The organism is Kitasatospora sp. NPDC059146 (genome assembly GCF_042786665.1).
Lineage (GTDB): Bacteria > Actinomycetota > Actinomycetes > Streptomycetales > Streptomycetaceae > Kitasatospora.
Genome location: NZ_JBHZCY010000080.1, coordinates 1 through 43855 on the forward strand (window position 1 = coordinate 1; position 43855 = coordinate 43855).

Annotated in this window: 37 protein-coding genes; 30 read left to right on the forward strand and 7 right to left on the reverse strand. The window is 73.7% G+C overall.

Features of this window, described 5'->3' with window-relative positions:
- Window positions 1–106 precede the first annotated feature (106 nt).
- Window positions 107–805, forward strand: coding sequence for a hypothetical protein (locus ACFXPX_RS28505; RefSeq protein ID WP_375889376.1), 699 nt, complete (start codon window positions 107–109; stop codon window positions 803–805).
- 24 nt (window positions 806–829) lie between these two features.
- On the opposite strand, the gene ACFXPX_RS28510 is transcribed toward ACFXPX_RS28505, so the two are convergent.
- Entirely contained in the window at window positions 830–1075 is a 246-nt protein-coding gene (locus tag ACFXPX_RS28510) for an antitoxin (protein ID WP_380526486.1), read from the reverse strand.
- Window positions 1076–1254: 179 nt separating this feature from the next.
- On the opposite strand from ACFXPX_RS28510, the gene miaA reads away from it, so the two are divergent.
- The 5 genes from miaA (at window position 1255) to hflX (ending at window position 7913) form a co-directional block, all read left to right on the forward strand.
- Window positions 1255–2190: a tRNA (adenosine(37)-N6)-dimethylallyltransferase MiaA gene (gene miaA, locus ACFXPX_RS28515; RefSeq protein WP_380643977.1), complete on the forward strand. Its 936-nt coding sequence runs from the start codon at window positions 1255–1257 to the stop codon at window positions 2188–2190.
- Between the two features lie 239 nt (window positions 2191–2429).
- Window positions 2430–2942 (forward strand): hypothetical protein, encoded by a 513-nt coding sequence (locus ACFXPX_RS28520; protein WP_375889370.1) that lies wholly within the window; start codon window positions 2430–2432, stop codon window positions 2940–2942.
- 47 nt (window positions 2943–2989) lie between these two features.
- Window positions 2990–3904 (forward strand): diaminopimelate epimerase, encoded by a 915-nt coding sequence (dapF, locus tag ACFXPX_RS28525; protein ID WP_375889369.1) that lies wholly within the window; start codon window positions 2990–2992, stop codon window positions 3902–3904.
- 167 nt (window positions 3905–4071) lie between these two features.
- Window positions 4072–6414, forward strand: coding sequence for a RelA/SpoT family protein (locus ACFXPX_RS28530; RefSeq protein WP_375889366.1), 2343 nt, complete (start codon window positions 4072–4074; stop codon window positions 6412–6414).
- Window positions 6411–7913, forward strand: coding sequence for a GTPase HflX (gene hflX / locus ACFXPX_RS28535; RefSeq protein WP_375889364.1), 1503 nt, complete (start codon window positions 6411–6413; stop codon window positions 7911–7913). The genes ACFXPX_RS28530 and hflX overlap by 4 nt, the downstream gene beginning before the upstream one ends.
- 72 nt (window positions 7914–7985) lie before the next feature.
- Here the strand turns inward: hflX and ACFXPX_RS28540 are convergent, their stop codons facing one another.
- Window positions 7986–9170 carry a trypsin-like serine peptidase gene (locus ACFXPX_RS28540; RefSeq protein ID WP_380590469.1) on the reverse strand — a complete coding sequence of 395 codons (1185 nt, stop codon included), beginning with the start codon at window positions 9168–9170 and terminating at the stop codon, window positions 7986–7988.
- A 28-nt stretch (window positions 9171–9198) separates the two neighbouring features.
- On the reverse strand, window positions 9199–10377 hold the full coding sequence (locus tag ACFXPX_RS28545) for a trypsin-like serine peptidase (protein ID WP_380643978.1): 1179 nt from the start codon (window positions 10375–10377) through the stop codon (window positions 9199–9201).
- Between the two features lie 255 nt (window positions 10378–10632).
- Here ACFXPX_RS28545 and ACFXPX_RS28550 point away from each other — a divergent pair, with 255 nt between their 5' ends.
- From ACFXPX_RS28550 to ACFXPX_RS28570, 5 genes are read left to right on the forward strand one after another with little or no spacing between them, the layout of a single operon-like run.
- Window positions 10633–12543, forward strand: a complete 1911-nt coding sequence (locus tag ACFXPX_RS28550) for an IucA/IucC family protein (RefSeq protein ID WP_375889465.1) — start codon at window positions 10633–10635, stop codon at window positions 12541–12543.
- The gene (locus ACFXPX_RS28555) at window positions 12435–13109 is read left to right on the forward strand and encodes a GNAT family N-acetyltransferase (RefSeq protein ID WP_380643987.1); all 675 of its coding nucleotides are present in this window, start codon (window positions 12435–12437) and stop codon (window positions 13107–13109) included. The genes ACFXPX_RS28550 and ACFXPX_RS28555 overlap by 109 nt, the downstream gene beginning before the upstream one ends.
- A 9-nt stretch (window positions 13110–13118) precedes the next feature.
- Window positions 13119–14537, forward strand: coding sequence for a lysine N(6)-hydroxylase/L-ornithine N(5)-oxygenase family protein (locus tag ACFXPX_RS28560; RefSeq protein WP_375889357.1), 1419 nt, complete (start codon window positions 13119–13121; stop codon window positions 14535–14537).
- Entirely contained in the window at window positions 14515–16350 is a 1836-nt protein-coding gene (locus ACFXPX_RS28565) for an IucA/IucC family protein (RefSeq protein WP_380643979.1), read from the forward strand. The genes ACFXPX_RS28560 and ACFXPX_RS28565 overlap by 23 nt, the downstream gene beginning before the upstream one ends.
- A gap of 12 nt (window positions 16351–16362) precedes the next feature.
- On the forward strand, window positions 16363–18492 hold the full coding sequence (locus ACFXPX_RS28570) for an ATP-dependent DNA helicase (protein WP_375889353.1): 2130 nt from the start codon (window positions 16363–16365) through the stop codon (window positions 18490–18492).
- A gap of 108 nt (window positions 18493–18600) precedes the next feature.
- Here ACFXPX_RS28570 and lexA read toward each other — a convergent pair whose 3' ends face one another.
- Window positions 18601–19296, reverse strand: a complete 696-nt coding sequence (lexA, locus tag ACFXPX_RS28575; RefSeq protein WP_350507843.1) for a transcriptional repressor LexA — start codon at window positions 19294–19296, stop codon at window positions 18601–18603.
- Window positions 19297–19825: 529 nt separating this feature from the next.
- On the opposite strand from lexA, the gene nrdR reads away from it, so the two are divergent.
- The 16 genes from nrdR (at window position 19826) to ACFXPX_RS28655 (ending at window position 37354) form a co-directional block, all read left to right on the forward strand.
- Window positions 19826–20323, forward strand: a complete 498-nt coding sequence (nrdR, locus tag ACFXPX_RS28580) for a transcriptional regulator NrdR (RefSeq protein ID WP_360237507.1) — start codon at window positions 19826–19828, stop codon at window positions 20321–20323.
- Between the two features lie 238 nt (window positions 20324–20561).
- Complete coding sequence (locus ACFXPX_RS28585) at window positions 20562–23459, forward strand: vitamin B12-dependent ribonucleotide reductase (RefSeq protein ID WP_380643980.1); 2898 nt, start codon at window positions 20562–20564, stop codon at window positions 23457–23459.
- Between the two features lie 176 nt (window positions 23460–23635).
- A complete protein-coding gene (locus ACFXPX_RS28590; protein WP_380643981.1) occupies window positions 23636–24397 on the forward strand; it encodes an SDR family oxidoreductase in 762 nt (253 codons plus the stop codon).
- A gap of 84 nt (window positions 24398–24481) precedes the next feature.
- Window positions 24482–24718 (forward strand): RNA polymerase subunit sigma-70, encoded by a 237-nt coding sequence (locus tag ACFXPX_RS28595; protein WP_380526505.1) that lies wholly within the window; start codon window positions 24482–24484, stop codon window positions 24716–24718.
- A gap of 3 nt (window positions 24719–24721) precedes the next feature.
- On the forward strand, window positions 24722–24841 hold the full coding sequence (locus tag ACFXPX_RS28600; protein WP_380643982.1) for a Clp protease N-terminal domain-containing protein: 120 nt from the start codon (window positions 24722–24724) through the stop codon (window positions 24839–24841).
- A gap of 21 nt (window positions 24842–24862) precedes the next feature.
- Window positions 24863–25285 carry a Clp protease N-terminal domain-containing protein gene (locus tag ACFXPX_RS28605; RefSeq protein ID WP_380643983.1) on the forward strand — a complete coding sequence of 141 codons (423 nt, stop codon included), beginning with the start codon at window positions 24863–24865 and terminating at the stop codon, window positions 25283–25285.
- A 262-nt stretch (window positions 25286–25547) separates the two neighbouring features.
- Window positions 25548–27368 carry a sensor histidine kinase gene (locus ACFXPX_RS28610; protein WP_380643984.1) on the forward strand — a complete coding sequence of 607 codons (1821 nt, stop codon included), beginning with the start codon at window positions 25548–25550 and terminating at the stop codon, window positions 27366–27368.
- Window positions 27368–27814 (forward strand): roadblock/LC7 domain-containing protein, encoded by a 447-nt coding sequence (locus ACFXPX_RS28615; protein WP_375889342.1) that lies wholly within the window; start codon window positions 27368–27370, stop codon window positions 27812–27814. Before ACFXPX_RS28610 ends, ACFXPX_RS28615 begins: the two co-directional genes overlap by 1 nt.
- Window positions 27811–28179, forward strand: coding sequence for a DUF742 domain-containing protein (locus ACFXPX_RS28620; protein WP_375889341.1), 369 nt, complete (start codon window positions 27811–27813; stop codon window positions 28177–28179). The genes ACFXPX_RS28615 and ACFXPX_RS28620 overlap by 4 nt, the downstream gene beginning before the upstream one ends.
- On the forward strand, window positions 28160–28861 hold the full coding sequence (locus ACFXPX_RS28625; protein ID WP_380526512.1) for an ATP/GTP-binding protein: 702 nt from the start codon (window positions 28160–28162) through the stop codon (window positions 28859–28861). The genes ACFXPX_RS28620 and ACFXPX_RS28625 overlap by 20 nt, the downstream gene beginning before the upstream one ends.
- On the forward strand, window positions 28858–30096 hold the full coding sequence (locus tag ACFXPX_RS28630; protein ID WP_375889338.1) for a cytochrome P450: 1239 nt from the start codon (window positions 28858–28860) through the stop codon (window positions 30094–30096). The genes ACFXPX_RS28625 and ACFXPX_RS28630 overlap by 4 nt, the downstream gene beginning before the upstream one ends.
- A 161-nt stretch (window positions 30097–30257) precedes the next feature.
- Window positions 30258–31478: a cytochrome P450 gene (locus ACFXPX_RS28635; protein ID WP_375889336.1), complete on the forward strand. Its 1221-nt coding sequence runs from the start codon at window positions 30258–30260 to the stop codon at window positions 31476–31478.
- A 312-nt stretch (window positions 31479–31790) separates the two neighbouring features.
- Complete coding sequence (locus ACFXPX_RS28640; protein WP_375889335.1) at window positions 31791–33176, forward strand: ABC transporter substrate-binding protein; 1386 nt, start codon at window positions 31791–31793, stop codon at window positions 33174–33176.
- Between the two features lie 265 nt (window positions 33177–33441).
- Window positions 33442–34464 carry a carbohydrate ABC transporter permease gene (locus ACFXPX_RS28645; RefSeq protein WP_375889334.1) on the forward strand — a complete coding sequence of 341 codons (1023 nt, stop codon included), beginning with the start codon at window positions 33442–33444 and terminating at the stop codon, window positions 34462–34464.
- A gap of 50 nt (window positions 34465–34514) precedes the next feature.
- Window positions 34515–35405, forward strand: a complete 891-nt coding sequence (locus ACFXPX_RS28650) for a carbohydrate ABC transporter permease (protein WP_380526516.1) — start codon at window positions 34515–34517, stop codon at window positions 35403–35405.
- Between the two features lie 221 nt (window positions 35406–35626).
- The gene (locus tag ACFXPX_RS28655; RefSeq protein ID WP_380643985.1) at window positions 35627–37354 is read left to right on the forward strand and encodes a DUF4153 domain-containing protein; all 1728 of its coding nucleotides are present in this window, start codon (window positions 35627–35629) and stop codon (window positions 37352–37354) included.
- A gap of 225 nt (window positions 37355–37579) precedes the next feature.
- On the opposite strand, the gene ACFXPX_RS28660 is transcribed toward ACFXPX_RS28655, so the two are convergent.
- The gene (locus ACFXPX_RS28660; protein WP_380643988.1) at window positions 37580–39031 is read right to left on the reverse strand and encodes an MFS transporter; all 1452 of its coding nucleotides are present in this window, start codon (window positions 39029–39031) and stop codon (window positions 37580–37582) included.
- A gap of 541 nt (window positions 39032–39572) precedes the next feature.
- On the opposite strand from ACFXPX_RS28660, the gene ACFXPX_RS28665 reads away from it, so the two are divergent.
- From ACFXPX_RS28665 to ACFXPX_RS28675, 3 genes are all read left to right on the forward strand, one after another.
- Window positions 39573–40211 (forward strand): TetR/AcrR family transcriptional regulator, encoded by a 639-nt coding sequence (locus ACFXPX_RS28665; protein WP_380404202.1) that lies wholly within the window; start codon window positions 39573–39575, stop codon window positions 40209–40211.
- A gap of 81 nt (window positions 40212–40292) precedes the next feature.
- Window positions 40293–40991: a ribonuclease HII gene (locus ACFXPX_RS28670; protein WP_375889325.1), complete on the forward strand. Its 699-nt coding sequence runs from the start codon at window positions 40293–40295 to the stop codon at window positions 40989–40991.
- A gap of 389 nt (window positions 40992–41380) precedes the next feature.
- On the forward strand, window positions 41381–41827 hold the full coding sequence (locus tag ACFXPX_RS28675; protein WP_375889322.1) for a hypothetical protein: 447 nt from the start codon (window positions 41381–41383) through the stop codon (window positions 41825–41827).
- A 171-nt stretch (window positions 41828–41998) separates the two neighbouring features.
- Here ACFXPX_RS28675 and ACFXPX_RS28680 read toward each other — a convergent pair whose 3' ends face one another.
- Both ACFXPX_RS28680 and ACFXPX_RS28685 read right to left on the reverse strand, forming a co-directional pair.
- Entirely contained in the window at window positions 41999–42718 is a 720-nt protein-coding gene (locus ACFXPX_RS28680) for a hypothetical protein (protein WP_375889320.1), read from the reverse strand.
- Window positions 42719–43085: 367 nt separating this feature from the next.
- A partial coding sequence (locus ACFXPX_RS28685; protein ID WP_380643986.1) for a phosphoribosyltransferase occupies window positions 43086–43855 on the reverse strand: 770 nt, incomplete at its 5' end.

Below are 43855 nucleotides of genomic sequence, written 5' to 3' on the forward strand. Positions count from 1 at the left end.
CGGCCTCGTACTGGACGTACTTGGGCGATTCGGGCGTGCGTCCAGGCGGGATGCCCGGCGTCGCGCGCCTGGCAAGATCCGCCGGACAGGCCCTAAGGTGATCCGCATGCTGGTAGCCGCCGCCGTGTGCCCCTGTCCGCCGCTGCTCGTCCCCGAGGTCGCCGCCGGGGCCGCGCCCGAGCTGGACGGGCTGCGCGCCGCCTGTGACGAGGCGCTGGCGGCGCTGGTCGCGGCCGGGCCGGAGCTGGTCGTGGTGGTGGGCGCCGGGCCGGAGGCCGAGGTGTGGACCGAGGGCGGGGCCGGGTCCTTCCACCGCTACGGGGTGCCGCTGGTCGCCAAGCTGCCCGGCGGGCGGGTCGAGGGGCCGGAGCTGGCGCCCTCGCTGACCGTCGGGGCCTGGCTGCTGGAGCGCGCCGGGGTGACCGTGCCGACGCACGCCTGCGCGGTGCCCGCGGACGCCCCCGTCGACCGGATGCTCGGCCTCGGCCAGGGCCTGGCCGGGCTGGCCGACAAGGTCGCCCTGCTGGTGCTCGGCGACGGCAGCGCCTGCCGCTCGCTGAAGGCCCCCGGCTACCTGGACGAGCGGGCCGAGGGCTTCGACGCCGGGTTGGCCGCCGCCCTGGGCTCGGCCGACCTGCCCGCCCTGGCGGCCCTGGACCCGGCGCTGGCAGCCGAGCTCAAGGCCGAGGGCCGGGCGCCCTGGCAGGTGCTGGCCGGCGCCGCCGAGGGCGCCGGCCTCACCGCGCGGCTGGGCTACCAGGACGCGCCGTACGGGGTCGGGTACTTCGTGGCGTCCTGGGCGTAGGGCCCGTCTCCGGGCCCCGGCCGGTCAGGACTGCGGGGGCTGGCCCCCGTCGCCCGGCTTCGGCTTGTGGGCGAAGTCGCCCACCGCGCCCTTGGCCTTGTCGGCGCCGTGCTCGATCTTGTCGCTGTACTTGCCCTTGGTCGCCTTGTCGATCGCGCCGCCGGCCTTGTCGACCATCTGGTCGATCTGGTCGCTGTGCTTGCCCGCGAGCTCGCTGGCCTTCTCCTTGAGCTCCTCGGCCTTGCCCTTGAGGTTGTCCATCAGGCCCATGGTGATCTCCTTCGTTCCCTGTCTCCTGCACAACGCACGTGACCGGTCAAGAGTTCGCAAAGCCGGGCCGGGGTGCGGGGCAGGCCGGAGGCAGTCCGGGGAACAGTCACATCCTCGCGCAGTCGGCGGCGGGCGGCAGCCCGGCCCCGGGTGCCGCGACGGTTTGGGAGACTGGAGCGGTGAGCAGCTCCCGTGTGATCAGCATCGTCGGCGCGACCGCCGCCGGAAAGTCCGACCTGGCCGTCGCCATCGCCCGCAGCCTCGGCGGCGAGGTGATCAACACCGACTCGATGCAGCTGTACCGGGGCATGGACATCGGCACAGCCAAGCTGACCGTGGCGGAGCGCGGGGGAGTGCCGCACCACCTGCTGGACGTCTGGGACGTCACCGAGGCCGCCAGCGTCGCCGAGTACCAGCGGCTGGCCCGGGCCGAGATCGACCGGCTGCTCGCCGCCGGGCGCACCCCCGTCCTGGTCGGCGGCTCCGGGCTCTACGTCCGGGCCGCGATCGACGAGATGGAGTTCCCCGGCACCGACCCGCAGGTCCGCGCCCGGCTGGAGGCCGAACTGGAGCAGGACGGCCCGTACGCGCTGCACCGGCGGCTGGCCGGGCTGGACCCGGCGGCCGCCGAGGCGATCCTGACCGGCAACGGGCGCCGGATCGTCCGTGCCCTGGAGGTCATCGAGATCACCGGGCAGCCGTTCACCGCCAACCTGCCGAGCAACACCGCGGTCTACGAGGCGGTGCAGATCGGCGTCGCGGTGTCGCGCCCCGAGCTGGACGAGCGGATCACCCTGCGGGTCGACCGGATGTGGGGGGCCGGACTGCTGGACGAGGTGCGCGCGCTGGAGCGGGTCGGGCTGCGGGAGGGCCGGACCGCCTCCCGGGCGCTCGGCTACCAGCAGGTGCTCGACCACTTCGCCGGGGAGTGCACCGAGGACGAGGCACGGGCCGAGACGGTCCGGGCCACCAAGCGCTTCGCCCGCCGGCAGGAGTCCTGGTTCCGTCGGGACGACCGCATCCACTGGCTCTCCCGCCCGGCCGGGACCGACCCGGTCGAGCTGCTGGAACGCTCCCTGGAACTGATCGGCCGTCAGGGGGTTCCGGCCGCGTAGTCGGGCCCTGGGGTCCGTTCCGGCCAATTCGGCGGTGCAGCTGCGCGCGCAGGCGACCGTGCAGGACGAACCGGGGGTCACGGCCCGATCACGTGATGGCCACGGATCACCCGAGGACCCCGTCAGGCCCCGAACGTCCCCTCTGGACATGCCATCATCGATGCCGTAAGGGTCGGCCCGCGCGGGCCGACCGTGCCCGGCCGCGAGTCCGCTCGTGTCGAACTGTCAGGGGAGGCCGCGTGTCGACGGGTACCGGCCCCGAATCCGGCCAGAGCGGGAGTGTCACCGCACCGGCCGAGGAGTTCGACGAGTCGACCAGGGGCGACCTCCCCGTGCTGACCGGCCTGGAGGCGCCGACCTCGTACGCGGCCGCGGTGCCCGCACTGGACACCCGCACCCCGCCGGACGCCGCCGTGCACGAGCGGGAGATCCGGCCGCTGCGCCGGCTCCGCTGGTGGCAGACCCTGCCGATCGCCCTGCTCGGCACCCTCGGCTCGCTGATGTTCGCCTTCCCGCTCGCCTTCGGCTCGGCCGGGGCGCGGGCCACCATGGTCGGGATGCTCGGGCTGCTGTTCACCGCCGCCTCGTTCGGCTGGGGCGCGATGGCCGCCCGGCACGCCGGCTACAAGTGGCCGGGGCTGCCGCGCCGGGGCTCCGCGCAGCGGGCCGGCTGGAAGGCCATCGCGGTCTACACCCTGATCGCCCTGGCCGCCTGCGCGCTCGCGGTGTGGCGGGTCGCCTACCTGCGCTGAGCCGGGCCCCGGCCTGCCCCGCCGCCGCCCTCAGTACCATCGGTGGGGTGAGCGCATCCTCTTCCCCGCGGGCCGGCCTCCCCTTCTTCAAGGGGCACGGCACCCAGAACGACTTCGTGATCGTGCCCGACCCGGACGGCGTGCTGGAGATCGGCCCGGAGGCCGTCGCCGCGCTGTGCGACCGCCGGGCCGGCATCGGCGGCGACGGGCTGCTGCGCGTGGTGCGCGCGGCCGCCGACCCGGCCGCCGCGGACCAGGCCGACCGGGCCGAGTGGTTCATGGACTACCGCAACTCCGACGGCAGCATCGCCGAGATGTGCGGCAACGGCCTGCGGGTGTTCGCCCGCTTCCTGGTCGAGGCCGGCCTGGCGAAGCCCGGCGGGCTGGCGATCGCCACCCGCTCCGGGGTGCTCACCGCGACGGTCGCCGAGGACGCCGCGGACGGCACGCCCGGCGAGGTCACCGTCGACATGGGCCGGGCGAGGCTGCCCGGGCCGGACGGCATCGAGGTCGCGGTCGGCGAGCGGCGCTGGCCCGCCCTGAACGTCAACATGGGCAACCCGCACGCGGTGGCCTTCGTGGCGAGCCTGGACCACGCCGGGGACCTCTTCACCGCCCCGCTCACCAGCCCCGCGGGCGCCTACCCGGAGGGCGTCAACGTCGAGTTCGTGGTGGACCGCGGCCCGCGGCACGTGGCGATGCGGGTGCACGAGCGCGGCTCGGGCGAGACCCGCTCCTGCGGCACCGGCGCCTGCGCCGTCGCGGTGGCGGCCATCCGCCGGGACGGCGCGGACCCGGCGGTCACCGGCGAGGCGGTCGCCTACACGGTGGACGTGCTGGGCGGCCGGCTGGTCATCACCGAGCACCCGGACGGCCGGGTGGAGATGACCGGTCCGGCGGTGATCGTGGCGGAGGGGCGGATCGACCCGCGCTGGTGGGAGTCGATCGCCCGGGCCTCGTAGCGATGGCCCGGTTTGCCCACTTCGTACGGTGACGAATCCCCCCGATCGGGTGATACCGGTCGCGGACGGGAATCACGGCGTCGCGGAACGTGCTCTGCTCGGTAGCATGGACCACCGGGTCACCCCACGGGGAGGGGCCGCACCCGGCGACGTTGCCGGAGGTGCCGATGACCATCGAAGCCGGGCAGTCCCTCACGGGGCAGCCGACGACCGCACGGCAGGCCGGGGCCAGGAGGCCCCTGGGGGAGCTCGGCCGGGCCGCGCTCGGCCGGGCCGGGCGGGCCGCCCTGCTGGCCACCGGCCGGCCGCCCGTGCCGGACGCCCTGGAACCGCTGGTCCAGGTGCACCGGCGGCACCACCCGCAGGCGGACCTCGCCCTGCTGGCCCGGGCGTACCGGCTGGCCGAGGCCAGCCACCGCGGCCAGAAGCGCAAGAGCGGTGAGCCGTACATCACCCATCCGCTGGCCGTCACCATGATCCTGGCCCAACTCGGCGCCGGGACGACCACCTTGGTCGCCTCGCTGCTCCACGACACCGTCGAGGACACCGAGTTGACGCTGGAGCAGGTGGGCGCCGGGTTCGGGCCCGAAGTCGCCTACCTGGTCGACGGGGTGACCAAACTGGAGAAGGTCGACTTCGGCGCCGCCGCCGAGGCCGAGACCTTCCGCAAGATGCTGGTCGCCACCGGGGACGACGTCCGGGTGATGGTGATCAAGCTCGCCGACCGGCTGCACAACATGCGCACCATCCGGCACATGAAGCCGGCCAGCCAGGTGCGGATCGCCAAGGTCACCCGGGACGTGCTGATCCCGCTGGCCGAGCGGCTCGGCATCCAGGTGCTCAAGGCGGAGCTGGAGGACATCGTCTTCGCCACCCTGCACCCCGAGGAGCACGCCCGCACCCGGGGCCTGATGGCCGGTCACGAGGCCGAGCCGGACGCCCTGCTGGAGCCCTTCGCCCGCCGGCTGGCCCGCCAGCTCGCCGAGACCGGGGTCGCCGCCGAGGTGACGGTACGGCCCCGGCACTGCGTCTCGCTGCACCGGGTGCTGATCAAGCGGGCCGCCGCGCCCGGGCGGGACGGCCGGCCGCAGGAGCCGCAGCCGGCCGACTTCGGGCGGCTGCTGGTGGTGGTCGAGGAGAACGCCGACTGCTACGCGGTGCTCGGCGAGCTGCACACCTGCTGGACGCCGCTGCCCGGGGAGTTCAAGGACTTCGTCGCCGCCCCCAAGTTCAACCTCTACCAGTCGCTGCACACCGCCGTCGCGCTGGACGGCGGCGCGGTGGTCGAGGTGCTGGTGCGGACCCGGCGGATGCACGAGGTGGCCGAGACCGGGGTGGTCGCGCTCGGCGACCCGACCCCGGCCGGTCCGGCCCAGGACACCGACGAACTGGACCGCACCGACCCGGCCCGGCCCGGCTGGCTCAGCCGGCTGCTGGAGTGGCAGCAGGAGACCCCCGACCCGGACGCCTTCTGGTCCGCGCTCACCGCCGACCTGGCCGGGGACCGCGAGATCACCGTGGTGACGGAGAGCGGTGAAACGCTTCAGCTGAGGGCCGGGGCCAGCTGCGTGGACGCCGCCTACCTGCTCGGCGAGGAGACCGGCCACCGATGTATCGGCGCCCGGGTCAACGGCCGGCTCACCGCGCTGTCCACCCCGTTGCAGGACGGGGACGTCCTGGCGGTGCTCACCGAGAGCCTCCCGCCCGGCGGCGGGGCCCAGCCGTCCGGGCCGTCCCCGGAGTGGCTGGCGCACGCCCGCACCCCCGCCGCCCGGCTGGCCATCGAGCGCTGGCTGGCCGACCACCCGGCCCGGCTGCCGGTGGTGCGCACCGGCCCGGCCGGCGGCCAGCCCGCCCCGCCCGCGCACCGGCCCGGCGAGCGCCGCGCCGCCCCCGTCGTGGTGGCCGGCCGGCCCGGGGCGCAGGTGCGGCTGGCCCGCTGCTGCACACCCGTGCCCCCGGACGCGGTGGCCGGCTACCCGATCCGCGGCGGCGCGGTGGCCGTGCACCGCACCGCCTGCCCCGCCGGGCAGCGGCTGCGCGCCGACGGGCGGGCCGAACTGGAGGTCCGCTGGCAGCCCGGGGACGCCCCGGCGGCCGGCCACCGGGTGACCCTGCGGGCCGAGGCGCTGAACCGGCCCCGGCTGCTCGCCGACCTCACCGCGGCGATCTCCGCCGAGGGCGTCGGTATCGTCTCCGCCGAGGTCGAACCGCCGCAGGAGCTGCGGGTCCGGCACACCTACACCGTCGAGCTGCCCGAGCCGGGCGCGCTGCCCGCCCTGATGCGGGCGATGCTCAAGGTTTCCGGGGTGTACGACGTCAGCCGCCCGCACGCCCCCGAGGGGACGCAGACCCGCCACTCCGGTGGAAATGGGGGTGACCGGCCCGCACCGGGCGTGCGACCATCGTGGGGAATTCACGGCCGGTCCACGGCGTTCTCAGGGCACAGGAGCCCCGGTGGGATCCAAGGGACCACGCCGAAGCCATCCAGCGACCAAAGGACAGAATGACCTCCACGTTCGAAGCCCGCGACCACGCCGACGCCCCGCGCCGCCTCGACGGTCTGCGAGCGGAAGCCCTCATGGACGAGGACCTCGCGGCCATCGACGAGGACCTCGGCCACAACTACGACGGCGACCAGTACGACCGCAGTGAGCGCGCCGCCCTGCGCCGTGTCGCCGGCCTCTCCACCGAACTCGAAGACGTCACCGAGGTCGAGTACCGCCAGCTCCGCCTGGAGCGCGTGGTGCTCGTCGGCGTCTGGACGGACGGCACCCTGGAGGAGGCGGAGAACTCGATGGCCGAGCTCGCCGCGCTCGCCGAGACCGCCGGTTCCGAGGTGCTGGACGGCGTCATCCAGCGCCGCGACAAGCCCGACGCGGCCACCTACATCGGCTCCGGCAAGGCCAAGGAGCTGCGCGACATCGTCGCCTCCAGCGGCGCCGACACCGTGGTCTGCGACGGTGAGCTCACCCCCGGCCAGCTGATCCAGCTGGAGGACGTGGTCAAGGTCAAGGTCGTCGACCGGACGGCCCTGATCCTGGACATCTTCGCCCAGCACGCCAAGTCCCGGGAGGGCAAGGCGCAGGTCTCGCTCGCGCAGATGCAGTACATGCTGCCGCGCCTGCGCGGCTGGGGTCAGTCGCTGTCCCGGCAGATGGGTGGCGGTGGCTCCGGCTCCTCGGGCGGCGGCATGGCCACCCGTGGTCCCGGTGAGACCAAGATCGAGACCGACCGGCGCCGGATCCGCGAGAAGATGGCGAAGCTCCGCAAGGAGATCGCCGACATGAAGAAGGGCCGCGACACCAAGCGCCAGGAGCGCAAGCGCCACCAGGTGCCGTCCGTGGCCATCGCCGGCTACACCAACGCCGGCAAGTCCTCCCTGCTCAACCGGCTCACCGGCGCGGGCGTGCTGGTGGAGAACTCGCTGTTCGCCACCCTGGACCCGACCGTGCGCCGGGCCGAGACCCCGAGCGGGCGGCTCTACACCCTGGCGGACACCGTCGGCTTCGTCCGGCACCTGCCGCACCACCTGGTCGAGGCCTTCCGCTCGACCATGGAGGAGGTCGCCGACGCGGACCTCATCCTGCACGTGGTCGACGGCTCGCACCCCGAGCCGGAGACGCAGCTGGCCGCCGTCCGCGAGGTCATCGTCTCGGTCGACGCGCAGAACGTGCCGGAGATCGTGGTGATCAACAAGGCCGACGCCGCCGATCCGCACGTGCTGCAGCGCCTGCTGCGCCGCGAGCCGCACGCCATCGTGGTGTCGGCCCGCAGCGGGGCCGGCATCGAGGAGCTGCTCAGGCTCATCGACGACGAGCTGCCGCGACCGGCCGTCGAGGTGCGGGCCCTGGTGCCCTACACCCAGGGCGCGCTGGTCTCCCGGGTGCACAAGGAGGGCGAGCTGATCGCCACCGAGCACACGGCCGACGGCACGCTGGTGCACGCCAAGGTGCCGGCCGAGCTGGCCGCCGAGCTGGAGTACTTCGCGGTGGCCCTGCAGGGCTGATCGGCGCGTTCCTGCTCGTTCCCGCTCGTCCCCGCTCGTCGGGGTGGCCCCCGGACGTACCGCGTCCGGGGGCTACTTCACGTTCTTGGCGAAGTAGTCGAAGGCCTGCTTGGCCTGGTCCTGGAGGGACGGCCCGGCCCGGTAGCCCGCCGGGCCGCGGCCGCCGAGCGAGCTGACGCTGACCAGGTTGGGCCGGCCGTCCCTGGTGATGAACCAGCCGCCGCCGCCCGCGCCGCCGCCCATGGAGCAGCCGATCGCGTACATCGGCGGGCGGGACCGGTCGAAGGACAGCCGGCCCGGCGGGGCGGGGGAGTCGCAGCGCTCCAGCTCCATGCCGTCGAAGGGCCGCTCCACCGGGTAGCCGAAGACCACCGCCGCGGTGATCTGCTCGCGCGGGGCGTTGAACCAGACCGGGACGGAACCGCCGACCGCCTCCTCCAGGGACGGGCCGGCCGCGGACTCGCCGCGCACCCGGACGATCCCGTAGTCGTACTGGTCGTGGGCGCCGACCCCGCTCTCCTGGAGCCAGGTCGGCGACACCATGGCGCGCACCGCCGTCCACCGGCCGTACGGGGCGGCCTGCTGCTCGTCGTACGGCTTGCCGCGGGCCGCCCGGCCGTCCCGGTTGAAGGCGGGGACGAAGACCAGGTTCTTCACCCAGCCGCCGCCCCTGCCGTCGTGCAGGCAGTGCGCGGCGGTGAGGACCAGGTTGCTGCGGCCCGGGTTGAGCGGGTCGGCGACCACCGTGCCGGAGCAGGCCGCGTCGCCCTGCGGCGTGGTCATCAGCAGCCTGCCGACCACGGCGGAGTCCGGGCCGTACGGGTGGGGCTGCGGCCGGGCCTGGACGACGGCCGGCGGGGCGTCCCGGTCGACGCCGGGGGGTGCGGCGGCGGTCGGGACGTACTCGGGGGTGGGCCGGGCCCTGGCGGCCTCCGTCCGGGCCGCCGTCCAGTAGCCCGGGGGCACCTGGTTGGCGAAGCCGCTGTCGGCGACGTAGCGGGCCCAGTCCTCCAGCTTCCAGCCGCTCAGGTCGCCCAGGCTGGTGGGCGCGGCCTTGGGCAGTGCCGCGGGCGGGGGGGCGGGGGCGGCGGGGCCGTCCGGTGCGCAGGCGGCCGCGGTGAGCGTCAGGGCGGCGAGCAGCGCGGCGCCGGCCGCGGCGGCCCGCCGCCCCCCGGTGCGGGGGGTGCGGCGGGTGGTGCCGGTGGAGTCAGTGGTGCTGGTGGTGCCGGTGGTGCGGGTGGTGCTGATGGTGCGCAAGCTGAGGAGTCCCCCGTGGTGGTGCCGGTCACTGCTTCCTGGAGATCCAGTCCAGGGCCTGCTTGGCGACCGTCTCCAGGTACGGGCCGCTCAGCGAGGTGTGCTCCTGGGTGCCGATCGAGGTGTTGCTGACCAGGGCGGTCCGCCCGTCCGGCATGGTGGCGAACCAGCCGCCGCCGCTGGCGCCCTGGGTCATGTTGCAGCCGATGGTCAGCATGGACGGGCGCTTGGGGTCGAAGGACAGCCGGACGGGCGTGCCGCCGTCGCACTTGTACAGCTCCTGGCCGTCGAACGGCTTGACCAGCGGGTAGCCGGTGGCCGAGACCTTGAGCTGGTCGCGGGGCGCGTCGAACCACACCGGGACGGCCGAACCGACCGTCTCCTCCAGGGACTTGCCGGTGTCGTTCTGGTTGTGCACGCGCATCACGGCGAAGTCGTACTGGTTGGCGGCGTCACCGGTCTGCCCGCCCTCGACCATCCACTGCGGGGAGGTGACGATCTGGTCGGCCCACCAGGTGCCCAGCGGGGCGAGGTCGGACAGCGGGGCCTTCTTGCCGCCGCTGGAGGCGCCCGAGTCGTTGTAGGCGGGGACGAAGACCAGGTTCTTGTAGAAGTCGCCGCCCTTGCCCTCGTGCACGCAGTGGGCCGCCGTCCAGACCAGATTGCTCCTGCCCGGGTGCTGGGGGTCGGCGATCACCGTCGCCGAGCAGTTGCCCCGGCCGCCCTGGGCGGAGAAGAACACCTTCCCGGAGGGCTGCTTGAGGTACGGGCGGGGCACCTGGACGGCCTTGACCACCGGCGGCTCCGGGTCGGTCACGCCGTCGGCGGCGGCCGGCTTGGCGGTCGGCGGCGCCGGGTCGGCGGGCTTGGCGTCGCCCATCTTGTCCGGGTTCCAGAAGTCCTTCACCACCGGGTTGTTGAAGACGTGCTTGGACGCCCACTTGTCCCAGTCGTCGTACTTCCACTTCTTGAGGTCGTCCCAGGTCTTCGGCAGGCCCTCCAGCAGGCTGGTCGGCAGGCCGGACGGCAGGGTGATCCCGCCGATGACGCCGCCGGGGGCGGCGGAGCCGCTCGCGTCCGTGCTGGGCGGCGGTGCGGCGACGGTCCGGTCGGCGCCCGCCGGGCCGTCCGGTCCGCAGGCGCTGACGGCCAGCAGCGTTCCGGCGACCAGTGCGGCGGCCAGGGCTGACCGGTGGATCGGTGGCATCGGTGGGCTTCCCCCTGTACTCGGTCGGACGGTGTCGGGTCGGTCCTCGGTGCGGCGGCCCGCCGCCCTGGAGTCTTCCATCGCCGTGGAGGACGGCGGCGGCCGCCCCCCGGGTTCCGCGACCGCCCGGAGGTCACCGATCCGTGACGCGGAACCGGCCCCGTCGTTGGCACAGCAGGGCCGCCCCGCCCGGTGACGCACTATCCCCGATCTTCACCCGGACGAGTGAGCCGTCCTTGTGATCACCCGTCAGGGATAGGTAACCCTTACCTGACGCGACGGTGCGAGCGCCCGCCGACCCTCTCCACCACCCGCGCGCGTCCGCACCCCCACGCGCACCAAGGAGCAGCCTTGAGCACCGCCCTCACCGGAGCCCCGCCCGTACCGCCGCCCACTGTGCAGCGGGCCGCCTCCGGGCCCGACCCGCTGCTGCACCCCGACCCCGCCGTCGCCGCCGAACAGGCGGCCCTGGAAGCCCTGTTGCGCTGCTGGGCCCGGGAGACCGGGGCCCGCCCCGGGCCGGACGGCCGACTGCGGATCGACGTCCTCGGCGGGGCCGCCCGGCTCACCGCCGCCGTCCGGCACTGGTCGCCCGGCGGCTGGCACCGCTTCGGCCCGGCCACCCTCTCGGCCGGGGACGGCGCCCCGGCGGGAGACGGCGCCGCGGCCCCGGTGGACGCCGTCACCGCCGCCGCCCTGCTCGCCGCCGCGGCCGCCGAACGGCCCGACCCCGGGCAGGTCGCCGACCTCGCCGCCCGGGTCGCCGACTCGGTGGTGCGCACCGCCGAGATCCTCGCCCACCGCCGCACCGCCGCCGAACCCGGCGGGCCGGAACGCTCCGCCTTCCTCGCCGCCGAACAGGCCCTGCTGCTCGGCCACCCCCTGCACCCCACCCCGAAGAGCCGCGACGGCCTCGGACCGGCCCAGAGCGCCGCCTACTCGCCCGAACTCCACGGCTCCTTCCAGGTCCACTGGTACGCCGTCGACCGCGGCCTGCTCGCGGCTGGCTCCGCCGTCGCCGAGAGCGCCGACCGGATCACCGCCGCCCTCCTCGGCGGCCACGCGACCCTGCCGCCCGGCACCGCCGCCCTGCCGCTGCACCCCTGGCAGGCCCGCGAGCTCGCCCACCGCCCGACCGTCGCCGCGCTGCTCGCCGACGGGCTGCTGCACGACCTCGGCCCGGCCGGCGAACCCTGGTACCCCACCTCCTCGGTGCGCACCGTCTACCGGCCCGGCACCCCGTGGATGCTCAAGCTCTCGCTCGGCCTGCGGATCACCAACTCCCGCCGGGAGAACCTGCGCAAGGAACTCCACCGCGGCCTGGAGGTGCACCGGCTGCTGGAGAGCGGCCTCGCCGCCGAGTGGCGGGCCGCCCACCCCGGCTTCGACATCGTCCGCGACCCCGCCTGGATCGGCGTCGACCACCCCGACCTCGGCGACCCCGGCGGGCTGGACACCGTGCTGCGCGCCCAGCCCTTCGGACCGGCCGAACGCGCCCTCTGCGTCGCCGGGTTCGTCGCCGAACAGCCGCGCGGCACCGGCGCCACCGTGCCGTCCGCCCTCGGCGACACCCTGCGCGCGCTCGCCGCCCGCACCGGCCGCCCGCTGCGCACCGTGGCCGCCGAATGGTTCCTGCGCTACCTGGACGCCGTCGTGCTGCCCGTGCTCTGGCTGGACGGCCACGGCGGCATCGCCCTGGAGGCCCACCAGCAGAACAGCATCGTCCTGCTGGACGCCGAGGGCTGGCCCCGCGGCGGCCGCTACCGCGACAACCAGGGCTACTACTACCGGGAGAGCGCCGCCGAGCGGCTCACCGCCCGGCTGCCCGGACTCGGTGAGCAGAGCGACACCTTCCTGCCGGACGACGTCATCGACCACCACTTCGCCTACTACCTCGGCATCAACCACGTGCTCGGCCTGATCGGCGCCTTCGGCTCCCAGGGCCTCGCCGAGGAGACGGTGCTGCTGGCCGGGCTGCGCCGGTTCCTGGCCGGCCCGCGGGCCGCCGCCACCGGCTCCGCCCTGCCCGCCCTGCTGCTGGACGCGCCCACCCTGCCCTGCAAGGCCAACCTGCTCACCCGGATCAACGGCCTCGACGAACTGGTCGGCCCGGTCGCCACCCAGTCCGTGTACGTGGACATCCCCAACCCGGTGGCGGGCGCCTGATGCCCGACGAGCTGCCCGGGTGGGGCGAAGTCCCCACCCCGGCCGGCCGGTTCCGGCTCCGCCCGGTCCGGCTGCCCGACCACCTGGAGCTGCTCACCGGATGGATGAACGACCCCGAGGTCGACGCCTTCTGGGAGCTCGCCGGGCCGCCCGCCGTCACCGAACGGCACGTCCGGGCCCAACTGGACGGCGACGGAAGCAGCCTGCCCTGCCTCGGACTGCTCGACGGCACCCCGATGAGCTACTGGGAGGTCTACCGCGCCGACCTCGACCCGCTCGCCGGGCACTACCCCGCCCGCCCGCACGACACCGGCGTGCACCTGCTGCTCGGCCCGGCCGCCAGTCGCGGCCGCGGCCTCGGCGCCCAGCTGCTGGCCGCCGTCGCCGCCCTCGTGCTGCGCCACCGGCCCGACTGCCAACGGGTGGTGGCCGAACCGGACGTCCGCAACCGGCGCTCGGTCCGGGCCTTCGAACGGGCCGGATTCCGGGCCGCCGCCGAACTCGACCTGCCCGACAAGCGCGCCGCGCTGATGGTGCGCGACCGCGAAGCGCCACTCCCCGCCTAGGACACCCCTGTGGACACCTCGACACCCCACGAACCCCCCTACGACCTGCTCGGCGTCGGCATCGGCCCGTTCAACCTCTCGCTCGCCGCCCTCGCCGAGCCGGTACCCGGGCTGCGCACGCTCTTCTGCGACCAGCGCCCCGAGTTCCGCTGGCACCACGGCATGCTGGTGGACGGCGCCCGGATGCAGGTGCCCTTCCTGGCCGACCTCGTCTCACTCGTCGACCCGACCAACCCGTGGTCCTTCCTCAACTACCTGCGCGCCCAGGACCGGCTGTTCCCGTTCTACTTCGCCGAACGCTTCCAGCTGCCCCGCCGCGAATACGACCACTACTGCCGCTGGGCCGCCGACCGGCTGCCCAACTGCCGCTTCGGCACCGAGGTCACCGCCCTGCACCGGGACGGCCCGCTGTTCCGGGCCGAGCTGACCGACACCGCGACCGGCCGGCGCACCGCCGTACGGGCCCGCAACCTCGCGCTCGGCGTCGGCACCCGGCCGGTGCTCCCCGAGGCCTTCGCCGCCCTGGCCGACCGCCCGCGGGCCTTCCACTCCGCCGAGTACCTGGACCGCCGGGCCGAGCTCGCGGACGCCCGCGACATCACCGTGGTCGGCAGCGGACAGTCCGGCGCCGAGGTCTTCCTCGACCTGCTCCGCCGCCACCAGGACGACGGCGTCCGGCTGCGCTGGCTCACCCGCACCCGGGCGCTCGCCCCCATGGAGTACTCCAAGCTCGGCCTGGAACACTTCACCCCCGACTACACCCGCTACTTCCACGGCCTGCCCGGCCCGGTCCGGGACGCCCTGGTCACCGCCCAGTGGCAGCTGCACAAGGCCGCCAGCGCGGAGACCCTCGCCGAGATCCACGACCACCTCTACGAGCGCACCATCGGCCGCCCGATCGACACCGCCCCGGTCGAGATCACCCCCGGCACCGCCGTCACCGCGGCCCGGCCCGGGCCCTGCGGCGGACTCGAACTGGACTGCCGGCACACCGACTCCGGCGCCGAACACGTGCTGCGCACCGACGCCGTGGTGCTCGCCACCGGCTACCGCGCCGCCCGCCCGGCCGCGCTCGAACCGCTCGCCCACCTGATCGACTGGGACGAGACCGGGCGCTACCGGGTCGACCTCGACCACCGGGTCGCCACCCGGCCCGAGCTCACCGGCGGCCTCTACGTCCAGAACGCCGAACTCCACACCCACGGGGTCGGCGCCCCCGACCTCGGCCTCGGCGCCCACCGGGCCGCCGTCATCCTCAACGCCGTCACCGGCCGGACCGTCCACCGGCTGCCCGACCGCACCGCCTGGACCGGCTTCGCGCCGCCCGGGGCGCCGGCCGCGGCCGGGCCCGTAGGCGCTCCGATCGAGCAGACCCCCGTCGTCCCCCACCCCCAGGAGCTGACCCGTGCCGCAACCGTCGGCCGCTGAACCGCCGCTCTACCTGCCCCCGCACCTCACCGCCGGGCACTGGCAGCGGGCCGGCCGCGCCCTGCTGGCCAAGATGCTCGGCGAGTTCGCCTACGAGGACCTGCTCAAGCCCGTCCCGGGCCCCCTCGACGGCGAGTACCTGCTGAAGCTCCCCGAGGCCGAGTACCGCTTCGCCGCCCGGCGCGGGGCCTACGACAGCTGGCAGGTCGACCCCGGGTCGATCCGCTGCTCCCGCCCGGACGGCCTGGACCCGCTGCGCTTCCTCCCGTACGCCCGGGACGCGCTCGGGATGCGCGGCGACACCACCGCCCACCTGGTCCGCGAGCTGTCCGCCACGCTGACCGCCGACGCCCGCCAGCTCGCCACCGCGCTCACCGCCGCCGAGCTCGCCGACCTCGACCACCCCGCCCTGGAGGGCCGGCAGAGCGGCCACCCGTGGATCGTCCCCAGCAAGGGCCGGATCGGCTTCTCCGGCACCGACGCCGCCCGCTGGGCCCCGGAGGCCCGCAGCCCCCGGCCGCTGCCCTGGATCGCCGTCCACCGCCGGCTCGCCGAGTACCGCGGCGTGCCCGGCCTGGAACGCCCCGAGCAGTTGTACGCCCGCGAACTGGACGACGAGGCCGCACTGCGCGCCCCGCTCGGCGCCGACGCCGACGACTACCTGCTGCTGCCCGTCCACCCCTGGCAGTGGGACGAGACGGTCCTGCCGCTGTTCGCGCCCTGGATCGCCTCCGGCGAGATCGTCCCGCTGGCCTCGGACGGCGACCCACGGCTGCCCCAGCAGTCCATCCGCTCCTTCTTCAACACCGCCCACCCCGAGCGCTGCACCGTCAAGCTGCCGCTGTCCATCCTCAACACCCTGGTCTGGCGCGGGCTGCCGGTCGAACGCACCCTCGCCGCGCCCGCCGTCACCGCCTGGCTGCACGGGCTGCGCGACGCCGACCCGTACCTGCGGGACGAGTGCCGGGTGATCCTGCTCGGCGAGATCGCCTCCGTCACCGTCGACCACCCGCTCTACCGGGAGATGCCCGACTCGCCGTACCAGTACAAGGAACTGCTCGGCGCGATCTGGCGCGAACCGCTCGGCCCCTTCCTGGCCGGCGACGAGCGCGCCCGCACCCTCGCCGCCCTGCTGCAGAGCGGCTCCGACGGGCGCGCCCTCGCCGTCGAACTGATCGCCCGCTCCGGCCTCACCCCCGCCGGGTGGACCGCCCGGCTGTTCGCCGCGCTGCTGCCGCCGCTGCTGCACTTCCTCTACCGCTACGGACTGGTCTTCTCCCCGCACGGCGAGAACGCCGTCGTGGTCTTCGACGACCGCGGCACCCCGACCCGGCTCGCGGTCAAGGACTTCGTCGACGACGTCAACCTCAGCGACCAGGACCTCCCCGAGCTGCGCGCGCTGCCCCCCGAGGTCGCCGACGTGCTGCTGCGGGAGAACCCCCAGGGGCTGTGCCAGTTCATCCACTCCGGGCTGTTCATCGGCGTCTTCCGCTACCTCGCCCCGCTGCTGGAGGCGCAGGCCGGCCTCGCCGAGACCGAGTTCTGGGCCCTGCTGCGCGCGGAGATCCACCGCTACCAGGCCCGCTTCCCCGAGCTGCGCGAGCGCTTCGACCTGTTCGACCTGTTCCGCCCCCGGATCGACCGGCTCTGCCTCAACCGCAACCGGCTGCTCATGGACGGCTACCAGGACCGCCCGCACCGCCCGCACGCCGTCCGGCACGGCACCGTGCCGAACGCCCTGGTCGGCGTGGAGGTGCGGCCGCCCGGCCCCCGCCCCGGACAACGGGATCGGATTGTCACCCCCGCCCCGTAGGGTGGAAGGGTCATGACGAACGACTCCGAATCCCACGACTCCGAATCCCAGCGGGCGACGGACCTCGGCGACGCGGCCGAGGAAGCCGTCGCCGTCCCGCGCTCGCGGATTCCCGAGCTCCTGCACGCCGCGGTCGAGGCCGTCGGCGGTGTGGAGCGCCCCGGCCAGATGCGGATGGCCGAGGCCGTCGCCGACGCCGTCGACCACTCCGAGCACCTGCTCGTCCAGGCCGGCACCGGCACCGGCAAGTCCCTCGCCTACCTGGTGCCGGCCCTCGCCCACGGCGACCGGGTGGTGGTCGCCACCGCCACCCTGGCCCTGCAACGCCAGCTGGTGGAACGGGACTTGCCGCGCACGGTCGAGGCGCTGCACCCGGTGCTGCGCCGCCGCCCGCTGTACGCGATGCTCAAGGGCCGCTCCAACTACCTGTGCCTGCACCGGGCCAACGAGGGCACCCCGAGCGAGGAGGGCGAGGGCCTGTTCGACCCGGTCGACGCGCTCGGCGGCCCCACCGGCAAGCTCGGCCAGGACGTGCTCCGGCTGCGCGACTGGGCCGACGAGACCGAGACCGGCGACCGGGACGACATGAGCCCCGGCGTCTCGGACAAGGCCTGGGCGCAGCTCTCCGTCACCTCCAAGGAGTGCCTGGGCGCGACCCGCTGCGCGTACGGGCAGGAGTGCTTCGCGGAGAAGGCCCGGGAGCGGGCCAAGCTCGCGGACGTCGTGGTCACCAACCACGCGATGCTCGCGATCGACGCGATCGAGGGCGCGCCGGTGCTGCCCGAGCACGGGCTGCTGATCGTCGACGAGGCGCACGAGCTGGTCAACCGGGTCACCGGCGCGGCCACCGCCGAGCTGACCGTCGGCGCCGTCAACCGGGCGGTCAAGCGGGCCGCCCGGCTGGCCAACGAGAAGGCCGTGGACGCGCTGCAGGCCGCCGCCGAGAACTACCACGGCCTGATGGAGACCGCCCAGCCCGGCCGGGTCGAGGAACTGCCCGAGTACCTGGCCTACGCCGTCACCGCGATCCGGGACGCCTCCCGGCAGGTGATCACCTCGCTCGGCGAGACCCGGGACAAGGGCCTCAGCGACGAGGACGCCGTCCGCAAGCAGGCGATGGCCTCGGCCGAGACCCTGCACGAGACGGCCGACCGGCTGCTGGAGGGCTCCGAGTACGACGTGGTCTGGATCGAGCGCAGCGACCGCTACGGGCTGGGCACCGCCTCGCTGCGGGTCGCGCCGCTGAGCGTGTCCGGGCTGCTGCGCGAGGGCCTGTACAAGGAGCGCTCGGTCGTCCTGACCTCGGCTACCCTCAAGCTCGGCGGGGACTTCAACGGCGTGGCCGGCTCGCTCGGCCTGCCCAAGGAGACCAGGCTGCCGGACCGGCGCACCCCCGGTGACAACCCGGAGGCCGGCTCCGGCTTCGGCGAGGACGCCGTCCCGCACTGGCGGGGCATCGACGTCGGCTCGCCGTTCAAGTACCCCAAGCAGGGCATCCTGTACGTGGCCAAGCACCTCGCGGACCCCGGGCGCGACCCCGAACGGCCCGACATGCTGGACGAGTTGGCCGAGCTGGTCGAAGCGGCCGGCGGGCGCACCCTGGGCCTGTTCTCCTCGATGCGCGGCGCCCAGGCCGCTGCCGAGGCGATGCGGGAGCGGCTCGACCACCGGATCCTGCTCCAGGGGGAGGACACCCTCGGCGAGTTGATCCGCGAGTTCGCCTCGGACGCCACCACCTGCCTGTTCGGCACCCTCTCGCTCTGGCAGGGCGTGGACGTGCCCGGCTCGGCCTGCCAGCTGGTCGTGATGGACCGGATCCCCTTCCCCCGGCCGGACGACCCGCTGATGAGCGCCCGCCAGAAGGACGTCGAACAGCACGGCGGGAACGGCTTCATGGCGGTCGCGGCGACCCACGCGGCGCTGCTGATGGCACAGGGCGCGGGCCGGCTGGTGCGCGCGGCGGAGGACCGGGGCGTGGTCGCGGTGCTCGACCCGCGGGTGGAGACCAAGCGGTACGGGGGCTTCTTCCGGTCCTCGATGCCGGAGTTCTGGTACACCACGGACCGCAACCAGGTGCGGCGCTCGCTGGCGGCGATCGACGCCTCGGCGGCGCCGGTGCGGCCGGTGGTGAAGCGGGGCTGAGCGGCCCCGGCGCGTGGCGCAGGACGGACGGAGGGGCTCCCCGCTGACGCGGTGGAGCCCCTTCCCGTCGTCGTGCCGACCGCTCGCGGTGGCGGCCGGGTGTCGCCGTCAGAGGCGGCGCAGGACCGCGACCACCTTGCCCAGGATGGTGGCGTTGTCGCCGTTGATCGGCTCGTAGGCCGGGTTGTGCGGCATCAGCCAGATCCGGCCGTCCTCGCGCTTGAGCCGCTTGACGGTGGCCTCGCCGTCGATCATGGCGGCCACGATGTCGCCGTTCTCGGCGACCGGCTGGCGGCGCACCGTGACCCAGTCGCCGTCGCAGATGGCCGCCTCGATCATCGAGTCGCCGCGCACGGTGAGGGCGAACAGCTCGCCCTCGCCGACCAGCTGGCGGGGCAGCGGGAAGACGTCCTCGACCGTCTGCTCGGCCAGGATCGGACCACCGGCCGCGATCCGGCCGACCAGCGGCACGTAGGAGGTGGAGGGCCGCCCGGCCGTCTCGGCGGTGTTGGGGCGGGCCACCTCGACGCCGCGGACCTCGTAGGCGCGCGGGCGGTGCGGGTCGCGGCGCAGGAAGCCCTTGCGCTCCAGGGCCATCAGCTGGTGGGCGACCGAGGAGGTGCTGGACAGGCCGACGGCCTGGCCGATCTCGCGCATGGACGGCGGGTAGCCGCGGCGCTGGACGGAGTCGCGGATGACCTCGATCACCCGGCGCTGGCGCTCGGTGAGCCCGGCCTCGTCGGTGCGGATGCCGGGGGGGCGGCCGGGCATCGAGCGGGCCGGGGAGGGATGGGTGTCGTCCATGGTGGGGGAGTGCTCGATCGGCTGGTCGGGGACGCGGCCCGTGGTGGAAACGGCCGGGCCGGAGAGGCGGTGGTCTTCGCTGCGGTCCATGCTGATGTCCACGCTCTGCTGATTCGTGGTGCGCTGCCCCACCTTGAACTGGGAGTGTTCCTGCACCGGGATGGTGTTGGTTTCGACGGTGTTCACGGCGGCCCCTCTCGACGGCTGTCCTCTCCCCTTTTCCAACCCAACGCGCCTCCTATCGAAAGGTTGCGCCAAACACACGTTCGAGTGAATTATTCGGGAGTTGACTGACTCGATCAAGGCTTTGTTGTACATCGAGTAAATGTTCGACCGGATGTCGACTCCGGAAGTCTAATCGGCGCCGACACGCCAGGGGTGTCACCTCCCCCCGAGACCTAGATGTAGTGGCTAGAGTCCTCTCCGTGCCCAGTACTAGTGGTCGCGCCGCATGATCAGCTTGCCGAAGGCGGGGGCGCATCGCATAGACTCAACCGGTCCGCACGTCCTGCCAGGGAGGGATCCCCAGGTGCACTGCCCCTTCTGCCGGCACTCCGACAGCCGCGTCGTCGACAGTCGGACCACCGAGGACGGCAGCTGCATTCGCCGTCGTCGACAGTGCCCGGACTGCGGTCGCCGTTTCACCACCGTGGAGACGGCCGCGCTGATGGTCATCAAGCGCAGTGGCGTCACCGAGCCGTTCTCCCGGCAGAAGGTCATCACCGGAGTCCGCAAGGCCTGCCAGGGCCGCCCGGTCACCGAGGACGCCCTCGCCCAGCTCGGCCAGCGGGTCGAGGAGTGCGTGCGGGCCAGCGGCAGCGCCGAGCTGACCACCCACGACGTCGGGCTGGCCATACTCGGCCCGCTGCGGGACCTCGACGTGGTCGCCTACCTGCGCTTCGCCAGCGTGTACCAGGCGTACGACGGACTCGAGGACTTCGAGGCCGCCATCGCGGAGATCCGCGCCGAGCGGCCCGCCCCCGAGGCGGACGGCACCTGCGTGCCCGTTCCCGCCGCCGCGCCCTAGGAGGCGCGCCGGGCCCCACGCGGGCCCGCCCAGGAGCCACCACCATGCGGCCCCCGTGGGCCGGTAGCACCACACCGGCCCCGCGTGGGCCCACGCGTGCCCGAAAACGGGGCACAGAACACTACAAACCGTGCGTAAGCGGACGGGGTCCCGTCTGCCCGCACACCGGAAGAACGAACCAGCGGTGCCCGGATTTTTCGGGGCACTTCGGGCGTTTGCCCAGGAGGAGGAGCGAGAAGTGACAGACACCACGAGCGGTTCCGCACGCGGGTCGAGGTCCGAGAAGGCCGTGACCAAGGGTGCCAAGGCCCCCAAGGGCGGTCTCCGGATCGAGCGCATCCACACCACCCCTGGCGTGCACCCGTACGACGAGGTCAGCTGGGAGCGGCGCGACGTCGTCATGACCAACTGGCGTGACGGCTCCATCAACTTCGAGCAGCGCGGCGTCGAGTTCCCCGACTTCTGGTCGGTCAACGCCGTCAACATCGTCACCTCCAAGTACTTCCGCGGCGCCGTCGGCACCCCCCAGCGCGAGTGGAGCCTCAAGCAGATCATCGACCGCGTGGTGCTCACCTACCGCGCGGCCGGCGAGAAGCACGGCTACTTCGCCACCAAGGACGACGCCGAGACCTTCGAGCACGAGCTGACCCACGCCCTCCTCCACCAGGTGTTCAGCTTCAACTCGCCGGTCTGGTTCAACGTCGGCACCAAGCAGCCCCAGCAGGTCAGCGCCTGCTTCATCCTGTCCGTCGACGACTCCATGGAGTCGATCCTCGACTGGTACAAGGAAGAGGGCATGATCTTCAAGGGCGGCTCCGGCGCCGGCCTCAACCTCTCCCGGATCCGCTCCTCCAAGGAGCTGCTCTCCTCCGGCGGCAACGCCTCCGGCCCGGTCTCCTTCATGCGCGGCGCCGACGCCTCCGCCGGCACCATCAAGTCCGGCGGCGCCACCCGGCGCGCGGCCAAGATGGTCGTGCTGGACGTCGACCACCCGGACGTCGAGGCCTTCATCGAGACCAAGGTGAAGGAGGAGGAGAAGATCCGCGCCCTGCGCGACGCGGGCTTCGACATGGACCTCGGCGGCGACGACATCACGTCCGTCCAGTACCAGAACGCCAACAACTCGGTCCGCGTCAACGACGAATTCATGACCGCCGTCGAGAACGGCACCGAATTCGGCCTGCGCGCCCGGATGACCGGCGAGGTCATCGAGACCGTCGACGCCAAGAAGCTGTTCCGCAAGATGGCCGAGGCCGCCTGGGCCTGCGCCGACCCCGGCATCCAGTACGACTCCACCATCAACCAGTGGCACACCTGCCCCGAGTCCGGACGCATCAACGCCTCCAACCCGTGCTCGGAGTACATGCACCTGGACAACTCCAGCTGCAACCTGGCCTCGCTGAACCTGATGAAGTTCCTGCGCGACGACGACTCGTTCGACGCGGAGCGGTTCGCCAAGGTCGTCGAGCTGGTCATCACCGCGATGGACATCTCCATCTGCTTCGCCGACTTCCCCACCGAGAAGATCGGCGAGACCACCCGCGCCTACCGCCAGCTCGGCATCGGCTACGCCAACCTCGGCGCCCTGCTGATGGCCACCGGCCACGCCTACGACAGCGACGGCGGCCGCGCCCTGGCCGGCGCCATCACCTCGCTGATGACCGGCACCGCCTACCGCCGCGGCGCCGAACTCGCCGGCGTCGTCGGCCCGTACGACGGCTACGCCCGCAACGCCACCGCCCACCAGCGGGTCATGAAGCAGCACGCCGACGCCTCCCTGGACGCCGTCTCCTTCGACGACCTGGACGCCCCGGTCTGGCTCCGGGCCAACAAGTCCTGGCAGGACGTGCTGCGCATCGGCGCGCAGAACGGCTTCCGCAACGCCCAGGCCTCGGTCCTCGCCCCGACCGGCACCATCGGCCTGATGATGGACTGCGACACCACCGGCGTCGAGCCCGACCTCGCCCTGGTCAAGTTCAAGAAGCTCGTCGGCGGCGGCTCGATGCAGATCGTCAACGGCACCGTCCCGCGCGCCCTCAAGCGCCTCGGCTACCAGGACGAGCAGATCGAGGCGGTCGTCGCCCACATCGCCGAGCACGGCAACGTGGTGGACGCGCCGGGCCTCAAGACCGAGCACTACGAGGTGTTCGACTGCGCGATGGGCGAGCGCTCCATCTCCCCGATGGGCCACGTGCGGATGATGTCGGCGATCCAGCCGTGGATCTCCGGCGCCATCTCCAAGACCGTGAACATGCCCGCCACGGCGACCGTCGAGGACGTCGAGGAGATCTACTTCGAGGCGTGGAAGATGGGCGTCAAGGCGCTCGCCATCTACCGCGAAAACTCGAAGGTCGGCCAGCCGCTCTCGGCCAAGAAGAAGGACTCCGAGACCGAGGCCAAGGCGGAGGAGGCCCCCGCCCCCGCGGCCGTGGTCGAGAAGGTCGTCGAGTACCGCCCCGTCCGCAAGCGCCTGCCCAAGGGCCGCCCGGGCATCACCACCTCCTTCACGGTCGGTGGCGCCGAGGGCTACATGACCGCCAACTCCTACCCGGACGACGGCCTCGGCGAGGTCTTCCTGAAGATGTCCAAGCAGGGTTCGACCCTCGCGGGCATGATGGACGCCTTCTCCATCGCCGTCTCGGTCGGCCTCCAGTACGGCGTGCCGCTGGAGACCTACGTCTCGAAGTTCACCAACATGCGCTTCGAGCCCGCCGGCCTGACCGACGACCCGGACGTGCGGATGGCCCAGTCGATCGTCGACTACATCTTCCGCCGCCTGGCGCTGGACTTCCTGCCGTTCGAGACCCGCTCGGCGCTGGGGATCCACTCCGTCGAGGAGCGCACCCGCCACCTGGAGACCGGCTCCTACGAGCCGCTGGAGGCCGAGGAGCTCGACACCGAGTCCCTCGCCCAGTCCGCCCCGGTCGCCGCGGCCAAGCCGGCCCCGGCCCCCGCCCCGGCCGTCGAGGCGCCCAAGGCGGCCCCGAAGCAGGCCCACAACTCCACGGAGCTGATGGAGATCCAGCTCGGCCTCAACGCCGACGCGCCGCTCTGCTTCTCCTGCGGCACCAAGATGCGCCGCGCCGGCAGCTGCTACCTCTGCGAGGGCTGCGGCTCCACCAGCGGCTGCAGCTGACCGCAGCGCTGACCCCGCGCGGGTGAGCAACCGCTGAGGCGGGGCGAGGACTTCACGTCCTCGCCCCGCCTCTTCTCGTTGTCCCGGGGCGCCGATGTCACGGATGGGGGTGGTGGTCGGTCGTAGGGGGTGTACGGGTGCGCGGGTGCTCGGCGTTCGGTGAGAGGAGTGGTGCGGTGACGGGGACGGTGCTGGTGACCGGGGCGACGGGGACGTTGGGGCGGGAGGTGGTGCGGCTGCTGGTGGCGCGCGGGGTGGCGGTGCGGGGGTTGAGCCGTCGGGCGCGGGCGGCGGGTGACGGGGTCGAGTGGGTGGTCGGGGACCTGGTGGGCGGGGCCGGGATCGCGGCGGCCGTGGGCGGGGTGGAGACGGTGCTGGACTGCGCGACCACGCAGGGGCGGAAGGACGTGGCGGGGGTCGGGCGGCTGGTGGCGCAGGCCCGGCGGGCCGGGGTGCGGCACCTGGTGTACGTGTCGATCGTGGGGATCGACCGGGTGCCGCTCGGGTACTACCGGGCGAAGCTCGACTGCGAGCGGGTGGTGCGGGAGTCGGGGCTGGGGTGGACGGTGCTGCGGGCGACGCAGTTCCACGACCTGCTGTTCAAGGCCTTCGACCTGAGCGCGCGGCTGCCGGTGTTCCCGGTGGTGAGCGGCGCCGGGGTGCAGCCGGTGGACGTCCGGGAGGTGGCGGAGCGGCTGGTGGAGCTGGTGGGGCGGGAGCCGGCCGGGTTCGCGCCGGAGGTGGGCGGGCCGCGGGTGCGGTCGTACCGGGAGCTGGCGGAGGCGTACCTGCGGGCGGCGGGTCGGCGGCGGCCGGTGCTGCCGCTGCGGGTGCCGGGGGCGGTGGGCCGGGCCCTGCGGGCGGGTGGGCTGACGACGCCGGAGCGGGCGGTGGGGCGGGGGACCTTCGAGGAGGCGTTGGCGCGGCGGTTCGGCTGAGCCGGGGCCCGCCGCTCGGCCGAACTGCCACGCAGTTGTCAACCAGGGTTGACATTCCCGAGGGTGTCAACCAGAGTTGACGTCATGAGCGAGAGCGGAGAGCTCGCGGCCGCCGCGAGCAGTCGTGACCCCGCCGTGGGGCTCCGGGCGGTCCGCGCCCTGCGTGATCTGGCGGACCGTCTGGAGGCCCTCCAGGTGGACAACGCCCGGTCGCAGGGCTGGTCCTGGCAGGACATCGCGGTCTGCCTCGGGGTGACCAGGCAGGCGGTCCACAAGAAGCACGCACGACGGGGGCCCGGCAAGGGCGAGGACGGAGGCTGAGCGATGTTCGAACGGTTCACCCAGGAGGCCCGGAGGGTCGTGGTCGTCGCCCAGGAGGAGGCGAGGCAGCTGCGGGACGACCGGGTCGGGACGGAGCACCTCCTGCTGGGGGTCCTGGAGTAGTCGCAGGATCCGGCGGCGTCCGTGCTGATCGGGGCCGGCCTGGACCAGGAGGCCGCGCGGCAGGCGGTGCGGCGCCTGCGGGGGAAGGGGGACCGGCAGGTCCTGGCCACGATCGGGGTCGACCTGGACGCGGTGCGGGAGGCGGTCGAGGCGGCCTTCGGGGAGGGGGCGCTGGACGCCCCGCCGGAGGAGGGGCGCAAGCGCTGGGGCCGGTTCCGCTCCGGTGGCTCGACGGCCGGGCACATCCGGTTCTCGACCCCGGCGAAGAAGGCGCTGGAGCTCTCCCTGCGGGAGTCGCTGCGCCTGGGGTCGAAGGAGATCGGGGTGGGCCACCTGCTGCTCGGGGTGCTCCGCGAGGGGGAGGGGCTCGGGGTGCTGGTGGTCGCCGACCACGGGCTGGACACGGCCGCCGTGCGGCAGGCGGTGGAGGCGGAACTGGCCTGAGCGGCGGTGCCGGGAAGGGGTGGAAGGTGTCGCCGTGCGGTGTACTCGGCGTGAATGAAGGAGATTGACCGTCAACTAGCGGGTTGAGGCCAATGTCTGAATCGATATGATCGGCCGAAAGCGTGAACCGATCAGCCGCCCGGAGGCGTTTCGCGACGCCACCGGGCGGTCTGGTATGCGCCCGACCAGCTGTCGGCGGCCGCAACCGTCGCCGACCCGCCGCCCGCGCCGCCGCCCGCCGACGTTGCCGAGGACCGCCCCGATGAGAGAAGCCACCAGCCCCGACGGTCGGCCGCGCCGCCGCTCCGCGCCGCGCACCGTCGCCCTGACCGCGGCCGCCGTGCTGCTGGCCCTGGTCGCCGCGCCGGTCGGCGTCAGCCGGGCCCTGGGCGCGCACCAACCGCTCACCGCGCTCGCGGTGGCCGCCGTGGCGGTGCTCTGGCTGATCGTGGTCGGCCTGGCCGCGAGCGGCGCCGAGCGCTCCCGCCGGCTGACCGACGACCTGGCCGTCCAGCACGGGGAGACCCGGGCCGCGCTGGTCGCCGCCGGCACCGCCCGGCAGGCCGAGACGGCCGCCCAGGACCGGGCCGCCGCCGCGTTCGCCGAACGGGACGCCGCCCGCGCCGAGCACGCCCGGGTCGAGGCGGACCTCACCGCCGCGCACGCCGAACTGGCCCGGCTGGGGGCCCGGCTGGAGGCCGAGCGGGCCGCCGCCGGGGCGGAGCGGGAGCGGGCCGCCGACGAGCGGGCCGAACTGGAGCGGATCCCCGAGGGCGTCCTGCCCGAGGTGGTGGAGAAGCTGCGCGGGGGCGCGTCCGTGGACAGCGCGCTGGCCGCCCACCGCAAGCACCCCCAGTACGCACTGCTGCGCGCGGTCGGCGAGGAGGTCGGCCGCGGCGAGCGCCTGCGGGCCGCCGCGCTCGCGGTCTGCGCGACCGCCGCCGGCCGCGTCCAGGCGCTGGCCACGAGCATGCACGCCGAACTGCGCGAGATGCAGCACCGGCACGACGAGGAGGTCCTCGGCGACCTGCTGCGGCTGGACCACTCGACCGCCCAGGCGGGCCGGATGGCGGACAGCATCGCAGTGCTCACCGGCGCCCGCTCCGGCCGCCGCTGGGCCAAGCCGATCGCGGTGGAGTCGGTACTGCGCGGTGCGCTCGGCCGGATCGGCGCCTACCAGCGGGTCCGGCTGCACAACGCCAGCACCGCCGCGGTGGCCGGCTTCGCGGCCGAAGGCGTGATGCACGCGCTGGCCGAACTGCTGGACAACGCCACCAACTTCTCCGCTCCGCCGGCCGAGGTGCACGTCTACGTCGAGGAGGTGCCGGCCGGTCTGGCGGTGACCGTCGAGGACAGCGGGCTGGGCCTGAGCGACAGTTGGCTGCGCCGGGCCGAACGGGCCGTCTCCGCCGAGCCGTTGGACCTCGCCACGCTGTCCGCCGGTACCCGGCTGGGCCTCGCGGTGGTCGGCGTGCTGGCGCGCAAGCACGGGCTGCAGATCTCCTTCCGGCCGTCGGCCCGCGGCGGTACCGGGGTGGTGATGCTGATCCCGCAGCAGGTGGTCACCCACCTGGTTCCGACGCCCGCCCCGGCGGCCGCGCCCGTGACGGCGTCCGCGCCGGCCGTGGAGTCCGTGCGCCCGGCGCTCACCCCCGCCCGCCCGGCGCCCGCCTCGCTGCCGCTCGCCTCGGCCCCGACTGCCTCGAACCCGACTGCCTCGACCCCGCCCGCCGTGGCCGTGCCGGTACCTGTCGTCCCGGCACCTGCTGCCCCGGCCCACGCCGTCGCAGCACACGCCGTCCCGGCGGCTGCCGCCCCCGCCCGGACCCCGTCCGGGCCGACCCGGATGACCGACAGCGGCCTGCCGCAGCGCCGCCGCGGCCAGACGATGGCCACCACCACCCCGCCGGCGGCCCCGGCCGCGAAGCCCGTACGGACCGACGCGGTGCGCGCCGCCGCCCGGTTCGGGGCCTTCCGCCGGGCCGCCCAGCCGGCGCTGCCCGCCCCCGGGGCGGCGCCGACCGCGGACACCGACACCGAGACCACGCCCGACGCTTCCCCCGTCACCGAGAAGGACTCCTGATGAGCAGCGCCACCGACCGCGACCTCGACTGGCTGTTGGAAAACCTGCTGGCGGCCACCCCCGGCAGCCGGCACGCCCTGGTGCTGTCCGCCGACGGCCTCAAGCTCTGCCACACCGCCGGGCTGAGCGCCGACCAGGCCGACCAGCTGTCGGCGATCGCCTCCGGACTGCAGAGCCTGGCGCACGGCGCCTCGATCGAGTTCGGGGACGGCAGCGGCGGCGTGCGGCAGTCGATGACCGAGTTCCACGGCGGCATCCTGTGCATCGTAGCGGCCGGTGAGGGCGCGCACCTCGCGGTGGTCACGGACGACGAGGCGGACGTGGGCGTGGTCGGCCACAACATGCACGGCCTGATCGAGCAGATCGGCGTCCACCTCAGCGCGCCCGCCCGGGAGGCGGACGCGGAACCCGGCGCGGACGCCGCGGGCGAGAGCGCCGGGATATGAACGCCGGGCCCGTGCTGCCGGGTCGGGACGACGACCCGGACCGCCTCTACACCATCACCGGGGGCCGCAGCCGCGCCCCTTCGGTCGCCTTCGACCTGGTCACCCTGATCGTCGCGGAGCGGCAGCCGGCGCCGGGGATGCAGTCGGAGCACGTCCGGATCCTGCGGATGTGCGAGGCCCCGACCGCCGTGGTGGAGGTGGCGGCGGAGCTGCAGCTGCCGGTCTCGGTGGTGAAGATCCTGCTCGGCGACCTGCTGGAGGCCGGGGCGGTCACCGCCCGGCACCCCAGGTTCGCGCCGAACAAGGCCCGGCTGCCCGATCTCGACACGTTGAAGCAGGTGCTGCATGGCCTCCAACGGCTCTGACCTCCAGGACCTCCAGGATGTCCAGGACGTCCCGGACGTCCAGGACCTCCGGCCCGTGGGGCGCACCCCGCTGCGGGCGACCGCCGACAACGCGTTGAAGATCGTCGTGGTCGGCGGGTTCGGGGTGGGCAAGACCACGTTGGTCGGCTCGGTCAGCGAGATCCGCCCGCTGAACACCGAGGAGGTGATGACCCGGGCGGGGGAGGGCATCGACCCGGCGGGCAGCTGGGGCAAGCGCTCCACCACCGTCGCCTTCGACTTCGGCCGGATCACCCTGTCGGAGCGCCAGGTGCTGTACCTGTTCGGCGCGCCCGGGCAGGAGCGCTTCTGGTTCCTCTGGGACCGGCTGTTCAGCGGTGCGCTGGGGGCGGTCGTGCTGGTGGACACCCGGCGACTGGAGGACTCCTGGTACGCGATCGACCGGCTGGAGCACCACGGCACGCCGTTCGTCGTGGCCCGCAACAACTTCGGCGAGCCCGGCCACACCCTGGAGCAGGTCCGGGAGGCGCTGGACCTGCCGCCGGAGGTCCCGCTGGTGGACTGCGACGCCCGTGACCGGGAGTCCGGCAAGCAGGTGCTGATCGAGCTGGTCCACCACCTGGCCGCCCTCGCCGGGGCGGACGCGGCCGCGCTGGCCGGACCCGGAGCACCCGACGCGATCTACGAGGAGAGCACCCCGTGACCGAGCCCGCCGTCACCCCGCCCCCGGGCTGCCCGGCGCACGCCGGCGCCACGCCGCTGTACGGGCCGCGCTTCCAGACCGACCCGGCCCAGCTCTACCGCGAGCTGCGCGCCGCGCACGGCCCGGTCGCCCCGGTCGAGCTGGCCGGCGGCGTGCCCGCGTGGCTGGTCATCGGCTACCGGGAGCTCCAGCAGGTCACCGGCCAGCCGCAGTTGTTCGGCCGGGACTCCAGCCGCTGGCACGCGTGGCGGACGCTGCCCGCGGACTGGCCGTTGAAGCCGATGATGGCCCCGGTGCCGTCGATCCTGTACGCGGAGGGCGAGGAGCACGTCCGGCGCTCCCGGGCGGTCACCGACGCGCTGGCCGGGATCGACCCGTACGAGCTGCGCAAGCACGCCGAGGAGATCGCCGACGGGCTGATCGACGAGTTCGCCGGGCGCGGCGAGGCCGACCTGGTCGCCGAGTACGCGCACCGGATGCCGCTGCTGGTGCTGTGCCGGGTCCTCGGTCTGGACGAGGAGCAGGCGCCGCAGCTGATCGCGGCGCTGCTGGCCATGCTGGACGGCGGTGCGGACGCCCCGGCCGGCGCCCAGCGGCTGCTGGAGCTGATGCTCGCGCTGGTGGAGGAGAAGTCCGAGCACCCGGGGGCCGACGTGGCCTCGCGGATGCTGGAGCACCCGGCGGGGCTGACCCACGACGAGGTGATGCGCGACCTGCGGGTGCTGCTGATCGCCGGTCACCAGCCCAGTTCGTACTGGATCTCCAACACCTTGCGGCTGATGCTCACCGACGAGCGTTTCGCGGCCTCGCTGGCCGGCGGCCGGCGCAGCATCAGCCAGGCCCTCAACGAGGCGCTCTGGGAGGACACCCCGACCCAGATCTTCGCCGGCCGCTGGGCGGTGCGGGACACCCAGCTCGGCGGCCAGCGGATCGCCGAGGGCGACATGCTGCTGCTGGGTTTCGCCGGGGCCAACGCGGATCCGTCGGTGCGCCGGCCCGACGGCCGTCCGGCCGAGGGGAACCGGGCGCACATGAGCTACTCGTACGGCGAGCACGGCTGCCCGTTCCCGGCCCAGGAGGCGGCCGAGGTGATCGCCACCACCGCGATCGAGGTGCTGCTGGACCGGCTGCCGGACCTGCGGCTGGCGGTGGCCGAGCACGCCCTGGTGTGGCGGCCCTCGGCCTGGGTGCGCGGACTGGTCGCGCTGCCGGTCTCGTTCAGCCCGGGGTACTAGGTTCCGTCCGACATGCCGAGGGCCCGTCTTCCGGCTCCCGCCCGCGGGGCGTTCGAGGACGGGCCCCGGCGAGGCCTTGCGGATCTTGGTCGGGCGGGTCAGGATCCACAGGACGTGCACAACCGTTCGAAGAACCTTTACGTCAAGGAGAGTTGCCGCCGATGACCGCTGCCCCGGCCCCGGCCCCGATCGCCCTCGACCCGTTGGCCCGCGACAACGCCGCCGAGGGTGCCCTGCTGCGGGCCGCCGGTCCGGCGGTGCCGGTCGTGCTGCCCGGCGGGGTCGCCGCCTGGGCGGTGACCCGGCACGCGGCCGCGCGCGACCTGCTGACCGACGCCCGGCTGGTCAAGGACGCCCGGCACTGGGCGGCCTACCAGCGCGGTGAGGTGCCGAAGACCTGGCCGCTGATCGGCCTGGCGGTGCCGGGCCCGAGCATGGTGACCACGGACGGTGCCGAGCACCGCCGACTGCGGGCGCTGGTCGCCCAGGCCTTCACCCCGCGCCGGGTCGAGCTGATGCGCCCGCGGGTGGAGGAGATCACCCACGCGCTGCTGGACGCCCTGGCGGCCGGGGAGCCGCTGGTCGACCTCAAGTCGGCCTTCGCCTTCCCGCTGCCGATGACGGTGATCTGCTCGCTGCTGGGCGTCCCGGAGTCGGACCACGGCCTGCTGCGCGACCTGTACGAGCGGTTCTTCGGGGTCAAGCCCGACCCGGAGGGCATCCAGGCGACCGTCGCCGGGCTGAACGCCTTCGTCAACGGCCTGGTGGCGCAGCGCCGTTCGGCACCGGGCGAGGACCTGGCGAGCGTGCTGCTGGCGGCGGACACCGAGGGCGGGGCGCTCACCGACGCGGAGGCGGCGGCCACCCTGCGGGTGATCATCGCGGCCGGCCACGAGACCACCGTCAACCTGATCGGCAACGCGGTGCGGGCGCTGCTGGCGCACCCGGACCAGCTGGCGCTGGTGCGCGCGGGCGAGGTCTCCTGGGACGCGGTGGTCGAGGAGTCGCTCCGCTGGACCCCGCCGACCAGCAACTTCCTGTTCCGCTTCGCCGCCGAGCCGATCGAGGTCGGCGAGCTGGTGATCCCGGCGGGCGACCCGGTGCTGGTCTCGTACAACGCGATCGGCCGGGACCCGTTGCAGCACGGGGTGACGGCGGAGCTGTTCGACATCACCCGGGACCCGACCCGGCACCTGTCCTTCGGCCACGGTCCGCACGTCTGCCCCGGCTCGCCGCTGGCCCGGCTGGAGGCGGCGGTCGCGCTGCCGGCGCTGTTCGAGCGCTTCCCCGGGCTGGCACCGGCGGTGCCGGACGGCGAGCTGCGGCCGAGCCCGTCGCTGGTGGTGAACAGCCTGCGGGAGCTGCCCGTCCGGCTCTGGTGACCGGCCCGACCGGCCCGACCGGCCCGACCAGCCCGACCGGCCTGGCCGAAGCGTGTTGACAGTACGTCAGATAAGCGGCCCCGTCCGGATTCCGGGCGGGGCCGCGGGCGTTCGCCGGTTTCGGACGTGATGATCGGGGCACCGGTGTGGGGAAGGTCGACCATGGACCTTGGCGGCGGCGGAAGGCTGCGTTAACGTCGTCGAATCGGTTCGGCCGCCCGCTCGCCCAGCGATCCCTGCACGCCCATCTCCGGTACAGCGCAATGTCGTTCAGCCCACCCGAGGCAGCATGCCCTGGCGAGGAGGACCGCATTGACCTTCAACCCGACCGCGCCGTCCGCGAGTTCGCGCCGTCGACCGCTGGCCGTATCCGCTCTGCTGGCGGCGCTGGCCCTGACCGCGGCCTGCTCGAACAGCTCCGGCGGTTCGGGCGGCGGCGACGGGGCGGCCCGGACGCTGACCGGTGACTGCGCCAAGTACCAGCCGTACGCAGGGCATTCGGGCACCACGGTGACGATGTTCGCCTCGATCCTCAGCCCGGAGTCGGACAACCTGGAGAAGTCCTGGGCCGAGTTCAGCTCGTGCACCGGGATCAAGATCAGCTACGAGGGGTCCAACGACTTCGAGTCCCAGCTGCCGGTCCGGGTGGCCGGCGGCAACGCCCCGGACTTCGCGATCATCCCCCAGCCGGGCCTGCTGGCGCAGATGGTGAAGAGCGGCAAGGTGGTCAAGCCGCCCGCTGAGACCGTCGCCAACCAGGGCAAGTGGAGCCCGGTCTGGAAGACCTACGGCTCGGTCGACGGTACCTTCTACGCGGCGCCGATGAGCGCCAACATGAAGTCCCTGGTCTGGTACTCGCCGAAGACCTTCAAGGCGGCCGGCTACGAGGTGCCGAAGACCTGGGCGGACCTCATGGCGCTCAGCGACCGGATCGCCAAGGCGGGCGGTCCCAAGCCCTGGTGCGGGGGCATCGCCTCCGGCACGGCCACCGGCTGGCCGGCCACCGACTGGCTGGAGGAGGTGGTGCTGGGCACGTACGGCGGTGAGGTGTACGACCAGTGGGTCGGCCACCAGGTGAAGTTCTCCGACGAGAAGATCGCCACGGCGATGCGGACGGTCGCCGACTGGATGCAGAACCCGGCCTGGGTCAACGGCGGCTACGGCGGCGTCAAGTCGATCGCCACCACCACGTTCCAGGACGCGGGCGCGCCGATCCTCACCGGCAAGTGCGCGATGCTCCAGCAGGCCTCCTTCTACGAGGCGCAGTGGCCCAAGGGCACCAAGGTCGCCCCGGACGGCGACGTCTTCGCCTTCCACCTGCCCGCCGTCAACCCGTCGATCGCCAACCCGGTCGAGGGCGGCGGCGAGTTCCTGGCCGCCTTCTCCAGCAAGCCCGAGGCGCAGGCGGTGCAGAACTACCTGTCCAGTGCGGACTGGGCGAGCAGTCGGGTGAGGACCGCGACCGGCTGGGTCTCGGCCAACCAGGGCGTGGACAAGAGCCTCTACACCGACCCGATCGACAAGCTCTCCGCGGAGGCGCTGACCGACCCGAGCGCCACCTTCCGCTTCGACGCCTCCGACATGATGCCGGCGGCCATCGGCTCCGGGCAGGAGTGGACGTCGCTGACCGCCTGGTTCGCCGAGGGGCAGTCGATCCAGAAGGTCGCCGCCGACATCGACGCCGCCTGGCCGAAGTAGCCGCCCGAGCGGCCGCCGACCGAGCAGCTGACTGAACAGCTGACTGAGCAGCTGGCAGGGCAGCCGACCGAGCGGCCGCCGGAGCAGCCCGCCCGGCCGGCGTCCGGGACCACCCGCCGAGGGCGGTGCGGGGCCACCCACCCGCACCGCCCGCCCCTCCTCCTCTCTCACCTGCTCCCCTGACCTGCTCCCCGACCCTGCTTCCCGACCCTGCTTCCCGACCCGCTTCCCCTTCCCGCTGGACGAACCGAAGGGACGTGCAGCCATGCCCGTAACCGGCTCCCCGCCGGCCGCCGGCTCCCTGGCCGTCGGCGCCTGGGGCGACGCGGCGATCAAGTTCGGCAACAGCTTCGGCGCGATCGCGGGCTTCCTCGGCGTCCTGCTGGTGGTCTTCCTGGTCGCCGGGCGCGCCCGGGGCCGGCTGGCCCGCCCGCTGGCCGTCCTGGTCCTCCTCGGCCCGGCGGTGCTGCTGCTGGCGGTCGGCCTGGTGGTGCCGCTGATCCGCACGGTCTACCTGAGCCTGCACGGCCCGGACGGCAGCACCTTCGTCGGCGGTGAGAACTTCGGCTGGGCGTTCACCACCGAATCGGTGCGGAAGGTGCTGCTCAACACCCTGCTGTGGCTGGTGGTCGCGCCGCTGGTGGCGACCGGTCTGGGCCTGGTGCTGGCCCTGCTGGTGGACCGGATGCGCGGCCAGTCGGTCTACAAGTCGCTGATCTTCATGCCGATGGCGATCTCACTGGTGGGCGCCTCGATCATCTTCAAGTTCGTCTACGAGGCGCGCGGCAAGGACCAGCCGCAGATCGGCCTGCTCAGCCAGCTCGCCCACGCGGTGGGCTGGTCGGACCCGCCGAACTGGCTGCTCAGCCAGCCGCTGAACACCTTCCTGCTGATGGCGGTGATGGTCTGGGTGCAGACCGGCTTCGCGATGGTGGTGCTCTCGGCGGCGATCAAGGCGATCCCGGACGAGGTGGTGGAGGCGGCCCGGCTCGACGGTGCGACCGGGGTGAGGCTGTTCTGGCACGTCACCGTGCCGATGATCCGCACCACGGTGATGGTCGTCCTGACCACGGTCATGATCATCACCCTGAAGGCCTTCGACATCGTCCGCACCATGACCGGCGGCAACTTCGGCACCCAGGTGCTGGCCAACGAGATGTACACGCAGTCCTTCGCGCAGTTCGACGACGGGCGGGGCGGCGCCCTCGCGGTCCTGCTGTTCCTCGCGGTGCTGCCGCTGGTGGCCTACAACATCGTCCAGCTGCGGAGGGAGCGTGAGGTGCGGTGAGCATTCCTGAGGCGAAAGCCGTCAGCCGCCGTCCGGCCGGGGGGAGCCCCGTGCGGAAGGCTTTCAGCAGCCCCCTGGCCTCGCTGTTCGTGATCGCCGTGACGGTGCTCTGGACGGTCCCGACCCTCGGCCTGCTGGTGACCTCGCTGCGCCCCAAGCAGGACGTGACGAAGGACGGCTGGTGGAACGCCCTGCTCCACCCGGACTTCGGCCTCGGCAACTACCACACGGTGCTGTTCGAGGGCGGCTCCGGCGGCTCCACCGGCCTGCTGCCCTTCCTGGTGAACTCGCTGGCGATCAGCATCCCGGCCACCCTCTTCCCGCTGGTGCTCGCGGCGATGGCGGCGTACGCGCTGGCGTGGGTGCGGTTCCGGGGGAGCGACGCGGTGTTCTTCACGGTGTTCGCGCTCCAGGTGGTGCCGCTCCAGATGGCGCTGATCCCGCTGCTGCGGCTGTTCTCCGGCGGTGCGCACCTGGGGGCGCTGACGCTGATCCCGGCGGTGGACCTCAAGGGCAGCTACGCGCCGGTCTGGCTGGCGCACACCATGTTCGCGATGCCGCTGGCGGTGTTCCTGCTGCACAACTTCATCGCCCAGCTGCCGCGCGACCTGATGGAGGCGGCGGTGGTGGACGGCGCCTCGCACTTCAAGATCTTCCGTTCGATCGTGCTGCCACTGTGCGCCCCGGCGCTGGCCTCGTTCGCGATCTTCCAGTTCCTCTGGGTCTGGAACGACCTGCTGGTCGCGCTCACCTTCGCCGGCGGCACACCGGAGGTGGCGCCGATGACGGTCCGGCTGGCGCAGCTGTCCGGGTCGCTGGGCGGGCGTTGGGAGCTGCTCACGGCGGGGGCGTTCCTGTCGATCATCGTGCCGCTGATCGTCTTCTTCGCCCTCCAGCGGTACTTCGTCCGCGGACTGCTGGCGGGTTCGGTCAAGGGGTAGGGCGGACGGCCCGGCTCGGGTTCGGCTCGGGTCCGGCTCGGGTCCGGCTGTGGCGGGCGCCGGGGTGGCGGCCCTCCGGGCTCTTCTGAACGCGTTCAGAACCAACTTTTGAACTTGTTCAGAATCGTCTACAGTCGGCTGCGGGAGGCGTCGAGTACGTCCGCCCCGCGGACCGCCCGGAGGACGGCTTCCGCATGCCCGCCGACCACCGAGGGGGACTCATGCCAGGCCCGTCCACGCCTGCCCCGACCGATCCGCAGCCCGGAGCCGAGCACGGCCCGTCGGCCGGCCACAGCCTGTCGGCCGGCCACAGCCCGTCGGTCGAGCACAGCCTGTCGGCCGAGTTCGGCCCGTCGGCCGAGCCGGACGCGCAAGCCGCCCCGGACTCGCCGTTCGACATGTACCGGCCCGGCGCCCCGTACCGCGCGCCGGACGCCCCCGTGCCCCCGCAGCCCGGCCGGCTGCACGCCACCGACCCCGAGCGGCACGCGGCCGCCACCCCCCGGGTCCTCCTGCTCGCCGTGCTCGCCGGACTGCTGACGGCCTGGCTGCTGTACGACGGGATCGGCGCCAACCTGCTGATCTGCGGCGCCGCCACGGCCGGCGTCGCCGGCCTGGTCGCCCGAACCGCCGGCCGCCGGATCCGGCCCTGGACGCTCGCCTGGAGCCTGTTGGCCCTCGCCCTGCTCGCCGTCCCGGCCCGCTGGGACGCGGGCTGGCCCGCCCTGCTCGCCTCCGGCTGTGCGCTGGGACTGGCCTCGCTCGCCCTGCACGGCGGGCGCCGCTGGCCGGGGGTGCTGCTCGCCCTGCCCGCCCTGGTCTGGCAGCTGATCCCGGGGCTGAGCTGGATCTGGGAAAGCCTGGAGGGCCGCCCGCTGCCGGGGGCCGGACGGCTCGTCCCGGTGCTCAAGGCGCTCGCCGTCGCCGCCGTCCTGCTGACCGTCTTCGGCCTGCTGTTCGCCGGCGCCGACGCGGCCATGGCGGACCTGCTGGCCGGCCTGGTCCCCAGCTTCGACGTCCACCAGCTGCCGGGGCGCGGCACCCTGTTCGGGCTCGGCACGCTCACCGCCCTCGGCTTCGCGCACATCGCCGCCGGGCCGCGCCGCTGGGACCGGCTGGAGGTCCGCCCGGGCCGCGAACGGCGACGGCTGGAGTGGGCGCTGCCGCTGGTCGCGCTCGACCTGCTGTTCGGCGCCTTCGCGGTGATCCAGGCGGTCATGGTGCTCGGCGGCGCGGACGCCGTGCTGGCCAACACCGGGATGAGCCGCTCCGCGTACGCCCGGCAGGGCTTCTGGCAGCTGAGCGTGATCACCGTGCTGACCCTGGTCGTGGTGGCCGTCGCCAAGCGCTGGGCGCCGCGCACCACCCCGAGTGACCGCCGGCTGGCCCGGATCCTGCTCGGACTGCTCTGCCTGCTCGCGCTGGCCGTGGTCGCCTCGGCGCTCGGCCGGATGTGGTTCTACGTGGACGCCTCCGGGCTGACCACGCTGCGGCTGTGGGTGCTGGTGGTCGAGATCTGGCTGGGCGCCGTGTTCCTGCTGCTGCTGGCCGCCGGGCTCACCCGCCGGGGCGGGGGCTGGCTGCCGCGCGCCGTAGTCCTCAGCGGGATGCTCACCGTCGCCGTCTACGGGCTGATGGGGCCGGACGCGATCGTCGCGGAGCAGAACGTGGCCCGGTACGAACGGTCGCAGCAGATCGACCTGCGCAACGTCCGCGACCTCTCGGCCGACGCGGTGCCCGCCCTGGACCGGCTGCCCGAGCCGCAGCGGTCCTGCGCGCTGCAACTGATCCGACGCGACCTCGACCGGGACACCCGGCCCTGGTACGCGGCCGGCGGCTCGGTCACCGGGGCGCGGCAGGTGCTGGCCGAACGGCCGTTGGTGGAGGGGCCGCGGTCGGGGCGGGGGCCCTGCGAGTGGGCCGGGCTGGCGTCCGAGCGGGGCTGGTAGCGGCCGCCGGGCCCGGGCCGGGGGCGGCTGGGAACGCCGCGGGGCCGGCCGGGAGCGTGCTGCTCCCGGCCGGCCCTCGGCGGTTCCGTGCCCTGCGGCGGTTCCGATGCCCCTCGGCGGTTCCGGTGCCCCTCGGCGGTTCCGATGCCCCTCGGCGGTTCCGGTGCCCCGCGGGGGCCCGGTGCCCTGCGGCGGTTCCGGTGCCTCGCCGGGGCCCGGTGCGGATCAGTGCATCGCGATGCCGGCGCTGTCGCCGCTCGGCAGGTCGCTCGCCTTCGCCTTGACGACGAAGACCGCGATCAGCAGCGCGATCCCGGCGAGCACCGCGCCGACGATGAAGCCGTGCGAGATCCCCTGGGCGAGCACCGAGTTGGCGGGGTCGGAGCCCGGGAGGAACTCGTGGTGCTGTTCGAAGTAGCTGTGCTCCGCCGGACTGCCGTTCTGCAGGAACGCCGGCATCTGGAGCTTGCCCTCGGCGGTCGCGTAGTGCGCGAAGACCGTGGTCAGGATCGAGAGGCCGAGCGAACCGCCGATCTGCTGCATCGAGTTGAGCAGACCGGAGGCGGCGCCGGTCTCCTCGCCCGGGACGCCCGCGACCGAGAGCAGCATCACCGGGACGAAGATCAGGCCCATGCCGAAGCCGAAGATCACCGTGGGGCCGAGGACACCGTCGAGGTAGCCGCTGTCCTTGCCCATCTGGGTCAGCCAGGTGAGGCCGACGGTGACCAGCAGCGCACCGCCCGCCATGAACGGCTTCGGGCCGTACTTGGCCTGGAAGGTCGAGGCGAGCTGCGCGGCGATGATGATCGCCACGCTGATCGGCAGGAACGAGACACCGGCCTTGAGCGGGCTGTACCCGAGCGGTCCCTGCACGAACAGGACGACGTAGAAGAAGATGCCGAACATGGCCGCGGCCAGGCAGAGCATCATCACCAGGCCGCCGGTGCGGTTGCGGTCGGCGAACAGGTGCAGCGGGGTGATCGGCTGGTCGGTGCGCCGCTCGATCACGACGAAGGCGGCCAGCAGGACCGCACCGGCGGCGAAGGAGCCGAGCGTCAGGGGGTCCGACCAGCCGTCCGAGGCGGCCCGGATGAAGCCGTAGACGAGGCCGACCAGGCCGAGGGTCGAGGTGAAGGCGCCGGGCAGGTCGAAGCGGCCCGGGTGGCGCTCGGACTCGGCGATGTAGCGCGGCGCGGCGATCGCGATCAGCGCGGCGATCGGCACGTTGACGAAGAACACCCAGCGCCAGTCCAGGTACTCGGTCAGCAGGCCGCCGGCCAGCAGGCCGATCGCCGCTCCCGAGCCGGCCACCGCGGAGAAGACGCCGAACGCCTTGTTGCGTTCCGGCCCCTCCTCGAAGTTGGTGGCGATCAGGGCGAAGGCGGTGGGCGAGCAGATCGCGCCACCGATGCCCTGGAGCGCGCGGGCGGCCAGCAGCAGCGTGCTGTCCTGGGCGAAGCCGCCCAGCAGCGAGGCCAGGCCGAACAGCAGCGTGCCGAAGATGAACACCCGGCGGCGGCCGAGGATGTCGCCCGCCCGGCCACCGAGCAGCAGCAGGCCGCCGAAGGTCAGCGTGTAGGCGTTGATGACCCAGGACAGGTCGGTGGTCGAGAAGTTCAGCGCGTCCTTGATGTGCGGCAGCGCGATGTTCACGATGGTCGCGTCGAGCACCACCATGAGCTGGGTGGCCGCGATGACGGCCAGGGTGATGTTCTTCCCCCGGCCCTGGCCGGTCTTCGGTGGTGGGTTCTTGCTGAGCGTGTCGGAGATAGCCACGAATGTGCCCCCTGCTGGCTACGCGCGCGGTGCGGTGGGTGCGATGGGTGTGGTGGGTGTGGTGGTGCGCTCGGTGCGCGGGAACTGCGGTGCGTCAGTGGTGTGTCGGTGGTGCGTCAGCGGTGCTTCGGCGGTGCATCGGTGGTCCTTCGCGTGTTCGGGGGCGCAGCGGATCCGCCGCCCCGAACGCGCAGCTGCGCGTCGGCGCAGACTGGGAAGGAACGATGCCGTTCACTAATCTGGACGATAGCCTGGGCTCGATAGTGAACGCAAGCGTTCCTTAAGGATGGTGGCAATGGATCGGTTGATACGGCGACCGGCGGCGGACCGGGCGCCCGGGGGGACCGCCGTGCCGCTGCCGTCCGGCGGACTCCCGGCAACGCCCGGGGTGTCGGGAGGGTCGGCGGTGTCGGCGATATCGGCGGTATCGGCGGTGTCGGGTGTGCCGGGGGAGGGGGCCGAGCACTGCTGCCCGGTGCAGGCCGTCCGGGAGGCGCTGGCCCGGCCGGTGCGGCGGCGGGGGAAGGAGTTGGAGAACGCGATCTTCGAGGCCGCGCTCGACCAGCTCACCTCCGGCGGATTCGCGCGGCTGACGATGGAAGGCGTCGCCGGTGCGGCGCGGACCGGGAAGGCCGCGCTCTACCGGCGCTGGGCGTCCAAGGACGAACTCGTCATCGACGCCCTGGACGCCACTCTGCCACGCCCCTACGGCATCCCCGACCTCGGGTCCGCCCGGGCCGAGTTGCTGCAGCTCATCGAGCTGTTCACGGACGCGATCTGCTCCCGGGCGGGCGCCGCCCTGCACGCGCTGATGGCCGAGCTCTCCCAGCAACAGGCCGAGGTGTTCAAGGACTTCATCGTGCAGCGGGTGATCGGGCCGACCAAGGACAGCATCCTGGACATCCTGCGCCGCGGCGTCGAGCGCGGCGACGTGCGCCCCGACGCGGTCACCCCACTGGTCGCCGACGTCGTCCCCGCGATGCTGATGTTCCAGGTGAAGGTCGCCGAACGCGACCTGGCCCCCGACTTCGCGGTCCGGCTGGTGGACGACGTGCTGGTCCCGATGGTCCGGCGGACGTAGCCGGTCCGGGGCCCGTGCGGGCGGGCTTAGGCTGGAGAGCGCCCCACCGCAGGGGGGCCGCACTGCCGAACGGAGTCCGTGATGCCCATCGTCCCGCCGACGCACTCCGTCGAACGCTCGCTCCGCCGGGCCGGCGCCAAGGTCGTGGTCGGGCTGGACGAGGTGGGGCGCGGCGCCTGGGCCGGACCGGTCACCGTCGGGGCCGCCGTCACCGGCCTGCGGAAGCCGCCGGAGGGGCTCACCGACTCCAAGCTGCTCACCGAGCTGCGCCGCGAGGCCCTCGCGCCGGTGCTCGCCGACTGGGTCACCGCGTACGCGCTCGGTCACGCCTCGCCGCAGGAGTGCGACGAACTCGGCATGACGGCGGCGCTGCGGCTGGCCGCCGTCCGCGCGCTGGAGGCGCTGCCGGTCGAACCCGACGCGGTGATCCTGGACGGCAAGCACGACTACCTCGGCGGCCCCTGGCGGGTGCGCACGGTGATCAAGGGCGACCAGTCCTGCATCTGCGTCTCCGCCGCCTCGGTGCTCGCCAAGGTCCACCGTGACGGGCTGATGGCCGAACTCGGCGAGACCTGCCCGGAGTACGGCTTCGCGGACAACGCCGGCTATCCGTCCCCGGTGCACCGTTCCGCACTGGAGGAGTTCGGCCCCACCGACCACCACCGGCTCTCCTGGGCGTACTTGGACGCACTGCCCAAGTGGCGTCATCTGAAGCGCGGTCGGGACGCCTTCGGTGCCGGTCAGGGATCCGCCGACGAACAGTTGACGCTCGGTTTCTGACGGTCCGTCTGGAATTGCCCGGGGTGGGGGTGACGGAAGTCCCGTGCCCAATGGGTGGGGCGCCCGTGCGCGTTCGACCGGCATTTGATAGATATCCGGGTATGCCTGTCTTCCCCGAGGAGCCGGAGATTCACGAGAGCCTCCCGGGCCCCGGCGTTCCCTTCCCCCGCGAGTCGGACGCACAAGCCCTCCACGCGCCTGCCAACGGCGGCGCACCCGCCACCGCACCCACCACCGCCGCGCCGCTCCCGGTGCCCGGCCCGCGACCGGCGCCCCGTCCGGCACCGCCGCGTGCCGACCGCCCGGGACCGTCGCGCCTGATCCCCAAGCCCGGTCCGGCGCCGCGCCGCCCGGCCCCTGCCCCGGCCCCGGTCGCGTCGTCGGCCACGTTGCCGGCCCAGGCCACGTCGTCGGCCCCGACCACGTCGCAGGTCGAGGTCCAGCGCATCGCCGCCACCCCGGCGCAGGCGCTGGAACGCGCCGACGACGCGGTCGACCTGCTCCTGGACTCGGGCCGCAACCCGGGCGAGATCCTGGTGCTGACCGTCGGCGACGCCCACCCCTGGCAGCAGCACGAGCTGTCCTTCGGCGAGGAGCGCTACTGGGCGCAACTCGCCGAGGGCGGCGACGTGTTCTACGCGGACGCGGCGCCGGCCAGGCCGGTCCGCCGCGACGTGGTCGTCCTGGTGGTCAACGGCGGTCCGCCCGCCCGGGCCGCCGAGGCGTACGCCGACGCGCTCGGCCGAGCCAACGCCCTGCTGCTCGTGTGTGGGGAGGCCGGCCCGGCCGCCACGGCGGCGTCCGCAACCGCACCCGCGCGTCCGGTCAAGGCCTGACCGGAACTCCGACCGTCGTCCTCGCTCCGGGTCCGGTGCCTACGGTGCCGGGCCCGGGCCCGTCCGCACGGCCGGCGGCCCGTGGCCGAGGCCCGGACCGAGTGCTGAGGGTCAGGCGCCGAGGACCGAGCGGTGAGGGCCGAGCGCTGAGGGCCGGGCGCTGAGGACCGATCAGCGCGTCCCGGTGCGACGGCCCGGTTCCACGGCCGTGACCCGCGCCGGGATCCAGGGCGGCTCGGCCTGCGCGGAGCGCTGCGGGGCGTCGACCCGTTTGGCCTGCTCGGCGGCCTGCTGCCGGGCCCGCTGGCTGCGCGGGGCGTCGTCGAGCACCGACCGCGGCGGCAGCTCCGTCACGATGTGCAGCGGTCCGTCCGCCCACGAACCCGCGTGCGGGTTGCGTCCGCCCCGCCCGTCGCCGAGGATCTGCCAGCCCGTCGCGGTGAGCCCGATGTACGAGCCGCAGCGCAGCCCGTGCAGCCCGGCCGCGTCCCGCAGTGCCCACATCCAGGCGCCGTCCTGTTCCGTCCAGCCGGGCGCACCGTCGCGGCAGCGCAGCAGCACGGCCGTCCGGGTCGGCTCGGGCTGGCGCAGGTCGTGCGGGGTGACCCGGCGCAGGTGCGTCAGCAGGGCGTTCCGGTGCTGCCAGCCGTCGGTGTCGTGCGGCCAGGGCGTGAACGAGGCCGAGGCGGCCAGGTGGTGGAGCGCGTCCAGGACCGCCACCACGACCGTGCCCGGCTGGGGCAGGTGACGCTGGTGCAGTTCCAGGACGAACTCGCGCGGATCGCGCAGCAACGGGATCCCCGAGGCGGTCCAGGTCTCCAGGTCCAGCAGCCGTCTGGGCGCCGAACCTCCGGAGAGGGGATGCTGACCTCGGCCGATACCGTTGATCACGATCCTCCTTCCTGGCCCGTGGGCAGGCGGGTGCCTGGGTACGCCGAAGGGCGGGCCCAGCGGACCGGATTTCGGGTACCTCCCAATTCTCAGGGCAACGGGGCCGGAGCGGCAACGATGAAATGATGAACGCCACCCGATAGCCCATGTTCTGCCGGATATGTTCCACGTCGGCCCGAGTGGGGTTCGGGTGACGCCCGACCTTGATCCACACCACGCGAAGGGCATGTCGAACCGTTGTCGGCACGCTGGGCCCTCCTTATCTCGGGTCGGATCTCCGGTGTGATCGAAATCGCCCTGGCAACTCCTTTCCGTTAGGCCATTCGAGTGATGACGGCCTCGGGAGCGGCGGCCGCCCGCCGCCCGCTCACCCCTGCACCCCCAGGACCAGCGGCAGCACCGCGCCGGCCCCCGCGCGGCGCAGCAGCCGGGCGGCCACGGTGACCGTCCACCCCGAGTCCACGAGGTCGTCCACCAGCAGCACCGGTCCGCCGGCGGCCGCCACCGCCTGCTCCAGCTCCGGCGGCAGCACCAGCGATCCGGCCAGTGAGTGCAGCCGCTGGGCGCTGTTGCTGCGGGCCCCGTGCGGCGGCAGCCCGCCGGCGTACTCGATCCGGCCGAGCAGCGGCAGCCGTCCGACCTCGGCGATCCGCGCGCCGAGGCTGCCGACCAGCTGCGGGCGGGTCGAGGAGGCCATGGTCACCACACCGACCGGCCGCTCCAGCCGGGTGCCCTCCGCGGTCGCGGGCCCGGCCCAGCCGCCGGGGCCGCGGGCCCAGTCGGCGAGCACCGCCACCAGGGCGTCCACCGCCTCGCCGGGCACCGGCACGTCCGGCGCCTGGTCGGCGAGCAGGGTGCGCAGCCGGGTGCCCCAGCCGATGTCGGACAGCCGGCCGAGCGCCCGGCCGGTCTCCGCCTGTTCGCCCGCCGGGATCCGGCCCTTCAACGGCACCCCGAGCGAGTCCATCCCGGTCGGCCAGAGCCGGCGCGGTTCGAAGCTCACGCCCGGGCGGCCGAGTGCGGCCCGGGCGGCGGCCAGTGCCTCCGCGGAGACCTCCGGGGGGTGCAGCGGCCGCGCGCCGTTGTCGCACCGGTCTCTTCTACACAGCTGACGCAGCCGACGATCGGTCTCGGGTC

Excerpts from the sequence above, each read along its gene's own strand:
- ACFXPX_RS28625 (WP_380526512.1), top strand. The coding sequence starts at position 28,160 with ATGGCCTCCAACGGCTCTGACCTCCAGGACCTCCAGGATGTCCAGGAC.
- ACFXPX_RS28655 (WP_380643985.1), top strand. The coding sequence starts at position 35,627 with ATGCCAGGCCCGTCCACGCCTGCCCCGACCGATCCGCAGCCCGGAGCC.
- ACFXPX_RS28635 (WP_375889336.1), top strand. The coding sequence starts at position 30,258 with ATGACCGCTGCCCCGGCCCCGGCCCCGATCGCCCTCGACCCGTTGGCC.
- ACFXPX_RS28670 (WP_375889325.1), top strand. The coding sequence starts at position 40,293 with ATGCCCATCGTCCCGCCGACGCACTCCGTCGAACGCTCGCTCCGCCGG.
- ACFXPX_RS28645 (WP_375889334.1), top strand. The coding sequence starts at position 33,442 with ATGCCCGTAACCGGCTCCCCGCCGGCCGCCGGCTCCCTGGCCGTCGGC.
- ACFXPX_RS28570 (WP_375889353.1), top strand. The coding sequence starts at position 16,363 with ATGACGAACGACTCCGAATCCCACGACTCCGAATCCCAGCGGGCGACG.
- hflX (WP_375889364.1), top strand. The coding sequence starts at position 6,411 with ATGACCTCCACGTTCGAAGCCCGCGACCACGCCGACGCCCCGCGCCGC.
- ACFXPX_RS28600 (WP_380643982.1), top strand. The coding sequence starts at position 24,722 with ATGTTCGAACGGTTCACCCAGGAGGCCCGGAGGGTCGTGGTCGTCGCC.
- ACFXPX_RS28610 (WP_380643984.1), top strand. The coding sequence starts at position 25,548 with ATGAGAGAAGCCACCAGCCCCGACGGTCGGCCGCGCCGCCGCTCCGCG.
- lexA (WP_350507843.1), bottom strand. The coding sequence starts at position 19,296 with ATGGACGACACCCATCCCTCCCCGGCCCGCTCGATGCCCGGCCGCCCC.
- ACFXPX_RS28620 (WP_375889341.1), top strand. The coding sequence starts at position 27,811 with ATGAACGCCGGGCCCGTGCTGCCGGGTCGGGACGACGACCCGGACCGC.
- ACFXPX_RS28545 (WP_380643978.1), bottom strand. The coding sequence starts at position 10,377 with ATGCCACCGATCCACCGGTCAGCCCTGGCCGCCGCACTGGTCGCCGGA.
- ACFXPX_RS28530 (WP_375889366.1), top strand. The coding sequence starts at position 4,072 with ATGACCATCGAAGCCGGGCAGTCCCTCACGGGGCAGCCGACGACCGCA.
- ACFXPX_RS28510 (WP_380526486.1), bottom strand. The coding sequence starts at position 1,075 with ATGGGCCTGATGGACAACCTCAAGGGCAAGGCCGAGGAGCTCAAGGAG.
- ACFXPX_RS28505 (WP_375889376.1), top strand. The coding sequence starts at position 107 with ATGCTGGTAGCCGCCGCCGTGTGCCCCTGTCCGCCGCTGCTCGTCCCC.
- ACFXPX_RS28615 (WP_375889342.1), top strand. The coding sequence starts at position 27,368 with ATGAGCAGCGCCACCGACCGCGACCTCGACTGGCTGTTGGAAAACCTG.
- ACFXPX_RS28660 (WP_380643988.1), bottom strand. The coding sequence starts at position 39,031 with ATGGTGGTGCTCGACGCGACCATCGTGAACATCGCGCTGCCGCACATC.
- ACFXPX_RS28595 (WP_380526505.1), top strand. The coding sequence starts at position 24,482 with ATGAGCGAGAGCGGAGAGCTCGCGGCCGCCGCGAGCAGTCGTGACCCC.